Origin of the sequence: Bradyrhizobium sp. SRS-191 (assembly GCF_024586915.1) — a bacterium.
Lineage (GTDB): Bacteria > Pseudomonadota > Alphaproteobacteria > Rhizobiales > Xanthobacteraceae > Bradyrhizobium.
The window spans coordinates 1-56,867 of the sequence record NZ_JANBVS010000022.1 but is presented as its reverse complement, the minus strand read 5'-3'; the positions used below and the strand labels follow the sequence as shown (position 1 = coordinate 56,867).

The window sequence follows — 56,867 nt, the reverse complement described above, 5'->3', positions numbered from 1 at the left end:
GCCGCATGGGGCATCGCGGTGTTTCCGTTCAAGCATCTCGACGCGGCATTGCATGACTTCATTGTTGAACTTCAGTTCGGTGCGCTTCTTTGCGTGCACCGCGACCTCATGGGCTCGGACTTCCATCTCACCCAGGTCCAGCTGACCTCTCCAAAGCCGTCCGGCGCTGCGCGCCACGCCGAACAGTTCGGCTGCGAGGTTCTGTATGAGCAGCCGAGAAACAGGCTGCTGTTTCCGGCCGGATGGCTCGACGAGAAGCCGTCGCTGGGCAATCCGGTCACCTACGCCCAGGTCGCCGACATCTGCGATAAATTGCTGACCGAGTTGAAGCAGAACACGGGCGTGGCCGGCAAGGTCCGCCAAGTCTTGCTTGCGAACCTCGAATCCCCGCCGGATGCGGATGCCTTGGCCGGGCAGCTCGGCCTCAGCCCGCGGACGCTGCGGCGGCGGTTGCAGCAGGAGCACACATCGTACCGCGAGCTGATCGACGATCTGCGCGCGCAGACCGCGATCAGATATATCCGCGACACCCGCCTGACCGTCGAGACCATCGCGTTTCTGCTGGGGTTCAGCGACCCCGCGGCGTTTCGCTACGCGTTTCGGCGCTGGACGAACACGGCGCCCAACGCGTTCAGGCGCTCCGTCCGGGGCTAGCTCTGCGGCTTCCTGGCCGTGCCGCCAATCCAGGTCCCTGCCTGACCTCTGAGCCTGTCACCACGACACGCCGGCGATCGATGCGCCGGGACGGCGGACACGTCATTTGGCCGCTCGTCGCCGGTGTTTGGCCGACCCTCCCCTTATCCCTGCGCGGCATTTGTCAGACGTTGCGGCCGTCGGAAGCCCGCGGCCGCGCTGCCTTGTCCGCTTCCGGCTGCACCGAAAAAGGAGTCACGGGTCGTGTCGCGGTTGAAAGCTGGTTCATGCGGAGCGTCCTGCGACGCAAATCCTCGTTCGAGCGTCGAGAGAACGACCTCCAGCTGGCTTCGCCTGGCCGGCGTCGCGGCCGTCGTGTTGACGGCCGATGCCGCTGTCGCCAATGAGGGTCTGGTTCAATTCGGCCATCTCGATGCCGAACACGCCTCAGTGCCGGGCATCGCGCCGGCGGTGAAGCGCAAGACCAAAGCCAGGACCAACAACGGCAAGACTGCAGCCACGACGATTTCGATCGAGCCCGCGCCTGCCGCACCATGGGGGCCGATGCCGACCGACAAGTCCTCGGTCGTCAATCTGGCGCCGGGTCTCCTGGCTTTCTTCAACGACGGGCCGGTGTTCGGTTTGCCGGGCACGGTGACCGGCGATATCACGCAGCGAACCCAGATTCTCGGGGATTGGGGTGGCACCCGCACCGAGCTGGCGCGCAAGGGCTTCTTCTTCGATCTCTATTCCACGAGCTACTATCAGAACGTGACCTCGGGCGGCCTCAAGACCGGCGAGGCCTTCGTTCAGAACACCCAGCTCTCGGTCAATATCGATACCGGCCGCGCCGGGTGGTGGTCCGGCGGCCTGATTCACCTCACCGCGCAGTCGCGCCTCGGCGACGACCCGGCTTCGACATTCACCGCGGGCTCCGTCGTTCCGCATTACACCGGCCTCGTGCTGCCCGATCCGATGCAGCCCAACAGCTTCCTGCCCTCGGAATATTTCCTGGCGCAGGCGCTCGGCAGGCAGGCGCGCATCGTGGTCGGAAAGATCGGCAACGTCGTGCTTCCCGACCAGACCGCGTTCGGCGACGCTTTCAAATATCACTTCGCCAATTTCAATCTGAACAAGAACCCGATCACGACGAGCTTCTTCAACCCGACCGCCCTCGGGCTGCTCGGCGTCTGGTCCTTCAGCCCGAAATTCACCATCGCAGGCGGCGTGCTCGATCCCTACACCAAGGCCGACCGCTTCGCCGAGCCGAACTCCTTCAAGAAGGTCAACATCTATCTGACCTCGATCATGTCCTACGACATCGGCGGTCTGCCCGGTCAGTTCTCGCCGGTGTACAACTGGTCCAACAAGCCGAAGCTCGATCTGGACGCGCCATTCGGCCCCCTGGCTTCGGCCGCTGCAACGACGCAGGCAATCGGCAGCCTGCTCGGCCTCGCCTCGAACGAGGGGCTTCCGGCCAATTTGAAGGGAGACAGCTGGTTCGCTCTGGCCACCGTCTCGCAATATCTGTTCCTCAAGGACGACGCGGCGACCGTGGCGCACAAGCAGAAGACCGGCGAACAGATCCGCGGCGTCGGCATGTTTGCGCGGGCCGGCTATGCCCCGGACGACACCAATCCGATCACCCGCGACGCCAGCATCGCGCTGTTCGCCCACGGCATGTTGGACGGCCGACACGATGACAGCTTCGGCATCGGCTTCTACTTCAACAAGATCAGCGACAGATTGAAGACGAGCATCACGGCGATCTCGCGCGGCCAGGCTGCCGCTCGCGACGAGAGCGGCATGGAGGTGTTCTACAATTTCGCGATCACGCCCGCCGTGCGCCTGATCCCGAGCTACCAGCACATCTGGCATCCGCTCGCGGCGGACGTGGCCGAACGACGCAAGAGCACGGACATCCTGCAAGCGCGCCTCACGGTCGCGTGGTGACGACGCGCAAGTGCCACTCCGCCGCGCCGCCGGGAGAACAAGATCCCTCCGGCCGCGGATCACGCCAACGATGAACAACCGCCTCGACAACAGGAAACAGCAGCATGTCGATCTCATTTCGCGCCATCATGGCTTCGGCGCTCCTTGTGGTTCTCGCTGGGCCCGCCGCTGCACAGACGCTGCCGCCGAACCTGCCCACCAAGGAGCAGCTCGCGAACGACAACAAGCTCTTCGTCTCCCTGGCCACGAAAGTGATGAAATGGGAGGAGCCGACCGAACCGGTGAAAATCGCCGGCCCGATCTATTTCGTGGGCACGAAGGGGCTGGGGGTCTTTCTGTTCACGACGCCGGAGGGCCACATCCTGATGAACACCGGCATGCCGTCATCGGGGCCGATGATCGTGGACTCGATCCGTAAGCTCGGTTTCAAGCCGGAAGACATCAAGATCATGATCAACGCCCACGCCCACATCGATCATGCCGGGGCCTTGGCCTTCATGAAGAGGCTGACGGGAGCGCAACTGGCGGTCATGAAGGATGATGTCGCCGCGATGGAGAGCGGCGACCGTGACGACTTCAAGTATGGCAACGATCTGGCCTACGAAGGCGTGAACGTCGACCGCGTCCTGCGCGACGGCGACACCGTCAGGCTGGGCGACGTGCTGCTGTCAGCCTACCACACCGCAGGCCACACGCGAGGCGCGACCACCTGGATCGCGAATGTGGTGGTCGACGGCAAGGCCTACGTGGTGGCATTCCCGGATGGAGCCGGATTCAACCCCGGCTACCGCCTGGCGAAAAACCCGTCCTATCCCGGCATCACGGACGACTACCGCAACACGCATCACGCGCTCGAGATGATCAAGCCGGATATCTGGCTGGCGGAGCACAACGAGTATTACGACTTCGAGGGCAAGCGGAAGCGTGCGGAGACGGAGGGCTTGAGCGCCTGGATCGATCCGCAGGGCTATCGGCGTTTCATCTCCGGCAAGAAGCGGGCGTTCGAGGACGCGGTCGACGAGGAGCTCGGCGTCTCCACCGCGACGAAGTGAATGTTCGGGCTTGGGTCTCGGCCCGTTCTCCGACGACGTCCAGGCATCGGGCCAGTGCGGCCATGGCGACTTCGGCATGACGGTGGGGACGCCGATCGCCCGCCGGAGGAAGGTTGGGGCGCGCCTCAGTCGTTCAAGTCACCCGGATCCATTCCCCCTTCGCGGCAGACGATCTCACCGCGGCGTCGATGAACTTCACGCCGGCCAGACCGTCCTCGACGGTCGGATAGAGCACCTCGCGATCCGGCTTGTCTCCGCTCCTCGCGGCGCGGATCGCCTGTGCCGCTTCGGCGTAGATCGTCGCAAACCCTTCCAGATAGCCCTCGGGGTGGCCGGAGGGGATGCGGGTGACGCGCGTGGCGGCGCCGATGGCGCCGGCGCCCCCGCGGGTCAGGAGCTGCTTGGGCTGTCCGTAGGGTGTGAACCAGAGCTGGTTCGGATTTTCCTGGGCCCAGGCGAGGCCGCCTTTGGTCCCGGAGATGCGCAAGGTCAGGCCGTTCTCGTGGCCGACGGCGACCTGGCTCGCCCACAACATGCCCTTGGCGCCGCCTTTCCAGCGCAGAAGAATCTGGACGTCGTCGTCGAGGCGCCGCCCGGGGACAAAGGTGGACAATTGCGCGAACAGCTCATCCAGCGCGAGCCCGCTGACGAAGCAGGCGAGATTGTAGGCGTGCGTGCCGATGTCGCCGATGCAGCCGCCCGGGCCGGAGCGGGCGGGGTCGGTGCGCCACGCCGCCTGCTTCTGATCGGTCTGCTCGAGCGGCTCGGTCAGCCAGTCCTGGAGATATTCGGCCTGCACAAGGCGGATGTCGCCGAGCTCGCCGCTCGCGATCATGGCCCGTGCCTGCCGCACCATCGGATAGCCGGTGTAGTTGTGCGTCACGACGAACACCTTGCCCGTCGACCGCGCCAGGGCCACCAGCTCCTCGGCTTCCGCGACGGTCGTCGTCAGCGGCTTGTCGCAGATGACGTGGATGCCGGCCCGCAGGAAGGCCGTCGCGATAGGGGCGTGCATGTGGTTGGGCGTGACGATCGAGACCGCCTCGATGCCGTCGGGACGCGCGGCTTCGGCTTTGGCCATCTCTTCGAACGAGCCATAGGCGCGATCGTCGACAATGCCGATCTCCCTGGCCGAGGCCTTGGCGCGGACCGGATCGGAGGCGAGCGCGCCGGCGACCAGCTCGAACTGATCGTCGATGCGTGCGGCGATGCGGTGCACGGCGCCGATGAAGGCGCCCTGTCCGCCGCCGACCATGCCGAGGCGGATGCGATCATGCCGACCGGCTTCATGGCTTGCGGTGATGGCCATCTGCTCCTCCCCTCAAGCCAGGCCCAGCATCTTGCGGTTCGCGATGTCGTCGGCGCCGGAGCCGGCGAAATCATCGAACGCCTTCTCGGTAACCTCGATGATATGGCTCCGGATGAACCCGGCGCCCTCGCGCGCGCCCTGTTCGGGATGCTTGATAGCGCACTCCCATTCGAGCACGGCCCAGCTGCCATAGCCGTATTGCGTCAGTTTGGAGAAGATCGCGCCGAAATCGACCTGGCCGTCGCCGAGCGACCGGAAGCGGCCGGCCCGATCGGCCCAGCCCTGGAAACCGCCATATACGCCCTGGCGCCCGGTCGGGTTGAACTCGGCGTCCTTGACGTGAAACGCCTTGATGCGCTGGTGATAGATGTCGATGTAGTCGAGATAATCGAGCTGCTGCAGAACGAAATGCGAGGGATCGTAGAGCAGATTGGCGCGCGTGTGGTTGCCCACCCGCTGCAGGAACATCTCGTAGGAGACGCCGTCATGCAGGTCCTCGCCCGGATGGATCTCGTAGGCGAGATCGACCCCATGCTCCTCGGCGTGATCGAGGATCGGCCGCCAGCGCCGCGCCAGCTCATCGAACGCCGCCTCGACGAGACCCGCCGGACGCTGCGGCCACGGGTAGATATAGGGCCACGCCAACGCGCCGGAAAACGTCGCGTGGGCGGTGAGCCCAAGCCGCCGCGACGCCATGATCGCCCGTTTGACCTGGTCGACCGCCCACGCCGTGCGCGCCGCCGGATTGCCGCGCACCTCGGGTGCGGCGAACCCGTCGAACGCCGCATCATAGGCCGGGTGAACGGCGACGAGCTGGCCCTGAAGATGGGTCGAGAGCTCGGTGATCGCCAGTCCGTGGCGCGCCGCGATCCCCTTCACCTCGTCGGCATAATCCTGCGACTCGGACGCCTTGTGCAGATCGAACAGCCTGCCGTCCCAGGTCGGGATCTGGACACCCTCATAGCCGAGCGAGGCGGCCCAGCCGCAGATCGAATCCCAGGAGTTGAACGGCGCCGCATCGCCGGCGAACTGGGCGAGAAAGATGGCGGGGCCCTTGATCTGCTTCATCGCATGCTCCCTTCTTGCGTGGATTGGCGCGTGCTGGCGGAGCGCGATCTTGCCATCGCATCGGCGTGTCCGCCATGTCGGAACCGCCACGCATTTCACGGCCAGTCTCAATTTGCTGCACCGGTCGGACGGGCAGACGGGGGCGAAGAGTGCGACGCGGAAAAGCCGTTGATGGAGCCGTCCGACGAGCCACGAGCCGATCAGCCGGGATATAAGGAGCGAAGCCGATTGCGATCGTGGCGGGCTCGTGAGCTCGCTGCCGGCACGGCGCGATACGCATGCTGCGAGTCCTCGTCTTTCGAGTCCTCGCCTTACGGAGATTGACCGGTGAGCCAGACCTTCAATGCCACGGCCGCCGACACGGTCGCGCTCGACAAGCTCAAGGCGCGCATCCAGGCCTTGCGCGCCAAGACCATCGCCAACGGCTGTACCGAGGACGAAGCGCTGGCGGCGGCGGCCAAGGTGGCCGAGCTGCTCGACCGCCATGATCTGTCGCTCTCGGACCTTGAGCTGAAGGCCTCGTCCTGCGAGCGCAAGGTCTATGAGACCCATCGCAAGAAGCGCATTCCGATCGACGATTGCATCGGCGCCATCGCGCTGTTCTGCGATTGCCGCGTCTGGCGCGAGAAGAGCGCGGCCGGAGACAACATCTACGTGTTCTTCGGCCTGCCGGCGGATGTCGAGGTCGCGCATTACCTGACCGAGCTGATCGACAATTCCGTGCGCGCCGAGCTCGGCCGCTACAAGACCTCGATCGATTACGCCCGCTTCCGCCACCAGGACCGCCACCTCGCCAACGCCTCCTTCGCGCTCGGCATGGTCGCCTCGATCGCCGAGCGGCTGGTCGCGATGAAGAAGAGCCGCGATCAGGTCAACGCCTCGACCGGCCGCGGCCTGGTCGTGCTCAAGACCTCGGTGGTCGATGCCGAGTTCGACAAGCTCGACATGAGGCTGCGCGCCTCGCGCGGCACGAGCCGCACGGTGTCGATGACCGCCTACGAAGCCGGCGGTGCGGCCGGCGCGACGCTGGCGATCAACCCCGGTCTCGACGGCGCGATGAAGCGGAGTCGCCCGAAGGGTGGTTGAAGCCTGCAGGCGGCAGCTGCTACGGACCAATATCTGCCGGCTTCCTAATAACTCAGCTCAGCCCGTTCAGCACGACAGGGCTGCTCGCGAGCGGTGGCCGGATCGGCTCGTTCAAGACCAACGCGATCTCGTCGTCTGTGACGGATGATGCGCTGGCAGTCTGACTGGGCCGATCCGTCGCGCGAGCCTCCGGCTCAACTCTTCGGGCCCGAGCCCTTCAGCGAATTCCACGCCGCCTGGTTGGCCTGGTCGAACGCCTTGCGGGACTCGTTCAAGGCGGCGCTCAGTACCGACCAGGACTCGCTGCCGGCCTGCTTCAGCTTGTCGAGGTGAGCTCCGGCCTGGGCCGCGTCGGATTTGAGCTGATCGAGAACAGTCTCGACATTGGCGCCCCCGGTGCTGGCCACCTGGGTGGCCGCCTCGCGAAACCGGTCGGCCGCCTCGTGCCAGGCCTTCGCTTGCGCAGCCGCGATGTCCTTGAAGACGGCCTGTTGCTGCACCGCCTGTTGGCCGGCCGTGTCGAAATAGGTCCTCATCTGCGCCTCGAAGCCGGCCCAGTGCTGGTCCAGCTCGGTCTTCGCTTGCGCCAGCGCGGCTTCGCCCGCCGCCGCCTGGGTCTTGAGCAGGGCCTCCAGGTCGCTGCGGCGCTTCTTCAGGTCCGCGATGATCTCCGCGGTCTTGACCTTGGATACGGCTTCCGCCTCGGCTGCCTTGATATCGAGCGCGTCCAGTGCGGCATCCATCTCGTGGAGGCGTTCCTTGGCCCAGTTCAGGTAGACGCTCATGCTGCTCTGCGCGGACATCGTTGATCTCCTATGATCTGACGGCAGCGAGCCTACGAAAACAACACTGTGTAGTTTTGACCTGCATCAAGCCGCGGGGAGCCCAGGGTTTCACGTTCCCGTGCGCGATGGCGCGGCGAGAACGGCCAGTGTCTGCTCTGTCGACACGGCGTTCCATCGGCATGGCGGCGCGCCTTCACGAATGCTAATCATGTCGCCCGAGCATCAGTATGCGAAGATGGTCGAGATGACCGGTCACGAATTTCAAGCCCTCGCTTCGTCATTCGCGGGAACCACGGCAGCGGCGCATTTCGATCGCACGGCGTTCAAGGCCAGGCGGATCTTTGCGACCTTGGCGGCCGATGGCTGCTCCGCCAACCTGCTGCTCACGCCGGACGAGCAGGAGCATTATGCCACTCTGCAGCCCGGCGCGTTCTGCCGCGTGCCGAACAAATGGGGCGACCAGGGCTGGACCACCGTGACGCTGGCGGAGGCTGATGCCGACCTGGTGCGGACCGCGCTCGAGAGCGCCTGGCAGGCCGCCTATCCCGCTCCGAAGCCGCGATCGGTCCGGAAGCGCTGACCAATTTCTGCGACGGCGCAGGCCGGACAATAGCCGACGATGCCGGTGAGGGCGAAGGCGACGCCGTCTGCGGCGACCCACCAGGCCGCAGCTCCGCTGAACGCGATCACGCCCAGTGCGGCCGCACCGAGCCCGACGATGACCCGCTGCGCTGTCGGCGTGGCTCTATCGCGTGGTCCGCCGCGAATTCATGCGGCTGGCGCGGCAGGTCGGGCTGATCAGCGATGTCGATGACGACGCGCGGGAACAGCGTCGTGCGCGGTCCCGCCGTCGAGCTCACACCCTGCGCCCCACCATCAGCAGGATGCCGCCGAGCTGTGGCAGCAGCGCCAGCAGAATCAGGCGCAGCATCGCGAAGTCGTCGGCCGACGGCGTCAGCCGTCCCTGCGTGATCCACGCCACCAGCTTGATGGCGGCCTCGGTCTGCGGATCGGCGGTCTTGCTCACCGCGGCCATCGCGGCATCCAGCGCCTGGCGGCGCTCGGCCACCGCAGCCTCGCGCTCCCTGCAGAACTTGCCGACGCCGCCCTTGCATTCGCGGTCGCGCGCCGCCATCGCATCGCCGAGCGCGGTCTGCGCGGCCTGCACCGCGGGCGTCACGCGCGAGGCGCGCGCCAGCGTGACGTCGCTGATGTTGGTCGAGGCGAAGCCGATGCCTGCGGTCAGCGCGAACACGAAGGTCATCAGCCACACGATCCAGCCGGCCAGCGCCGAGGCGCGATGCCGCGCATGCCACAGCCTTGCGGCGCAGGTCGGCATGACCAATGCGACGAGATCGGCGGTGACGCCGATCGCCAGGAACATCCAGCCGGCGGTGCTGTTCGAGCCGAGCGAATGCGCGAACCAGCCGTTCATGGCCATGCCGACCGCCGCCATCGCCAGCGCGGCGAGCTGCAGCAGCACCGAGGAGACGGTGAGGCGCGGACCTTCGACCTTGGCCGGAGCCAAGGGCGCGCTGGGTGCAACGATCTCGCCGTCGAGGGGCTGCACGGTCTCGCGCGGCGTCACCATGGCCGGCGGCACCGGGGACGAGATCGTCGCGGCGGCTGCGCTCGCGGCAGCTTCCGTCCGTGACGTCTCCACGGCCGCGGGCGTCTTCGCCGGCGTTTTCGCGGGCTCGTTCACGAGCTCCAGGAAGTCCGGCATGATCAGCGTCTCGGACGCCAGCATCTCGTCGTCGAGCGCCGCCTTGATCCTCTCGGATTTGTCAGCCTTGTCCGCCTTGGCACGCGGCGGCCGCGGCTTGACCACCTTGGGACGTTTCGGACGCGGCTTGGCCGTCTTCGGCTGCTGCCAGGGAATGATCGAGGCGACTACGGACTCATCAGCCATCGGGGCTGCTCCAACGGTTAGCGATGGGCGCGAGTCTGCGTTTGCACGCAACGCTGATCGCGCCGGCATCGGGGTCACTCAAGGATCGGGAGATGAGCAGCGGCCCGTATCGAAGGCGGGCCTAGTTTCTTGCGGCCTGGCTGGCGTCGCGCGAAGAAATCGTTGGCGTCTCACGCGCCCGCGCCGCCGATGATGCGGTGGGCTGCGGTCACAGGCGCCACGTAATGAGGCGGCGCCCGGAAAATCTTGGTCCGCGCGGGGCCGGGCAGCCGTGCGCCCAACACCCTTGTTCTTAACCAATGGTTAACACGGATTCGCCGGTTTCGAAACCGCGCGAAGCGTGTAGCGGGAGGGTGCGAGGTGAAGAGTGGCGCGCTGCGGCTTTGGAGTCACAACTGCGAGGCGAGCCTTTAGATCGCGTGTTTACGCCGCGCTCGAGTCGATGTGCGATAGTCGAACGTGAGCATCTGAAATTCACGTGGCGGTGTCGTTCGTCGTGCCGTCTCCGCGGACCATCCGCGGCTAGCGCGGTAGCAGCATCGGCGTGCTGCCGCTCAGCGAGAAGCGCCGATTGGCGGTGGTCAACACCAAGACGAGGCCGGGCATGTCGAAGCTCACGGCGAGGCCGTCGGCCGGCCTGAAGCGTGGGAGCGGGATTTGGCGAACGAGGTCGCCTCGACCGATCTGGTACAAGCCGTCGTGCCCGACGGCGAGAAGCTCCTCACCCGTCTGCTGCAGCCCGAAGAACGCTGACGTGTATGTCCACATGCTCCCAGGCCGCCCATCGGCCGTCGATAGACGCTCCTGGATTTCGTGGCTGTAGAGCAGGTGAACCGCGCGGTCGCACACCTCGACGATGCGTCCATGCGCGAGCATGTGGATCAGGCCGACCGCGACGGCGATGCAGTCCTGCTTCCAGGGGATGACCGCAAGCCCGTTGACCGGATCGCAGGCCGGATTCAATTTGCCGCCGCACAGGTCGCCCTCGACATCATCGATATCGGAGACGACACCGGTGGTTCGATCGATCCGCTGCAGGCCGCCGCCCCACTCTCCCGCATTGTAGCCGACGAAGACATGCCTCGGCGTGACGAGGACCGCGGCGACGGGCAAGCTCCGCAGCGGTTTGGGGCGCACGAGCGGCGAGCGAGCAGGCGCCTGCCATGGCATGCCTTCGGTGAGATCGATCGTGCCGCTGCCCGTCAGCTGCCACGACCCTCCAAACCTGAAATGCTCACCCGCCTGCGGTTTCGGACGCTCGGTGATCGGATCGGAGGCGCGCGAGGTCAGCGCCGTCTCCGCCAGGGCGCCGCCGGCGAGATCGATCATCCTGCTGTCGGTCAGCAACATGGTCGACGTCGCGGCCCTGAACTGCTCGCCCTTCGTGGCGATATCGGCCACCGTCTCCCAATCGTCGCCAACCCGACGCCGCACGATCCATCGTGCGACAGGTGCCGAGCTGCAGGACTGCTCCGGGCAGGTGACGATCACCACGCGCTGATCTTGAGTGAGCAACTCCATGACCGGATCGGGCGTTGGGACGTCGCTCCGTTCGCCGCCTTCCGCCAGGCTCGACAGCCGGCCTCCCGTATCGAGCAGCCATAGCCGCCCTTCGGCAAACACGGCACGGTGGATGGATGAGCCGCGAGATGGCGCCTCGGCGGCGGCGCCTTGCGCGGCATGCAGCGCAAGGAGCGCGGCTGCAATCGACACGAGCCGCGCGATCGTGCTCCTCAAGATGCAAACTCCCCAGGTGTATCATCGCTACTGTCTAGCGATCGCGAATCGGAATCCGAGATTGTCTCGCGTCCGTTCTCAGCAATCTCCGGCGTCCCGGCGCGATCGTCAATGCGCGGCCGCTTCGCGCCTGCCTGTCACGGGCAGAGCTGCCGGGGACGAACGTCAGGAGCCGCGCGCTGTTGTCGCCGTCGATTTTCAGCGCCGGGCATCGGTGCTAGCGTCTGCGCATGCAATGTCCCTGCGGCTCAGGCCTTCCCTTCGACCGCTGCTGCGGTCCCTATCTCAGCGGCGATGCGATGCCGCCGACGGCCGAGGCGCTGATGCGCTCGCGCTACACCGCCTATACGCGCGGCGACATCGGCTACATCGAGGCGACGCTCGCGGCCGACCGGCGCGGCGCCTTCGATGCCGTCGCGGCGAAGGGCTGGGCCGCGCGCGCAACCTGGCTCGGCCTGCGCATCGTCTCGACCTCCAGCGGCCAGGAAGGCGACACCGACGGTGTCGTCAGCTTCGTCGCCACCTATCGCGAGGGCGGCAAGACCGTCGAGCACCACGAGGTCTCGCAATTCCGCCGCGACCATGACGGCGCCTGGCGCTTCGTCGCGGGCGAGACGCGGGCGGTCGTCAGCGAGCCGAAGCGGCCGGCCGGGACGGCAAAGGTCGGCCGCAACGATCCATGCCCGTGCGGCAGCGGCAAGAAGTTCAAGTTCTGTTGCGGCCGTTGAGGTCGGCGCGGGCGGTTTCGGATTTACGAAATTAGCTCTTGCGATTTTTCAGAAATCATGCTCTACTCGGTGCATCCCGTCCTCATGCAGAGGGGCGTACGCGTCGTCACGATACGTAGAGGCGGGGAGCGGTGGCCGCGGGCCTGTCAGGTGCTCATGCGCTGGACGATTGGCAGTCCGCGGACGTTCAAGCCGTGTGGTCCTGGCGCCCCGATGCTGGCGCCAAGCCCTGATGACATGACGTGTGATCGGGTGACGGGGGCAAACAAGCCGGTCCCCGGGGAGAGCGCGGAGCAGACGTGAAGCCCATCGCGCAGGGAATGCCGGATGACCGGCTGGACCTGTGGTGACTGCCGCCTGCTTTTCTTGTTGCAGGCGGGCCATGGGTTGCGGCCAGCACCCGGCATTCCCTGCGCCCTCTCGCTTGCGAGAGTGCGAACGACTTGCAAAGCCCGGGCGTGGATGCGCCGCGGCATGGTTTGCGGCTGCTTGTTGTCATGCTTCGATACGCGTGTCGCCGACGCCGGGCCTCGTCACCCCAATTCCGCCATCACTCCGCCCAACGCGGCTGGCGTAGAGGGATGCGGTCCAACAAGGATGGTGTCAGGTGACGGAATTGAGAGAGCCTGTCCGGCAGGACAAATGGGAGCAGCCGCGGGCCGCAGCCATCGAGACCTCTGCGCCGATCGCCCTGTCGCCGCGCAAGGCCGCCATCCTCGATCATGCCGACCGTTTCGCCGAGACCCGCGCCATCTGGCGTGACCAGGCCGCCTTTTTCCACGCGGAAGATGAGCGCTATCTGCGCTTCCTGATTCCGCCGGGCAGCCGCGTGCTGGAGATCGGCTGCGGCATCGGTGACACCTTGGCGGCGCTGGCGCCGTCCTACGGCGTCGGCATCGATATCAGCAGCAGGCAGATCGCGATCGCGCGCGACCGGCATCCCGATCTCACCTTCATCGCCGGCGACGTCGAGAATCCCGCAACGTTCATGGCCGTGTCCGGCCCGTTCGATGTGATCCTGGTGCTCGACACGATCGGCTCGCTCGACGACTGCCAAGGGTTCATCGAGCACCTTCATCCGCTGTGCACGCGCGAGACCCGGCTCGTCATCGGCCATTTCTCGCACCTCTGGTATCCGCTTCTGAAGGCCGCGGAGGCGATGGGCCTGCGCATGGCGCAGCCCGATCAGAACGTTCTGTCGCCGGCTGATTTGCGCAATCTCGCTGTTCTCGCGGATTTTGATCCGGTGAAGTCCGAGCAGCGCGTGCTGTCGCCGCTGCGGCTTGCCGGCGTCGGCCGCTTCGCCAACCGCTTCCTCAGCGTGCTGCCCGGTCTGCGCGTGCTGTCGCTGCGGCACTACGTCGTGGCGCGGTCGATGCGTTGTGTGTCCGACGATGTCCGCTCGGCCACGGTCGTGATCCCCGCGCGTAACGAGCGCGGCAACATCGCGCCCGCCGTGCAGCGCATCGCCGCGTTTTGCAAGGACATCGAGATCATCTTCATCGAGGGCCACAGCAAGGATGGCACCTATGAGGAGATGGAGCGGGTCCGCGCCGCCTTTCCGGATCACGACATCAAGCTGATGCGCCAGCCCGGCAAGGGCAAGGCGGATGCGGTCTTCACCGCGTTCGACGCCGCGCGCGGCGACGTGCTGATGATCCTCGACGCCGACCTCACCATGCCGCCGGAGCAGCTGCCGAAGTTCTTCGAGGCGCTGCGCTCGGGCAAGGGCGAGTTCGTCAACGGCTCACGGCTGGTTTATCCGATGGACGAGGGCGCGATGCGCTTCCTCAACCTGATCGCCAACAAGACCTTTTCCTATCTGTTCTCCTGGCTCCTGAACCAGCGCTACACGGATACGCTGTGCGGCACCAAGGTGCTCCGCCGCAGCGACTATGTCAGGCTGAAGGCCGGCAAAGCCTATTTCGGCGATTTCGATCCGTTCGGCGATTTCGACCTGATCTTCGGCGCCTCCAAATTGAACCTCAAGACCATCGACCTGCCGATTCGCTACGCTGCGCGCAGCTACGGCGAAACCCAGATCTCCCGCTTCCGCCACGGCTGGATGCTGCTGAAGATGGTCGTGTTCGCGTTCTTCAAGATCAAGGCGATTTGAGAATGGGAGGGGCGCTTGCCGGTAATGCAAGCAGCGTGACGATCGCGGTGGTCCGGGCCTCATGGTTCGAGACGCGCCGAAGACGGCGCTCCTCACCATGAGGGTCAAAAGCCGAGGGCGGCACTGCACACCGATCATGAGCACGCCGAGAAGCGTGGTCATGGAGCGGGTCTCGAGCGTCACCGCGAAGGCAGTCCTCGTCCTGAGGAGCCCGCCGAAGGCGGGCGTCTCGAAGGACGGCCACACCCGGCGCTATCTTTGCAGCGGGAGACGGCGGTGACCCGCCTCAATCGCCTGACGCCGGCAGCCGAGGCAGGATGCGCGATGGCGCCCGTCACCGCATCACGCGACCCGCTCGACCGCCTCACGCCGTTCGGCTGGCGCGGCGGCGTGGCGATGGCGCTGCTGCTCTCGCTGCTCTCGTTTCTCCTCGCCGGCTATTTCACCGTCTACTGGCGCAACGCCGACATGGATTTCATGGTGATCTACAACGCGCTCGCCATGAACGACGGCGGCGCGCAGGTGTTCTTCGATCACCCGGCCTATCTCACCATCCTCTCGGTCAAGGCCTGGTTCGCCGGGCTGCACCGGTTCGGCCTGCTCGACGCCTGGACCTTGTCGGCGATCCCGCCTGCATCGGATCGTGCGGCGTTCGACGCTGCCATGATCAGCGCTGTCCATGCCGGGCGCGTGGCCGCGCTGCTCACGGCGGGCGGCATCCTCCTCGCCTTTGCCGCTCTTGCCCGCCGTCTGGTGCCGGACTGGCGCATCGCGATGCTGGCCGTCGCCGCCTTCGCGTTCTCCGGCGGGGTGCAGATGCATCTGCGCATCCTGCGCAGCGAGATGATCGCGGCCTCGTTCTGTATTGTCGCTTTGATGCTGCTGATCGTCGTCGCGCGGCACGCCAGCAACGTCCGTCCGTTCGTCGTCGGGCTCGCCGCGATGCTCTGCATGCTCGGGCTCACCAACAAGGTGCATGCGGTTCTGATGATTGCGGCGATCCCCGTGCTGGTGCTGCCGTTCGGCAGCGCGGCAAGCGCGAGCGTGGCATTCTGGCGAACGCGGCGCGCCTGGGCGGTCGTCCTGGCTGCAACGCTCGTTGCCACCATTGCCGCAAGCGCCGCGTGGCCGTTGCTGACAGCCGGCTTCGCTCCGGCGAACGCCACGGCCGCCGGTCTCAAGCCGCTGCTCGGACGCTTCGGCCTCTATCAGCTCGCGCTGCTCGGCCTCGTCGCAGCCTGCATGCTGTTGTTCGCACGGTTGTGGCGGGTGAGTGCAGCCGAGACGCTCGCCGCGCTGCTCGCAGCTGTGGCCGGTGCGGCCATCGGCCTGCTGGCCCTCGATCTCAGCTACGACCTTAACGCTGTCGTCGTCGTGCTCAATCCCCTGGAGAAGATGATCACCTATGTCGACGCGCCGGAGGCGGCCGGCAGCATCAGTGGCGCGATCGGCTTGCTGCTGTCCGGCCTGCTCGGGGTGGTCAGGCGCTACACCTTCGTGCTGCAGCCCTCGGCGCGGCCGACCGTGTTCCTGACCTGGCTGATCATCCCCGGCATCGCCATCGCCCTCAGGCGCGGCGAGCGGCAGGTGGCGCTGCAGGCGACGCTGCTGATGCTGGCCGCCATCGGCATCGACACGCTCGGCGTTCGCCGCGGTTTGAAGGTGGAATACTTCGTCTTCACCGATCCCCTGATCATCATCGCCGGCATGATCCTGCTCGAGCGCCTCGTCGATGTCAGCCTTTCCCGCTTCGCCTATCCGGTCGGCGCGGCGCTGCTGGTGCTGCATGTCGGCGTCAGCCAGGCTGAGCCGGTCAAGATGGCGCTGAAGCGCCAGGGGCCCGAGCCGATCTGCGAGTGGAGCGGCTACTACCTGCCGCGTCTGGCGCTGCCCTGGTGCGCGCCAACCAGCCCGCCGCGGAGTTGACCATGCGCCGGCGCAGTCATCCCGATTGTGCCGAGCGCGCCTTGCGCCGCAGTGGTTTGACCGGCGCGAAGATCGCCGCGAGATCCTCGCTCTCCGAGCTCTCGGTGGCGTCCAGCTGCAGCCGGCCCTCGACATGCAGGAAGTGCTCGCGCGACACCGCGATCGCGCGCAGCAGGTCTCGGTCGCGCAGCGCCGCGACGATCGCGCCGTGCTCGTCGACCGCGCAGATCGACTGCGCCGCCGGCTCATACACCGAGACCATCACGGAGGAGCGGCTGAGCAGATCGCCCAGCATCCGCGACAATTCCGGATTGCCGAGGGAATCAACGAGATGGACGTGGAACGCGCCCGACAGCCGCACCGAGGCGGCGCGGTCGCCGCGCTGGGCAGCGGCACGCTCTTCGGCGAGATGCGCGTCGAGCCGTGCGAGCAGGACGTTGTCGATCCGCAGCACCAGCTGGCTCAGCACACCCGCCTCGAGCACGCGATGCGCCTCATAGACCCGGCGGACATCCTCGAGCGTCGGTCGCGGCACGCGCGCGCCGCGGTTCGGGATCATCTCCAGCCGCCGCTCGGCGCCGAGCCGGTGCAGGACTTTCCGGATGCGCTCGCGCGACACGCCGAAGATCGCCGCCAGCGGCGTCTCGGCGAGCTTGGTGCCGGCCTTGAGCTTGCCCTCCAGCAGCGCGCGCAGGATGGCCTGATACACCGCCTCGTCTTCGGCGGGATTGGCCTTCCCGATTCGCTGCGCCCGCATGGTCATGCGTCTCTGCTAGGCCCAAAGGCGCGGCAGGTCACCTCCAAAAAATGTGCACATTCTGCCCGCGGCCGACAGTGCGCGCGGCGCTTCAGAACGACAAGCCTCTGTATTTACTTAATAATAAAAAAATGTGCACATTTGGCATGGTGCTTGCTGATCCCTCCGGACAAGCCACGCGACAGCTCACACGGGATCCTCTCATGCATGCCTTCTCCCGACGCAGCCTCCTGAAAACCGGTGCGGCTTTCGCCGCCACCTTCGCCGCGCCCTCGCTGGTGCGGGCCGCCCCGAAAGAGATCGTGATCGGCGGTCCCGCCGGCGCCGCCAAATATTTCAACGCCGATCTGTTTCCGGTGCTGGAGAAGAAGCTCGATTGCAAGGTGCTCTACGAGGGCACGAACTCGCTGACCAATCTGCAGAAGATGCAGGCCGACAAAGCGAGCCCGAAGATCTCGGTCGTGATCATGGATGACCCGGTGATGCTGCCGGCCGCGTCCGAAGGGCTGATCACCAAGATGTCGTCCTCGGGCATTCCCAATCTCGGCAAGCTGGTCGACGGCGCCGTGCACCAGGATGGGCTGTGGGCCAACTATCAGAAGCCGTGGGCCGGCATCGCCTATTCCAGCAAGCGCATGAAGACGGCACCCGGCAGCTGGGCGGACCTGTGGGACGCGAAATACGAGTCCAAGATCATCGTGCCGTCGCTGTCGAACACCGAGGGCTTCTGGACCCTGCTCGCCGCCGCGCATCTCGAGACCGGCAAGCCCTACAAGGAGGCGCAGTACGAGATCGACGCCGCCTTCAAGAAGGTGAAGAGCCTGAAGGCCAATCTGCTGAACGTCTATACCAACGCGCCGCAGGCCATCAATCTGCTGGAGCAGGGCGAGGCCTGGATGATCGGCGGCCAGTTCTCGGCCTACACGCTGATCCGCAAAGCCGATGGCTCGCCGGTCGATCTCGCGATTCCCGCCGACGGCGGCTTCGCGATGCCCTCGGGGATCGCCAAGGTGACGAACGGCCCCGCCGGCGATCTCGCCGATGCCGTGATCGACTTCTTCCTGAGCCCGGAGGCGCAGACCATCCTCGCCGACAAGGCCTTCGTCGCGCCGACCAACCAGGGCACGCCGCGCCCGGCCGGCTTCCCGGATCCGGCCAAGCTGTTCGCGCCGGACTGGGCGTTCGTCGCCAAGAACCGCGCCGGCTGGGTCGATCGCTGGAGCAAGGAGATGACATGAGCGAGGCTGCGCCGCATCTCGTCATCAGCGGAGTTTCCAAGCGCTATGGTGCGGCGACCGTGCTCGAACGCGTCGACCTCACCATCCGCCGCGGTGAACTTGTCACGCTGCTCGGCCCGTCCGGCTGCGGCAAGACCACGCTGCTGCGTGCGATCGCCGGTCTCGCCCCGCCGGACACAGGGACGATCGCTCTTGCCGGGCGCGACGTCACCCATGTGCCGCCGCACCGGCGCAATGTCGGAGTCGTGTTCCAGAACTACGCGCTGTTTCCGCATCTCACCGTCGCCGGCAACGTCGCCTTCGGGCTGAAGGTGCGCGGCACGCCCAAGGCGGAGATCGATCTTGCGGTCCGGCGGGCGCTGGCGCTGGTCAAGCTCGGCCATCTCGGCGGCCGCCGCATCTCGGCTTTGTCGGGCGGCCAGCAGCAGCGCGTCGCCCTGGCGCGTGCGATCGCGGTCGAGCCGGACGTGCTGCTGTTCGACGAGGCGCTGTCGGCGCTCGATCGCAAGCTGCGCGAGGAGATGCAGGTCGAGCTGCGCCGCCTGCTGCAGGAGGTCAAGGCGACGGCGATCTTCGTCACCCACGACCAGGACGAGGCGCTCACGATGTCGGACCGCGTCGCCGTCATGAACAAGGGCCGTATCGAGCAGCTCGCCGCACCGCGCGAGCTGTATGCGCGACCGGCGAGCCTGTTCGCGCTGAACTTCGTCGGCCTGTCGACGCGCATCGCGGGACAGGTGGTCGGCGCGCAGGACGGCATGGTCGAAGTCGTGACGCCGGTCGGGCGGCTGTCGGCCCGCGGTGCGTTCCAGCCGGGCGCCTCGGTGATCGTGGCGACGCGGCCGGAGCAGCTCCGGCTCGGCGCTGACGCCGGCGCGAACTCCGCGGCCGGCCGCGTGCGCTCGGTCGTGTTCCAGGGCTCGCGCACGCTCGTCGATGTCGACGCCGGCGCAGGCGCCAGCTTGTTGGCCGAACTATCCGGGCGCGAGGCCGAGGTGCCGCGCGTGCATGACGAGGTCCGCTTCGCCTGGCCGGTGGCGGAGACCTTCGCCTTCGCCGCGGAGGCCGCGCCATGACCGAAGCCGTGCTATCAGCGCCCGTCGTCAAGCCTGCGCCGGATCGCGAGCGGCTCGCCGCCCTCGGCTTCGTCGCGCCTTCCGTGCTGATCATTGCGGTGGTGTTCGTGCTGCCGCTGGCGCTGCTGCTCGGTGTCAGCGTGCTCGATTCCAAGGGCGGCCCCACCACGGCACATTATGTCCGGCTGCTCGGCACGCCCTATTATCTCGGTGTCATCTGGAATTCGCTGCGGCTCGGCCTGCTGACGACGCTGATCGCCTTCGTCATCTCCTATCCCGCCGCCTTCGCGCTGGCGCGTGCGCGCGGACCGTTACGGTCGGCCCTGCTCGCCACCTTGTTCCTGCCACTCGCGGCCTCGGTGATCGTCAAGGCCTTCGCCTGGACGATCCTGTTGCGCAGCGACGGCCTCATCAACACGGTGCTGATCGCACTCGGGATCATCGAGGACCCGATCCGGATGATCTTCACCCAGACCGCGCTGATCATCGGCGCCGTCAACATCTTCCTGCCGTTCATGGTGCTGCCGATCTACGCCGTGGTGGCGCAGCTCGACGGCCGCTATGCGGAAGCCGCGGCCACGCTCGGCGCCTCGCCGGCCGTGGTGTTCCTTCGTGTCATCCTGCCGCTGACCTTGCCCGGCATCATCGCCGGTGTCGCGCTGGTGTTCTCGCTCTCGGTGTCCGCCTATGTCGTACCGACGCTGCTGATCGGCGAGAAATATCCGACGCTCGCGACCACCATCGCCAAGGCCTATCTCCTGGCGCGCGACCCCGGCTTCGGCGCCGCGGCCGGCGTGGTGCTGCTGGCGATTGCGGTCGTCGTCGTAGCCCTCAGCACGCTGTTGTCACGGGAGCCGAAATGATGACGCGTGCAGCGATCGTCGTTTGTTGGGTGCTCGCGATCGGCCTGGCGCTGTTCCTGGTGCTGCCGCTCGCCGTCATCGCCGCCGCATCGTTCTCACCGACGCCGGTGTTCGACCTGCCGCTGTCCGGCGCGTCGCTGCGCTGGTATGGCCGCATCGGCCGGCTCGACGGCTTCTGGCCGTCGCTGTTCCTGTCGCTGCAGATCGCGCTGCTCTCGACCGCGCTGTCGCTGGTCGCCGGCACGCTTGCCGCGATCGCGATTGCCCGTGGCAAGCTGCCGGGAGCCACCGCACTCGGCACGCTGCTGGTGTCGCCCTTGATGATGCCCGGCCTCGTGCTCGGCATCGCGCTGCTGCAATACTTCCGCATGATCGGTTTCACCGCGACCTGGAGCGCGCTGCTGGTGGCGCATCTCGTGGTGACGTTGCCTTACGTCGCTCGCACCATGATCGCCGGGTTGTCGCGCTTCGACTTCACGCTGATCGAGGCCGCGCGCACGCTCGGCTGCACCTATGCCGGCAGCGTGATCAGAGTGATGGTGCCGGCGCTGGCGCCGTCGTTCCTGATATCGGGCCTGTTCAGCCTGCTGGCTTCGTTTGACAATTATCCGGTCTCGATCTTCCTCACCGACGTGCGCTCCAAGACGCTGCCGATCCGCATGCTGCAATATATCGAGGAGGCGCCCGATCCGACGCTCGCCGCGCTCTCCACCCTCATTCTCGCCGGCACACTCGTGCTGCTGCTGATCAGCGATCGCCTGGTCGGGCTGCACCGCATGGCCGGAACCGCGGATTGATCGCATGAGCTCACGATCCGCCTTCCGCCGTGATCTCGTTGGCTATGCCGGCAAGCCGCCGCATCCGCATTGGCCTGACAACGCGCGCGTCGCGGTGTCACTGGTGGTGAATTTCGAAGAGGGCTCGGAATTCTCCATCTCCGACGGCGATGCTGGTAACGAGGCGATCTACGAGGTCGTGCACCGGCTGGACGGCCCTGATCCCTGCATCGACAGCCATTTCGAATACGGCACGCGCGCCGCGTGGTGGCGGATCATGGATCTGTTCGACGCCCACGCGGTCAAGGTCACCGTCAGCGCCTGCGGCCGCGCGGTGGAGCGTTCGCCCGCACTCGCCCGCGATGCGGTCGCACGCGGCCACGAGATCTCAGCGCATGGTTGGCGCTGGGAAAGCCATGCCGGCATGGAAGAGGCCGAGGAGCGTCGCGTGATCGCGCGCACCGTCGACACGATCAAGCGCGTCACGGGCAAGCCGCCGCTCGGCTGGCACACGCGCTCGGCGAGCTCGCCGAGCACGCGCCGGCTGCTGGTCGAGCAAGGCGGTTTCCTCTACGACAGCGACGCCTATAACGATGATCTGCCGTATTACGTCGAGGTCGCCGGCCGGCCGCATCTCGTGCTGCCTTACGCGTTCGACAGCAATGACATGCAGTTTTTCAACGGCTCGCGCTTCCGGGGCGCCGATTTCGCCGACTACGTCATCGACGCCTTCGACTGGCTCGTGCGCGAAGGCGCGACGGCGCCGAAGATGCTCTCGATCGGACTGCATCTGCGCATGATCGGCCGGCCCGGCCGGATCGGCGCGCTCGATCGCATTCTCGCGCACATCACCGGCAGCGGTGCGGCGTGGATCGCGCCGCGCGCCGACATCGCCCGGCACTGGCTCGCGACGGTGCCGCCGCCGGACTGAGGCTTAGTCGTCCTCGGCGAGATCGTCCGGCGTGAGCGGCAGCTCGATGTCGCCGCCTTCGCCGTTGGCAAGGTCGCGTCCCTCCTCGACAGGCGCGTCCTCGTCGAGCTCCTCCAGCGGCCAAAGGCCGCGGTCGTGTCCGTTGCGTGGCGTCATCGCAGGTCCTCCCGCGAGGATAAGACCGGTCGTCCGCAATGGTTCAGAGCGCAATCGCCCGGCGCTGCGACGGTCTGGCGCAGGCCGGTTCCGGCGACTACATGTGCGAGGCCATGGTCGATCCCTCAGCGCTCAAATCCTTCCTCGACAGTCACAGCCGTATCGTCGTTCTCACCGGCGCGGGCTGCAGCACCAATTCCGGCATTCCCGATTACCGCGACACCGACGGCCAGTGGAAACGCACGCCGCCGGTGACCTACCAGGCCTTCATGGGCGCCGACGACACCCGCCGCCGCTATTGGGCGCGCAGCATGGTGGGCTGGCGCCGCTTCGGCCGCGCGCAGCCGAACGGCGCCCATCGCGCGCTGGCGCGGCTGGAGGCGCAGGGCAAGAGCTCGCTGCTGGTGACGCAGAACGTCGACCGCCTGCATCAGGCCGCCGGCGCCAGCAACGTCATCGATCTGCACGGCCGGCTCGATCGGGTGCGCTGCATGGGCTGCGGCGCGACCTTGTCGCGCGCCGCGTTCCAGGATGAACTGGCGCATGCCAATCCGCATTGGCTCGCGCATGACGCGGCCTCCGCGCCCGATGGCGATGCGGATCTGGACGGCGTCGATTTCGCTGATTTCACCGTGCCGGCCTGCCGCGCCTGCGGCGGCATCCTCAAGCCCGACGTGGTGTTCTTCGGGGAAACCGTGCCGCGCGACGTCGTCGCGACCGCGCGCGATCACGTCGATCAGGCCGATGCGATGCTCGTCGTCGGCACCTCGCTGATGGTCTATTCCGGCTTCCGGTTCGTCCGGGCCGCCGCCGACCGCAACATCCCCATCGCCGCCGTCAACCTCGGCCGCACGCGGGCTGATGATCTGTTGTCGATGAAGGTCGAGGCGCCGTGCGATGAGGCGCTGGCGTTCTTGCTGGAGGGGTAGGCCGTGATCTCTCAGAGTCATGGCCGGGCTTGACCCGGCCATCCATCACTTTTCGCAAGAAGATGGATGCCCGGGCCTTCGCCGCGCCGAAGCGGCTGCGGCCGCGCAGGCGGGTCAAGCCCGGACATGACGAGAAGTGAGGTCCAGAGATCTCACCGCGACTGCGGCTCCTCGCGCTGCTCGATGCGGTCCTTGTTGTTGACCTGCTCGCCCTCCGGCTTGCCCACATCGATCGTCTTCCCCGACTGATTGCCAGGATTATAGTGATACTGCCCTTCCTGCTTCTCGCCGGGCTGCTTCTGGTTCGGATTGACGTTGTCGGCCATGGCTCTCTCCTCGGGGTGATTGCTGTCCCGGCGACAACGGCCCTGTCAGAGCCGGGTTCCCCAGCAGCTCGCCGCAGGCGCTCACGTCACCGCGTGCCGGCGCGCGAGGTGCGTCACCCCTGTGTGCGGACCGTCACGGACGCCGTGCGCCGCCGGCGTCATGATCCCCGCATCGGCTGCACAGTGCAGCCTCAAGCAACAAGGGACACGGTCATGATCTCCAGCCTTCGCCTCCTCGCCGCCGCAGCCATCGTTGCGACCGCCGGCCTGCTCGCGTCAGCCCCGGCTTCGCCGGCCAATGCCGGCTGGGAGTGGCTGCAGAACAAGGACTACATCCGCTGCCTGCAGCTCGTGAACGGCGGCTTCTTCACGCCCGCCAATGCCTCGCCGGCCGTGCAGGCGCAACGCCGCGAAGCCGGCCGGCGCTACTGCAATCGCCAATATTACGGCCACGACTAACCAGGCATGCGATGGCGCGGGACGAGGACCACCTCTCCCCATCGGTTAGAGGTCAAATGAAGTCGCTGTGGCCGGCTCGTCCGACAGATCTCAGCGCGGGTGCCTGCTCACGCCGCCGTCACCCGCCAGATGCAGTTGCCGACGTCGTCGGCGACCAACAGCGAGCCGTCCGGGCCGAGCGTCACGCCGACCGGGCGGCCATAGGAGAAGCTCTCGTCGGGCGCGAGGAAGCCGGAGAGGATGTCGCGCGCCGGGCCCGACGGCTTGCCGTTCTCGAACGGGATGAACACGACCTTGTAGCCCGACAGTTTGCTGCGGTTCCACGAGCCGTGCTGGCCGATCACCATGCCCTGCGGGAAGCCGGGCAGGGTGCCCGCCGGCAGCCAGCACAGGCCGAGCGAGGCGGTGTGGCCGCCGAGCGCGTAGTCCGGCGTCAGCGCGGTGGCGACCAGCGCGGGGTCCTGCGGCACGCGGTCGTCGACCGTCTTGCCCCAATAGCAATACGGCCAGCCATAGAAGCCGCCCTCGCGTACTGAGGTCAGGTAGTCCGGCGGCGTCTCGTCGCCGAGCCCGTCGCGCTCGTTGACCACGGTCCACAGCACCTTCGTCGACGGCTCGAACGCCAGCCCGACCGCATTGCGCAGGCCGGCCGCGAAGATGCGCGAGGCGCCGCTCGCGATGTCCAGCTCATAGATGCAGGCGCGGCCCTTCTCCACCTCCATGCCCTGCTCGGCGATGTTGCTGAGCGAGCCGACGCCGGCATAGATCTTGGTGCCGTCGGGGCTGACCAGCAGGCTGCGCGTCCAGTGCCCGCCCGGCTTGAACGTGGTGAGACGCTTGCCGGCCGCGCTGATGCGCTCGGCGCCGGCAGAGTAGGGGAAGGCGACGATGCCGTCGGTGTTGCCGACATAGAAGGTGTCGCCCACCAGCGCCATGCCGAACGGCTGGCTGAGATTCTCCATGAACGCGTTGCGCCGCTCGGCGGTGCCGTCGCCGTCGGCATCGACCAGCCGCGTGATGCGGTTGGCGCTGACGCCGAGGGCTGCGGCGCGGCGCATCGTCGCCTGCATCGCATAGCCGAACATGTTGCGCACCGGGCTCGGCACCTGCGTCGCTTCCGCAATCAGCACCGACTTGTCAGGCATCGCGTAGATCCAGCGCGGATGGTCGAGCCCGGTCGCGAACGCATTCACCTTCAGCCCCGGCGCCGCCACCGGCTTTTCGCCGTCGCGCCAGCCCCGCGCCGTCGGCATCTTCAAGGTCGGCAGCATCCCCTGCGGCTTGGCTTGCGGAATCTGCGGCGCGGCGCCCCATGCCGGCGCCGGCGTGTCCCCCTGCAATTTGCGCCACTGCAGCGCCGCATTGCCAACCAGCGCGACACCGCGCGCGACGATGGAGGAAAGCGTGGTCATGGGAGTCCTGTCGGGCTTGGGCAGACGAATGGGGTGAGCGGCCATCGGGCGATGGGCGGAAAAGACGATGCTGTTATGATCTACCACGCCCAACGTGACAACTGCGTGCGCCGCGCATGGGGGCTGCGGAACCCCAGCGGCAGTATTGCTCCCATTCCCTTGCGGGGAGCGGAGGGGTGTGGCGATCGCTCCGGCTTAGGAGTCCGATTGGAGCTGCGATGTGGCCCACGCCGGTCGTCCGGCGAACGCCGGGACGCATAGCCACCGGCGGGCATGAGGCAGGCAACTGGCAGCGACATCCCTCGACAGATCACGCGGTATGGGTCCGGCCTTCGCCGGGACGACGGCGGGTGTTGTCGCGCGGGCCGCTGCGCCATCGCTGGCCGTGCACATCGCTCCAACCGTGGCGTCGTCATCGAATTGCGCTACAGTGGTGGCAACACGTGCGACGTGCGCGGAGCCAAGGGGAGGCGGAGTGCGGAATGGTGGGGGTGATCATTTCAAGCGTGACGGCATCGGATGCGTCGCGCATCGCGGTGGGACCATGGAAGCAGATCGCCCCACCGGCCCGACGCATCATGAGCCGCGGAGCTTGTCCATGACCGCGCTCGACATGTCCGCGTTCACCCAGCATTCCCTGCGCGAGAGCGTGCTCAACGAAGTCCATGCGCGGCCGTTCACGCCGCTCACGCAGCCGGTCTCCGTCATCCGCTTCGCCGTCATGGCCAAAGCCGACAGCGCGAACGCCGATCGCGACAGCCTCGCCTCGTTCTGCGCCCGCCATGGCGCGCCGGCGCCGGAGCCGGGCATCAAGCATCATCAGGTGGTCATCGGCTCCGCGCGGCTGCGCTGGGAGCAGCATTCGGAGTTCGCGACCTTCACCTGGATCTGGAGCCCGCCGGCCCATGCGCCGAAGCTCGCCTTCGGCGAGATCGCGCCGGAGCTGCAAGGGCTGATCGCGTCGCTGAGGCTGAAGGGCGAGCTGCTGGTCGCGGTCAAGCTCGGGGTCGAGAGCGCCACCGATCCGGTCAAGCGCGCGGAGGCGCTGTTCGACAAGAGCAGTCTCGCGCTCGTTGCCGTCAAGGGCTCGATCGGCGCGCTCGCCTCTGACTTCCGGCTCGACGCCGACGGCTTCACCCGCATCCTCGTCTGCATCGAGGGGCCGACGCCCGAACGCCTCGGCGCGCTGGTGCAGCGCGTGCTGGAGCTCGAGACCTATCGGACGCTGGCGCTGCTCGGCCTGCCCGCCGCGCTGGAGCTGGCGCCCCAGGTCGATCGCATCGAGCGGCGGCTCGGCGAGGTCCTGGCGGAGATGCAGGGCGCCGAGACGCTGAAGATCAACAACCACCTGCTCGACGAACTCACCGAACTCGCGGCGTCGCTGGAGCGCGGCGCCACCGGCTCGCTGTTCCGCTTCGGCGCCAGCCGCGCCTATTGGGACCTGGTGCAGGCGCGGCTCAGCGTGATCGAGGGCGAGCCGGTCACGCCCTATTCGAGCTGGTCGTCGTTCCTGTCGCGACGCATCGCGCCGGCGATGCGCACGCTCAACACGCTGGAGCGACGGCAGGACAATCTGTCGCGCAAGCTGGCGCGCGCCGCCGACCTCCTGCGCACCCGCGTCGACGTCGAGCTGGAGGAGCAGAACCGCGACCTCTTGCGCTCGATGAACGAGCGCACCAAGCTGCAACTGCGCCTGCAGAGCACCGTCGAAGGCCTGTCGGTGGCCGCGATCGGCTATTACGTCGTCAGCCTGTTCGGCTATCTCGCCAAGGGCGCGCATGACGCCGGCCTGCACGTCGATCCGACTTTCGCCACCGCCGCCTTCGTGCCGGTCGCGATCGCGCTGATCTGGTTCACCACGCACCAGATCCGCAAGCGGCACCTGAAGGAGGACCACGAAGCGGAGAAGGCGGGCAAGGAGTGAGGGCAGGATGCTTGCCAGCGCGCGACGGTGCGGCTAATCGGCGGGCTGATCTGACAGGGGCAATGACACGATGAGCGGCACGACGATCGACTTCCTGGTTCACGCCAACGGCGCAGCGGTGCGGCAGCCGGTCACGTTCAACCGCCTCGTCATCGCCGGCTGGACCGGGCGCGATCCGGTCGCGCGCGACAAGCACATCGCCGAGCTGGAAGAGCTCGGCATTCCCCGGCCGGCGACGACGCCGATCTATTACGAGGTCGCGGCCAGCCGGCTGACGGTGGCCGAGACCATCGAGGTCAGCGGCGGCGACTCCTCGGGTGAGGTCGAGTTCGTGCTGGTGAAATCCGGCGGCCGGCTGCTCGTCGGGGTCGGCTCCGATCATACCGATCGCAAGGTCGAGACCTACAACATCACCGTCTCCAAGCAGATGTGCGACAAGCCCGTCGCGCCCGAGCTGTGGCTGGTCGACGACGTCGCCGCCCATTGGGACCAGCTGATGCTGCGCGCCTACGCCACCATCAATGGCGAGCGCGTGCTGTACCAGGAGGGCGCGCTGAGCGGCATGCTGGCGCCGTCCGATCTGGTCGCGCGCCGCCATGGCGAGGCCGGAATGCCCGAAGGCACCGCGATGTTCGGCGGCACCTTCGCAGCCAAGGGTGGCATCCGTCCGGCCGATCGTTTCGACTTCGAGCTGGTCGATCCCGTGCTGAACGGCGTCATCCGCCACGGCTACGCGGTTCATCAGCTGGTCATCGCAGGCTGAGGATAACCGCGCGATCACGATCGCGTGCGGCTCCAAAGTGTCAAAGGCGCGCCCTCTGGCGCGTGCCGTCATGCGCGCAGGCGTTGCGTGCGGCAAGGGCCTGTTAAGCAAGACGGCCTAGGGTGCCCGAGTGTGCCGAAGCGAGACCATAGCCTTGTTGTTCGTTCTGGTCCGGCACGCATGTCGCAAATCGAGACGCGGCGAGGCTGGCATATCCTTAACCGATCCTTACCTGATAGCAGCGGATTCGACGGGTCGGAGGACAAGGGCAATTAACTAGAAGTTTAGGATTGGTTTTGTGCGCGTGAACGCCTCCCTTAAGGGTTTGTTTAAATACCCCGGGAATTGGGAGAGCACGATGCGCGTCGCGATCGTCCACGATTGGCTTTACGTTCTCGGCGGCGCCGAGAAGGTGCTGCAGGAGATCTTGCGCTGCTATCCCGGCGCCGACGTCTTCACGCTGTTCGATCTGCTCCGTCCCGAGGAGCGCGCCAGGCTGGGGTTCGAAAGGTCGCACACCAGCTTCCTGCAGAAGATGCCGGGCTTGCGGAAGTATCACCGCTCCTATTTGCCGCTGATGCCGCTCGCGATCGAGCAGCTCGATCTGTCGAGCTACGATCTCGTGATTTCCTCGAGCTGCGCGGTGGCCAAGGGCGTGCTGACCGGGCCGGAGCAGCTGCACATCGCCTATGTGCATTCGCCGATGCGCTATGCGTGGGACCTGCAGCACCAGTATTTGCAGGAGAGCGGCTACGCGACCGGCGTCAAGGGCGTGATCGCCCGCGCGCTGCTGCACAAGATGCGGATCTGGGACGCGCGCACCGCGCACGGCCCCGACGCCATCTTCACCAATTCGCAGTTCGTCGCCCGCCGCATCAAGAAGATCTACGGCCGTGACGCCAAGGTGATCTATCCGCCGGTGACCATCGCGCAGCGCGATGCGATCCTTCCCGTCGGTAGTCACTTCCTCGCCGCGAGCCGGCTGGTGCCCTACAAGCGCATCGAGCCGATCGTGCGCGCCTTCAACACGATGCCGGACCTCGAACTGGTCGTGGCCGGCGACGGCCCGGAGGCGGCGCGCCTGAAGTCGATCGCGGGACCGAATGTGAAATTCGCCGGCTTCGTGCCCGACAAGCAATTGCGCGATCTCATGACCACCGCGCGTGCCTTCGTGTTCGCGGCGGAAGAAGATTTCGGCATCATCCCGGTCGAGGCGCAGTCGGAAGGCGCGCCGGTTCTGGCGCTGGGCCGTGGCGGTGCGCGGGAATCGATCCTCACGACCGGCCCGCGTCCGACCGGCATGTTCTTCGATTCGCCGGAGCCCGAGGGGATCGCCGCCTGCGTGCGGTCCTTCGTGGCCAAGGAGAAGGCGATCTCGCGTCTCGATTGCCGCCAGCGCGCCGGTTTCTTCTCGGCCGAGCGCTTCCGCAGCCAGTTCGTGGCGGCGGTCAACGAGGAGCTGGACAATTTCCGCGACGGCCATCAGGGCCGCGCGACGCGTTTGATTGCGTAGTGTTGCGATGTGGTGTGAGTGCAGATCATGAGGCAGGCGGCTCTCAACGAGGCCTTGTCCGGCTTTGATGCCGTCGCCCAGATCTGGCGCCGCCGCGGCGTCTTCGCGCTGGTCGCAGCTACCGTTCTCGCGGTCGCGGTCGCTGCCTTGGTTCTGCTCCCGGTGCGCTATCTCGCGACCGCGTCGGTGATCATCGCCGAGCAGGAGCCGGGCGCCAATACGTCGGCGGCGTGGGCGCAGAAGATCGGCGATCCCGCCGACATGGAAAGCCAGCTGCTGGTGATCCGCTCGCCGCGCCTGCTGCGGCAGATCATGGCGACCCCCGGTGTCGTCGACGCCGTCGTCGGCGAATGCGAGCGCGGCCGCATGTGGGGCGCGGCGGATGCGTGCCAGCGCCTCAAGACCGATCCGGGCGCCTTCATCGATCACGTCGACAGCCGCTTCAGCATCGCCTCCGCCGGCCGCTCGCGCGTCATCAACATCTCCTATCAGTCGGGCAATCCCGAAGTGGCGAAGCTGCTCGCCAACGCGCTGACGCAGACCTTCCTCGAGGATCAGCGCACCGAGGGCGCCAACAGCCGTGAGGTCGCGAGCTCCTGGTTGTGGCAGGAGCTGAAACAGCTCGACCAGCAGCTGCGCGACGCCGACGACAAGATCCAGAAGTTCCGTCGGACCAAGGGCCTCATGCGCGGCGCCAATGCGCCGATCTCCTCGGAGCGGCTGACCAGCATCGGCCAGCAGCTGTCGCAGGCGGAGGCCGCGCGCGCCGAGGCGGCGGCAAGGCTGCAGGAGATCAAGTCCGAGCAGGAGCGTGGCCCGACCGATGCGCCGTCGGTGCTGCAGAGCCGCACCATCGCCGACCTCAAGCAGCAATTGACCACCGTGAGCGCGCAGCTCGCCAGCGCCGCCGGCGTGCTCGGCCCCAAGCATCCCTCGATCCTGGCGCTGACGCGCGAGCAGGCCGCGATCCAGCAGAGGCTGGTCGACGAGATGCAGACCATCGCAGCGAGCGCGCAGAAGACGTTCGACGCCAACAATGTGCTGGTGACCTCGCTCAAGAAGCAGATGGAGACGGCGAAGGCCGAAGCCGGCTCGGCGACGCTGGACGAGGCGTCGATCGAGAGCATGGTGCGCGACACCGAGATCAAGCGCCAGCAATATGCCGAGCTCTACAAGAAGGCGAGCGAGCTCGAGACCGAGCGCCGCGTCCTGCGCGGCAGCACGCGTCTCGTCAGCCTCGCCGAATTGCCGAGCAAGCCGTTCTTCCCGAAGAAGGTGCCGTTCCTCGCCGCCGGCCTGACGCTCGCGATCATCTTCGGCGTCGCCGCCGCGTTGCTTGCCGACCAGCTCTCACGGCTTCGCCCCGCTCCGAAATTGACGACGGCCGCGCCGGAGCCCGTCAGCAGCGATCTCGTCGCGCCGATTGATGATGCGCCGGCCAGTGTTCCAGATCTGCCGCCGCAGGCTGAACTGCCAGCCGCGGTGGATGAGCCGCCGGCCGAGCCGAAATCTCATCTTCCCAGCGTCGCCGACGTTTCGATCCTGGCCTGCCTGCCGCGTCTGAAGAGCCTGCGCCAGATGTCCGCCCTCGGCGCCATCCTGCAGGGCCATCAGCCCCTCGCTATTCCGCAGGTTCTGCGCCTCGCCTCCGAGGACGCGGAATTCCAAGTGATGCTGCACGATCTCGTTCACGAGCTGGGCCTCGACGCGTCCCCGCGGCCGCAACGGCTCGTCGTGACATCGCCTGACGCCGGCGACGGCAAGACGACGACGGCGTGCGTGCTGGCCGAGCATCTCGCGGCGGCGGGCCGGCGCGTGCTGCTGGTCGAGTGCGACGTCGAGCATGCGAGCTTCGCGCAGGTCATGGCCCTCGCTCCAAGCCCGGGCTGGCTGGGCGCGCTGGAGCACGGCAGGCCGCTGCACGAAATGGTATTGCGCACGGAGCATCCGTCGCTCGATGTGTTGCCGGCCGGCGTCGCGACTGGTCCGGTCGGTGACATCCTCGAGGTGATCAGTCTCGATAGTCTGCTCGTCGGGCTCGACGGCTATGACGCCGTCGTCGTCGATACGCCGCTCTCGTCGCAGCGCGACGACTTTCTGTCGGGAACGGATTGGGTGATCGTCTGTGTGCGCAGCGATCGCTCGTTGATCGAGCCGGCTGTTGCGACGGTGAACAAGAGCCGGGCGCTCGGGGCGACCGATGTCGGCATCGTCGTCACCATGGCTGACGCCGAGCCGCGCGCCACGACCGTCGGACAGACCGCGTCGATCGCAGCCTATGCCGAGGCGGGCTGATGTCGGGCGAACGCGTCCTGTTCGTTGATCACACCGGGCAGATCGGCGGCGCCGAACTGATCCTGCTCGACGTCGTTCAGGGGCGCAACGAATCGTCAGCCTTCCTGTTCGAGCAGGGGCCGCTCGCCAAGGCATTGTCCGATCGCGGGCTCTCCGTCATCACGTCGCGCTGGGGCATCGGCCTGCCGCGATTCCGGCGCGATAGCTCATGGCTCAAGGCGTTGCCGCTGGCCGGTGGCTTGGCCGCGATCACCGCCGAGCTCGCCCGCCTCGCCCGCCGGCATGACGTCGTCTATGCCAACTCGCAGAAGGCCTTCGTGCTGGCCGCGATCGCCAATGTCGTCGCGCGCAAGCCGCTGATCTGGCACCTGCACGACATCATCAGCCCGGCGCATTTCGGCGCGATGCAGCGCCGGACGCAGATCTTTCTCGCCAACCGCTTCGCGACCAAGGTCGTCGTCCCGTCCGAAGCGGCGGCCGCCGCGTTCATCGAGGCCGGTGGACGGCGATCCCTGATCGAAGTCGTGCCCAATGGTCTGTCCGTCGAACCCGTCGCGGTGTCGCGCCAGGAGCTGCGGCAGCGGCTCGGCCTGCCGCAGGGGCCGCTGGTCGGCGTGTTCAGTCGGCTCGCGCAATGGAAAGGCCAGCATGTTCTGGTCGAGGCGCTGGCCAGGCTGCCAGGCGTCCATGGCATCGTCGTTGGCGACGCGCTGTTCGGCGAGCAGGACTATGCGGCGCAGCTGAAGCGGCAGGTCGACGCGCTCGGCCTCGCCGGTCGCATTCACTTCCTCGGCCACCGGGGTGATGTGCCGCTGTTGATGCAGGCGGTCGACGTGATGGTTCATCCGTCGATCGATCCGGAGCCGTTCGGCCGCACTCTGGTCGAAGCGATGCTCGCCGGCGTCCCGGTCATTGCGACCGATGCAGGCGCTGCGCCGGACATTCTGGAGCATGGCCGCGCCGGCATGCTCGTGCCTCCCGGCGATGCACGCGCGCTGGCGGAAGCTTTGGATACTGTCTTGGCCGAGCCTGCCGTCCTTGAGCCGCAGCTGGCCTACGCCTCGCGCCGCGCACGCTCGCATTACAGTCTCGCCCGGATGCTGGAGTCGATCGGACTGTTGATCCGCAACGTCCGCGCAGGAGCAGCGGTGTGAGCACGATCCTCACGTCTGCGCCGGACGAACACGACTGGCGTTTGCCCGGCTGGGCGGCGGCGATTGCCGTGCTCGCGATCACGGCGCTTGCGGCCGGCGTGCTCGGCGGCGCGTCGCGGGCGCTGTTCGTGCTCGGTTGCGGCGGCGTCGGCTGGTACGCGTGGCGGCAGGGGCCGGCCGTGCATCTCCAGGCGGCGCTGATCCTGTTCAGCTTCGCGCCGTTCGTGCGGCGGCTCGTCGATCTCTCGGCCGGCTACGATCAGCTCGGCCTGATGCTGATCGGTCCGTTGTTCGCGATCCTCGCGCCGGTGCTGTCACTGCCGCGGCTGATCGAGCAGCGGCAGGTTCCGGCGCGCTGGATCTGGCCGCTCGGCATCGTCGCCGTCTGCGTCGTCTATGCCGGTCTGCTCTCGCTCGCGCAGGCGGACTGGAACAATGCCGCCTCCGGCCCGCTGAAATGGCTGGCGCCGCTGCTCTATGCGGCCGTGCTGATGCTCAGCGCCGATCGCCGCGAACTGATCGATGCGGCCGCCTCGGCCTTCGGGATCATCCTTCCGATCACCGGTCTCTATGCGCTCTACCAATATGTCGATCCGCCGGACTGGGATCGCTACTGGATGGAGTACGCGCCGATCATCTCGATCGGGCAGCCCGTTCCCTACGGCGTGCGCTCGTTCAGCACGATGAATGCGCCTGCGGCCTATGCCTCCTTTACCGCGGCGGGGTTGCTGCTGATCGCCTTCGGCCGCCGCTCGTGGCCGGCGCTGCTGCTGGCAGTGCCCGCCGGTCTCGGGTTTCTGCTGTCGATGTATCGCACGGCCTGGATCTCGCTTGCGATAGGCTTGCTGTTCTGCCTGCTGTTTTCTGAGACGCGGCGCCGCGCCGGCCTGATCCTCGTCGGTCTTGCCGTCGCCGTGGTGCTCGCGGCAACGCTGACGCCGTTCGGTGACGTCGTTGCGGACCGGCTGTCGTCGCTCAGTGAGGGCACCAAGGATGGCAGCGCGCAGGAGCGGCTGCAAGAATTCGTGACGTTATGGAATCTGCCGGACAGCTCGCTGTTCGGCACCGGCTTCACCATCACCGATGTCGGCGCCGCCGGCGCCATGCCGGTCGACGGCATGATCATCGCCTGCTGGCTGACCATGGGCATCGTCGTCGGCGGCTTCTGCCTCGCGGCGCTGCTCTGGGCGATCGGCAATGCGCTGGCCTCGGCATGGTCGGATCCCTCGTCGGACGCCGTGATCGTCGGTGCCCTGGCGCTCGGCGCGCTGATTCAGTTGCCGCTCGCCAACATCACCTCCGGCGAGAACGGCTTCTTGTTCTGGACCTTCGCCGCATTGCTGGTTCCGCCGAGCGCGACGGAGGACGCCGTATGAGCGCCTCAGGTCCCTCGCTGCGGCGCTTCAGTGCGCTCCTGATCAGCGGGGCGCTCGCCAGCAAGCTGCTCGGCTTCGCCCGCGAGGTGCTGATGGCGCATGTGCTCGGCGCCACGCTCATCGCCGACGGCTTTCGCGCGGCCATGGCCGCCGTGCTGATTCCGCTCGCCTTCCTGCAGAACGAGAGCGTGCCGGCGATCATGATCCCGATGCATCGCGAGGCACTGCAGCGTCCCGATCCGGCGCGCAGCCTGGGTGCTCTGACGATCGTGATCGGCGCGGTCTCGACGCTGGTGATGGCGGTGATCCTGCTGCTTGGCGAGCTCTGGGTGAATGCCGTGGTCGGTGGCTTCTCGGCGGACGGCCGCGAACTCACTTTGCATTTCGTGCGCATGATGTCGCTCGCCATGCCCGCCTCGGCCGTGCTCAACGTGCTGGCGGCGGGCGAGATCGCGCTCGGCCGTACGCGGCTGACCAATCTCCGTGCCAGCCTGCTGAACGTCGCCGTCATCGGCGGCATCGGCCTGCTCGTGCTCACCGGCGACGCCTACATGCTCGCCTGCGCCTTCACGGTCGCCTTCAATGGCCTTGCGGCCTGGGGCCTTTTCTCGCTGTGGCGCGAGGGTGAGCTGGGCGTCTCCGGTCTCACGATGCGCATGGTCGTCGACAAGGGCATCGAGTTCTTCCGCCGGCTGCGCGTGCTGCTTGCGCTGCCGCTGGCCGAGCAGGGCAATGTCTGGATCGAGCGCTTCACCGCATCGCGTCTGACGACCGGCGCCGTCGCCTCGCTGGACTACGCGCGGTCGCTGACGGAAAGCGCGCTGCTGCTGATCAGCCAGCCGCTCGGCATGGCTGTGCTGTCGCAGCATGCGCCGCGCGATCCGCGCGCCCAGACCGAGGCGCTGCTGCGACCGCTGCTGGCGCTGACCTTGCCGGCCTCGGCGTTCCTGCTGGTGTTCGCGACCGACATCGTGCGCCTGATCTATTTCCGCGGCGCCTTCGGCGACGAGGCGCTGCTGCTGACTTCGCATGCGCTCAAGGGCATCGCCTGCGGCGTCTGGGCGGCGACGCTCGGCTGGATCCTGATCCGTCTGCTCAACGGCGCCGGCCGCAACGGGGTTGCCGCGCTGATCATCGTCTGCGCCTATCTCGCCAATATGGGCTTCAATCTATTGATGCCGCTGTTCGACCCGTCACCGGCGGCCGGCATGCAGCTGCTCGGCGTCGGCGAGGCGATCCGCAGCCTGGTGCTGCTGCTCGGCGTGGTGTTCGTGCTCGGCGATGCGCGCAAGCTGCTGCTGGTGATCGGCCTGGCGCTGCTGCCGACCGCGCTGATGGTCATGCTGGGCATGATGATCCAGAACGCCGTGCCCGGCCTGTTGCCGCGGCTGTTCGCCGGCGGCGTCGCCTATCTCATCTGCCTTGCCTTCGCGATCGGCATTCTGCTGCCGAACGTCGTGGGCGCGGCGTTCCGGCATGTGCGTCGCACGTTGAGGATGAAGGGAGAGCTGAGTTGACCCTGTTGGCCCTCGCCGCCGCCAAGGCCATGATGGCCTCCAGCGCGTTCGTCCTTCCACTCGCCAAGGCCGCCGACCGCGTGCTCGGCCCGCGCGGCTGCTGCCTGACGTTCCATCGCACGGCGCCCTCCGAACAGTGGGAGCGCCTGCCCAATCGCGACTTCTATGTCGATGCCGATTTTCTCGATCGCTTCCTCGGCTATGTGCTGGAACAGGGCTGGGATGTCGTGACCATGGAGGAAGCGTTGCGCCGCGCCGCGGGCGAGACGCCCGCGGGCCGCTATGTGAATGTCTCGATCGACGATTGCTATCGCGACACGTTCGAGCTGCTGGTGCCGGTGTTCCGCCGGCACAATGTTCCGGTCACGCTGTTCGTGACCACCGGCATTCCCGACGGCACCTTGCCGCTATGGGCCGCGGGCCTGGAAGATGCGCTGCTGAACAGAGACAGCCTCTGGATCGACGGTGAGCACATCACGCTGTCGAGCGACGAGCAGCGCCGTGCGGTGTTTGCCGAGGTCGCGGCGCGCTGGGATGGGCCGCAGGCCGCAGGCTGCTACGCCGCCTTCTGCGCCGCCAACGGCATCGACATCAAGGCGATGCATGGGAAGCACGCGATCTCCTGGGACATGCTCGAGACCCTCGCGCGCGATCCGCTGGTGGAGATCGGCGCCCACACCGTGTCGCATGCGCGGATTTCGTCATTGTCGCCTGAGCACGCGCTGAAGGAAATGGCCGACGCGCGGCTGCGCCTCAACGCGCGGCTCGGCATCGACGTCAAGCACTTCGCCTTTCCCTATGGCCGCGCCGCCGATTGCGGCCCGCGCGATTTCGCGCTGGCGCGCGAAGCGGGATTTGCCAGCGCTGCCACGACACGCAAGGGCCTGGTTCATGCCGGCCAGGATTCATTCTCGATTCCGCGCAACACCATGAACGGCGCCCACCGCAGCTTGGCCGCGATGGAGCTGCATCTCACCGGCCTCAGCGGAGCTGCCGCGCGGGTGATGGGCCGTGTCTAGCCTGCGCCTGCGGATCGTCTCGATCGCCCATCCGGCCACCAGCAGCGAGGCCGGCCGGCTGCGCTATCGCTTCCTCGCATCACGTCCCGGCGTCGACCTGCATCTGGTGATGCCCGAGGTCTGGAAGGAGTTCGGCCGCACGATCGAGGCAGCGCCCTCGGATGACGGCTTCCCGGTCCATCGGCTGCCGATCCGGCTGCCCGAGGCCGGGCCGATGAAATGGTATCTGCATTTCTATCCGGCGCTGCGCCGCCTGCTGCGCGAGCTCGATCCCGACGTCATCCATCTCTGGGAGGAGCCATGGAGCATCGTGGCGCTGCAGGCGCAAATGCTGCGCGGCCGTGCGGCGCTGGTGCTCGAGGTCGACCAGAACATTCTCAAGCGGCTGCCGCCGCCGTTCGAGACGATCCGAAAGTTCGTCCTCGGCCGCACCGATCACATCCTGTCGCGCAGCCCCGATGCGACCGAGGTCGTGCGGGCGCGTGGCTACGCCGGGCCGGTGACGCCGATCGGCTATGGCGTCGATCTCGCGACCTTCACGCCGGCGGATGCGCCCGCTGCGCGGCGGGCGGATGCGTCGTTGCGCCTCGGCTATGTCGGACGTCTCGTGGTCGAGAAGGGACTCGACGATGCGCTCGAGGCGCTCGCGCGCAGCCCTGCGGCGGCGACGCTGAGCATCATGGGGGAGGGACCGCACGAAGCGCATCTGCGCCAGCGCGTGGAAGACCTCGGCCTGGGCGGCCGCGTCGATTTCCAGGGGTGGGCCGCACCTGCCGAGGTGGCCTGTTTTCTGCGCAGTCTCGATGCGCTGCTGCTGCTGACGCGGACGACGAACGCAGTGCGCGAGCAGTTCGGTCGGGTGATCATCGAGGCGCAGGCCTGCGGCCTTCCGGTGATCGGATCGACCTGTGGCGCCATTCCCGATGTCATCGGCGACGGCGGCTGGATCGTGCCGGAGCAGGACCCGGAACGCCTGCGTCAGCTGCTCGACCAACTCGGCGCCGACCGAACCCAGTTCGCGCCGCGATCGCAGGCCGCTCGCGCCAATGTGCTCAAGCGATTCACCTATGATGCAGTCGCAACCGCGATCGAAACCGCGTGCCGAGCGGCGGACCAGTCGAGAAGCGCATCGCGCCTGGCGGCGCCGCGGCCGCTACGGGCGAGCTAGCGCTACTCAGGCCTTCGCGGTCAGCGCCCACGCCGATTGGCTCGGCTCACGCTTGGCCGCATCGATCCGTCGGAGCAGCTCGATGTATTTCAGACCGACCTGATCCCAGCCATAGGCCTGCGCGGTGGCCTGCGCTCCCTGACCCAGGCGCTCCAGCAGAGCGGGATCGGCGAACGCGGCGGCGATCTTCGCCGCGATGTCATCGGCGTCCATCTGGATGCGGAAGCCGTTGATGCCGTCGTGGAGATAGTCCTCGATGCCGCCGACCGGGGTTGCGAACACCGGTACGCTGCAGGCCATCGCCTCCATGCACACAAGCGAGAACGTCTCATAGCTCGTCGGCAGCACGAAGGCGTCGGCGGCCGAGTAGAGCGCCGGCATGTCGGAGCGCGCGCCGGCGAAGATCAGCCGGTCACGTGTCTTATCGGCGAGCTTCTTGTAGGGGGCGGGATTGTCCGAGCCGACGACCAGCAGCCACACGTCATCGCCGAGCTTCTCCAGCGCGCCGACGGCATGGGCCAGCCCCTTGCGGCTGAACTCATGGCCGGCGAACAGCAGCACGCGCGCATCGGCGGGAATGTTGAACGCGCGGCGGATCTCCCGGCCGGCCCGCTCATCGCGTCTGAACCGGTTGAGATCGATGCCGTTGGAGATGACCTGGATGCGCGACGGCGGCACCTGGTAGATGCGCTGCAGCTCTTCAGTCACCCTCTCGGAGACGGCGACGAAGGCGCGATAGCGCAGGCCGCCGATCATGAAGCGGTCGCGCAAGGCGACCCAGAGATGCATCGGATTGAGCAGCCAGCGCCAGCGGCCGGCAGCGCGCTTCTCCGCAAGGCTCTGCGCATTGACGGCATGGACGATCAGCACGTCGCCCTTGAGGCTGTCACCATGGCTGATGACCACGGCGCGGGGATGACGCGCCAGCGCCCGCGTTGCCGCCACAGTGAACAGGGGAACGACGATGGCGCGGCCGATGTGACGAAACAATCCACGGGTCGGAATCCGCGCCAGCCATGGCGCGACACGCTCGACCTTGATCGACTGTTCGAGATTCTCAGCCACCGCGCTCGCCAGCACGACATTCGATAAACCATTCCGGCCGAAAACGCGCGCCAGCTCGATGGCGACGGTTTCCACGCCGCCGGCATTGCTTATCTCTTGAACGACCTGGACGATCTCAAAAGTCATCACGGACATTTACGGGACTAGACATTGCGGCTTCGTTCCAATCTGCTGGTGGTTAGCATAACGCTATTAACGTTTGGCTCGGCAATTCCAGGCCTTGCCGACGATGTGAACGGCGCCGCAGTTCGCGATCGCATGGGCGGCGGTAATCTCGTGACGCATCTCGCCGGCAAGAGCAGCCAGCTCTATCAGGCGCTGCACGGCGTCGGCGCGCGAATGGGGCGGATGGATTCTTACGGCTGGCGCACGCTCGCGCGGGTGCCGACGCCGCATGATTTCGATGCCGCCATGCTGGAGGCGCACACGAACGGCATCACGCCGCTGATCCTGCTCGAATATGAGGGCAGCTATCAGACGCTGAACCCGCCGCAGCCGGTCGGCTCCTATCAGGACTGGTTCGCCGCTGGAGAGGCGATGGCGAAGCGCTTTCGGCCCGGCGGCGACTGGGGCCGGGAAAACGGTATCCCCGACTGGGGCGCAACGATCTTCACCGCGATCAACGAGCCCGACGTGCAGGCCACGATCCCGCGCCAGGACTATCACGACGCGCTGGCTGGACTGGCTGACGGCGTTCACAGCGTCGACCCCAAGCTGCGCGTGGTTCCCGGCGGCTTCGCGACCTGCAATTCGCATGGCGACGCCAGCTTGCGCGGCTACGGCCCGGCGATCGCCGACCTGCTCGCCGATGGCCGGCTCGACGGCATCGACCTGCACACCTATTACAACGATCGCTGGTATCCGATGACCAGGGGACGTGCCTTCTCGGTGCAGACCTGTTTCGATCGCATCAAGCAGGCGATGGGCCTGACGCGCGACATCAACTTCTACACGACCGAGTTCAACATCGCGCGGGCTGGTGCCTGGGAGAGCGAGCAGGTCGCGGCGAAATTGTTTCTGAGTGCGATCTGGGACCAGCTCGCCGTCGTCGGCAAGGACGGCCGTTCGCCGGTCTCGATCATCGCCTTCCCCTGGAATCTCGGCGACACGCCGGATGTCGATGGTCTCGCTTATGCGATGGCCAGCGGCAAGGAGCCCTGGGTGCCGGAGGCGCGCAGCCAGGTCTTGAGGACGGTGCTGCAACTCGCCGGCCACATGAAGATCGTGTCGATCGACCGCCGCCTCGCGCTGTACAGGCTGAGCGGTCCGGATGCCGAGCTGATCGTCTGGCAGAACATCGCCGGCTGGACCGACCGGCCGGGCCGGGCCGTCGAAATCGAGCTGCCGGCCTGGGCGCGCAGCCTCGAGGTCTGGGGATGGGACGGGCTGCAGCGCCGCATCGACGTGACGCCCGGCCGCTTCTTCGTCGACGGCCTCAATGCCGACGAGACCTACATGTTTCGCGTGCCGCGGCCGTGATCGGCGTTGAGGACACCGATCGATCCACCACGGCCAGGTTTCGCTGACTCCATTAACCAGATGGTAAGGCCGGCACGACGTGGTTCACTGCCCCTCCGGCTTTTTACGATAATTGCATCCGTGGCGGGATCCCTCCTGCGCGCCAGCGCGGGACAGCTCTTGCGCGGGACAGATCTTGGGTGACGCTGGAATGCAGCCGATCAGGAAGGCTGAGATGGCGAGTGACACGGCGGCGCAGACACGGCCCCTGACCGGCGTCCGCATTCGCGAAATCAGGACCGCGGACCTTGCGGCGGTCGCGGCACTGCTGACGCGCGGATTTGCCTTCCGCAGCGAAGCCTATTGGCTGCGCGGGCTGGAGCGTCATGCGGCGCGCCCGCGGCCGGCGGGCTTTCCTGCCTTCGGCTACTGCCTCGATCATGGCGGTGTGCCGGTGGGCGTCATCCTGCTGCTGTTCTCGAACGTGCAGGGCCCAGACGGGGCTGTCATCGTCAGGGCCAATGTTTCGAGCTGGTATGTCGAGCCGGCGTTCAGGGCTTTCAGCTCGATGCTGGTTCGCGCGGCGACGCGCGACAAGACCGTCACTTACTTCAACATCACGCCGGCCCCGCACACCTGGCCACAGGTCGAGGCGCAGGGATTCTCTGTCTATTGCAAAGGGCAGATCTACGCCGCGCCGGCCCTGTCCCGCCCGGTGGCCGGCGTGGCGATCGATGAATTCGCCGCCGGCGCCGTTGATGGCCTCTCCGCCTATGAGATCGATTTGCTGCGGCAGCATGCGGATTGGGGCTGCCTGAGTGTCGTCGCGCGCGAGGCCGGGGTCACCCGGCCGTTCGTGTTTCAGAAACATCACGTGAAGAACATTCTGCCGATCTACCGTCTGCTGTATTGCCGCGACATGGCGGACCTCACCCGGCTTGCCGGCAACCTCGGACGTTTCCTGCTTGGGCGCGGCGGCCTCCTGGTCCGGCTCGACGCCAACGCGGCCATGCCGGCACTCGTCGGCTGGTACTCTGACAAGCGCGGCCGGAAATACGCCAAGGGCCCGCACCCCCCGCGCCTCGGCGACCTCGCCTTTACCGAGGCGGCGCTGTTCGACCGGTGAGCCAAACGGATTCCGCGCGATCAGAGGCGCCGCGGACCGCTCATTCGTGGCGGGCGCAATAGCGGAAGCCGTGCTGCTTGATGAGCTCGTCGCGCTTCGCCGACTCGAGATCCTCGTGCATCATCTCGCGCACCAGCTCCTCGAATGTCGTTTGCGGCACCCAGCCGAGCTTCTGCTTCGCCTTGGAGGGATCGCCGAGCAGGGTCGCCACCTCGGTCGGCCGGAAGTAGCGCGGGTCGACGGAGACGAGGCACTTGCCGGTCGCTGCATCGTAGCCCTTCTCGTCGACGCCGCGGCCCTTCCATTCCAGCGTGAGACCGATCTCGGCCGCTGCCAGATTGACGAAATCGCGCACCGAGTGCTGCACGCCCGTGGCGATGACGTAGTCCTCGGCCTCGTCCTGCTGCAGCATCATCCACTGCATCTCGACATAGTCCCGGGCGTGACCCCAGTCGCGCATCGCGTCGAGATTGCCGAGATAGAGATGGTCCTGCAGGCCGAGGCGGATCTGGGCGAGCGCGCGGGTGATCTTGCGGGTGACGAACGTCTCGCCCCTCACCGGGGACTCGTGATTGAACAGGATGCCGTTGCAGGCGTAGATGCCGTAGGCCTCGCGATAGTTCACAGTGATCCAATAGGCGTAGAGCTTGGCCACGGCATAGGGTGAGCGCGGATAGAACGGAGTGGTCTCGCGCTGAGGAACCGCCTGCACCAGCCCGTAGAGCTCGGAGGTCGAGGCCTGGTAGAACCGCGTCTCCTTCTCGAGCCCGACGATACGAATGGCTTCGAGCAGCCGCAATGTCCCGAGTCCGTCGGCATTGGCCGTATATTCAGGCTCCTCGAACGACACGGCCACATGGCTCTGGGCCGCGAGGTTGTAGATCTCGTGCGGGCGCACCTCGCCGACGATGCGGATCAGGCTGGAGGAATCCGTCAGGTCGCCATAATGCAGGCGGAACGGCGGATCCGGCTCATGAGGATCGAGGTAGAGGTGATCGATGCGATCGGTATTGAACAGGGATGAGCGGCGCTTGATGCCGTGGACTTCGTAGCCCTTGCCGAGCAGCAATTCGGCGAGATAGGCACCGTCCTGCCCCGTGACGCCGGTGATGAGGGCCCGCTTCTTGGCCATAAGAGATCAGTGCCCCCGATTGAACCGCAGCAGCATGGTCCGTTGTGCCTCCGGCCAGCCCGTGTTGCGCCCAGGGCCGGACTTTCGCGGCAGATGTCTTCGCTCCGTGACGACGGGCACAGTCCGAGATCTCCCTCATGGGTCATTCTCCCCGGCAACGGAGGAGGTGATCCATGTTCTACATTCTCGATCTGGTGCTGGCAGCGGCGCTGCTGTTCTTCTTGTTTCTGCCGATCACGGATCGCCGGACCGTCATCATGAAACTGGGCATGATGATGGCGGTCGTGTTGCTGTTCGGTGTGACTCTGGCGGCGCCGCATGGCGCAGTGCCGGCCGATCCCTCCGCCCAGGCCTTTCTGCTCACGGGCAAGTAAGTGCTGGCGTCATCTCGACCTGTGGGCGTCGCCCGGGCTCGCACGATTGGCAGGGCGGTCCTGATCGTGTAGCACCGGGCGGGCGCCATGCACACTCGGAGGGTCCGGATGCCTGCTCTTGCCCATGCGCTGCTCGCCGCTCTCAAGGACCACGGCGCCCGCGAGATCTTCGGCATTCCCGGCGATTTCGTGTTGCCGCTGTTCAAAGTCATCGAGGAAAGCAACATCCTGCCGAGCGTGACCCTCAGCCATGAGCCGGCCGTCGGTTTCGCGGCCGATGCCGCGGCCCGCTATCATGGCGGGCTCGGGGTCGCCGTCGTGACCTATGGCGCCGGCGCCTTCAATGTCGTCAATGCGGTGGCCGGCGCCTATGCCGAGCGCTCGCCGGTCGTCGTCATCGCCGGTGCTCCGGGCGCCCGCGAGCGCGTCTCCGGCTTCCTGCTGCATCACCAGGCGCGCACGGTGGACACGCAGCTTGCGGTGTTCAAGGAAATCACCTGCGACCAGGCCGTGCTCTCGGATCCCGCCACGGCGCCGGCGCTGATCGCGCGCGTGCTGCGCAGCGCCAGGGAAATGTCGCTGCCGGTCTATCTCGAATTCCCGCGCGACATGGTCGATGCCGAGGTCGAGCCCGTCGCGCCGCTTCCGGCCCGGAGGGCGGACAAGGAGGCGCTCGACGAATGCGTCGACGAGATCCTGGCGCGCATCGCACGCGCGGAGCGTCCGGTCATCGTGGTCGATGTGGAGATCCGCCGCTACGGCGTCGAGGACCGGATTGCGGCGCTGGCGCGCAAGCTCGGCCTGCCGCTGGTCACGACCTTCATGGGACGCGGCCTGCTCGACAAGGCCGACGATGTGGTCGCCGGCACTTATCTCGGTGCGGCCGGCAATCCGGCGATCACGCATCTCGTCGAGGAGGCCGATTTGGTGCTGATGCTCGGCGTTATCCTGTCGGATACCAATTTTGCGCTGTCCAACCGCGCGCCGGATGCGCGGCGGATGATCCTGGCCTCGAGCCGCGAGGTGCAGATCGGCCACCACGCCTATCGCGACATGCCGCTCGGTGACCTGATCGACGCGCTGGAGCAGCGCGCCACGCCGCGGACGGCCGCGAGCGGGCTGCCGCGCCAGCGCTCGGCATATCCGCGCGGGCTCGCCGCCGATGACCAGCCGATCGCGCCGTCGGACATCGCGACCGCGATCAACGACATGTTCGATCGTCACGGCCGGATGCCGATGACGTCGGACATCGGCGATTGCCTGTTCACGGCGATGGAGATCGACAACACGGCGCTGGCGGCGCCGGGCTATTATGCCGGCATGGGATTCGGCGTCCCCGCCGGTATCGGCGTCGCTGCAACGGGCTTGCGGCCGTTGATCCTGGTCGGCGACGGCGCCTTCCAGATGACCGGCTGGGAGCTCGGCAATTGCCGCCGCTACGGTCTCGATCCGATCGTCGTCCTGTTCAACAATTGCAGCTGGGAGATGCTACGCGTGTTCCAGCCGGAGTCGCGCTTCAACGATCTCGACGACTGGCACTATGCCGACATCGCCAATTCCATCGGTGGCGCAGGTGAGCGGGTCACGACCCGCGGCGAACTCGTCGCCGCGCTCGAGCGCGCCGTCCAGCGCCGCGGCCGGTTCTCGTTGGTCGAAGTGATGCTGTCGCGCGGCAAGACGTCGGACACATTGGCGCGCTTCGTGGCCGGCTTCAAATCCGCCCGCGAGCGCATGGCAAAGGGCTGAAACAGCGGAGAGATCGATACGATCTCAGCGCTGAGCTACTGCAAGGCCTTGTCGTGATTGCCGAGCCCGATCGCCTTGTAGTCGTAGGTCGGATAGAACTCCGTGCGATAGGCTCCCCACGCCGTGGTTTCGAAGATGCGGTTGACCTCGCGCAGGCGCGAGGCGGGCAGGCGAAGCGTCACCACCTGGCCGATCCCCATCACGACGTTCCAGCTCACGACCTCGATGCCGGCCGGCGGGAACGCCTTGTAGAATCCCTGGCGTTCGAGCTGCGCGTTCAGCTCGCTCAGCGGCCGTGACTGATCGTGCTTGAGCAAGACGGTCAGCAGCACGGCGTTGTCCGCCGTCGGCGCTGCGGCCGGCGCATCAGGCGCGGTCTGTGCGCCCACGCCTGAGTTCGTCAACGTCGCGCATGCCATGGTCAGCGCAACCAGCAACATCCTGCTCGCCTTCACATCGGCCTCCCTCGTTCCACGGTTCAAGATAGTCCGCCTCATCGTCGGCGGTATGACAGGCCACGTTGAGCAGCTTCGGACAGAAGACGACGGCGATGCCGCCATGTTCCTAACGGTCGGAGGCGCGCCACGGGGCGAGGGGGGATTCGAAAGGTCGGGTTTTCCGCGGGCGGTCGCGGCAGAGCGCGAACGAGCGTCAGCCGGTCGCCGAGCGCAGGGCCGTCTTGATCGCGTCGCGGCCTTTCCAGGCGAAGTAGGTGAGGCGGTCACCCAGCGAGCGATGGCTGCGCAGCCGGTTGGAGCCGAGCACGTGGCCCACCTCATCGGGGAAGCGCTTGACCTCTGCCTGCACCATCTTGTCGGTGTTGGTCATGATGGCGTTGAGACGATTGCCCCACTCCGACTCTTCGATCCGGTCGATGCGGACCTGAATCGCATATTCAATGTCGTACATGCCGGTCAGGATTTCCTTGGCCGTCACCACGCGGTTGTTCTTCAGGGCGATCCGGAGCGCGAGCCGTTTGTCCTCGAGCTGGTCCAGCACCATCGGCACGGTCGCGGCGTAGGGCGCCGAGATCACGTCCGCGACGTTCTTGCTGCGTGCGGCCTTGGTCGCCAGCCGCATCACCTGCCAGGGATCCTTCAGGCGCTTGGCGACCAGCGTCAGGGCGAAGGGAACGGCTTCCGGCTCCTTCTTGCGCAGGCCATCGAGCAGCAACGCCATCTTCTTGACCTGCGGGTCGTCGAACTCGGCGATTCGATCCGGCAGCGAGTCGGCGAACTTCGCCAGCTCCTCGCGGGCGCGCAACGCCTTCATCAGCTTGACGACGTCGTCGAATACGGATGGAGAGGCCGTATAGGCCTTGAGCTTGGCGCGTACCTGCTCGATGCCGTCGGCGCGGGCGAGGGTACCTTCCAGCGACTTCGTGACCTTGGTCTGGAATGCACTGGCGGCCTGGCGGATCTCGCGCTGCTTGTCTGCTGCGATCAGGTCCTTCATCTGCGCGTTGTAGTCGCGCGCCATGGTCGGCAGCAGGTCGCGCGAGATCCACTCCCAGATCGGCGTCAGCGAGCCCCGAGCGATGCGGCCTTCATTGGCATGCTCCGGCGAGCCGTCGATCAGGAGCTGCTCGATCGGCATGAAGAAGTAGCGCGACGGATTGATGGTCCGATGGCCGCCGACGCCATTGTTGCGGATCTCCGCGCGCAGACGCGCCTGCAGGTCGGCCGATCCCGGCATCTCGACCCCGCTCAGCTCCAGCCGCTCGAGTTCGCTGAGCAAACAGCTCCGCGTCAACGGCGACAACCGCTGCAGAAATTCCCAGATCCGGTCGACGGGGCCCATTGTCGTATCTGGCTGTCAGCTCGAGGTCTTTACTGCTCGTCTCGGGGGACGAGAACCGGCGCATCGAACCACGAAACAGTTGGTGCCGAATTAATATCATTAAACAATCGTAGGAATGCAGGAGCCGCTTGGAACTTGCGCCCAGGGCGGCTCCTCGAAGATGGTCAAGCGGCGACTCTCCGCGCGGGTTAACTTTTCGATACAACAACCTGTGGGAGAAATTGTCGACGATTGCGCGAGTTAGCGCGCCGGCCCGTATTGTTACGGGTGACGATATTAACCATGTTAAAGTCGGGGTGCGACATGATGAGCCATGGCACAGCTCGGCAACAGCCTTTCTGACGACCGCGCCGCACCCCGTCCGGCCGATCCGAAAGTTAACGACCACGATCTTCCGGCGCACCGTGAGAGCTCGCTTGCGGCCGAGGATCAGGAGACGCTCGCGCTCGCTCAGCAGCTCAACGGATCGCTCACCGCGCTGATGCTCTATATGGGCGAGATCAAGCAGCGCAGCGATGAGATCGCCAGAAGTCCCGGCGAGCGCCGTCACGTCCAACTGGTGGTCGACAACGCGCTGCAACAGACCGAGCGCGTCTGCGCGCTCGTGAGCAGGATGTCGGGTGCGCAGGGACAATCTGGCGCGCTCTCGCGGCCGGCGGCTCGTGAACCGGTTTCCCCTGCAGCCGCGGGGCGCTCCGGCCGCGCGAGCAAATCGCTCACTCCGCGCGAGCGCGAGGTTCTCAAACTGATCAGTGAAGGCCATTCGAACAAGGAGGGCGCCTTGCGCATGCGCATCAGTCCTCGCACCTTCGAGAGCCATCGCGCCGAAGCCATGCGCAAGCTGGGCGCGCGCAACACCGCGGAGCTCGTGCGCGCAGCGCTTCTCAACCAGATCGGATGATCTCAGCCGCGGGCGGCCTGCGCGTTCGAGTCCGAGGGGAATGGCCGATGTCATCACGGGCCGCTCCGTTCGACGAACGGAGCGGGCGCGCGCCGCGTGGCGGCTAGAAGTAGTCCTCGGCGAAAGGACGAACCCGCGAGGTCGGCCGCAGCGGGGCCTGGGCCTTGGGCGGCGTCGGCACGATCGTAATCGTCCAGCGCGGCGGCACGCTCGCTTCCTTTTCCATGACTGAACGGACGTGGCCGGTGATCGTCGATCCGCCGGATTTCACGGTCGCGGTCCGGCCGTTGAACTGCGCAATTCGGAAACGCCTGACTTCCTTCTGGTCGGCGGTTTCAAAAGTAAACATGGGACACATCTCCTATGTGGCCCCGAGTGTCGCAGCTCATGATTAGTTGATTGTGAAAATCGTGAGCCGTAGAAGTACGGCGTCAACCCATTGGTAGGGAATATGAAGATCGCGTTCTGCGAATCCGCGCCGTGAACGATTTGTTGGTGGTCTCACTCCACTGAGGCCGGGCTGATCGCAGCACGATCGAGCAGTCTGCCGCCGCATCGTCGCGGCCTGCTGGGTCGCCGGCGCTGCGTGCGAGCTTCAGTATTGCAGCTCCTGAGCCCTGGCCGCAGCGTAGGCGGCGTCGATGTTGTCCAGCAGCTCGGAATACTCCTTGGCCGACAAGCGTGGTGCGCTCTTCTCCAATGCAAGCGCGTAGGTCGCGAGCCGCCGGTATCCGAAGGTTCCGGCCGCGCTCTTCAGCGAGTGAGCCTCGCGGCCGATCTTGATCCGCTCACCATCGAGCGACAGCTTGCGGAACAGCTTCAGCCGCGCGTCCGTTTCGCTGAAGAACACATCGCGGATTTCCTGTGCGGCGCCGTCGCCGATCTCACCCACCAGCTCCGAATAGGCTTCGCGATCGAGTGCGGGCTCGGGCGCAATCTCCGCCTCGGCCGTGATCTCCGCCAGCCTGATGTCCTGCCCTGCGGGCACCAACGGGGCGGCGTCGGACGCCACCATCTCCATGATCGGCGTCGGTCCAGGCAGCACGCGCAGGATGGCCTCCACCAGCGCCTTCTTGCGGGCCGGCTTCACGACGAAGTCGTTCATGCCGGCCTCGCGGCAGGCGCGGATGTCTTCCATGAAGGCGTTCGCGGTGAAGGCGATGATCGGCACGTTGGACCGGCGCTCACCACGGGCGCGAATGGTTCGCGTCGCCTGGAAGCCGTCCATCTCCGGCATGCGCACGTCCATCAGGATCAGATCGTAGTTGAATCGGCTGGCCGCGGTCACGGCCTCGGCGCCGTCGCAGGCGGTGTCGGTCTGGATATCGAAATCCTTGAGCATCTTGGTCGCGACCAGGCGGTTGGTCGGATTGTCGTCGACCACGAGCACCCGCAGCGGACGGCCATAGGCCGCGATCCGGTTCTGCAGCGAGGCGTAGATGCTGTCGTCGTTCTGCTCGGGCACGGCCACGGTCTCTGCCACCGGCAATGTCAGGCGGAACGAGAATGTGGAGCCGCGACCGAGCGTCGAGGTGACCTTGATGTCGCCGCCCATTTGTTCGGTGAGACGTTTGCAGATCGCGAGCCCGAGGCCGGAGCCGCCGAAACGCCGGCTGATCGAATTGTCGGCCTGCACGAAGTTCGCGAACAACGAACCGATCTTGTCCTCGGCGATGCCGATGCCGGTGTCGGTCACCGTCCATTCGACCGTCGCCTTCTCGTCATCCTTCTCGATGCAGCGCGTGGTCACGACGACCTCGCCCGACGAGGTGAACTTGACCGCGTTGGACACGAGATTGAGCAGGATCTGGCGGATGCGCCCGGCGTCGCCGACCAGCGCCGGCGGCACCGCGGGGTCGCTGACGTTGCGCAGCTTCAGGTCCTTGGCGGAGGCGCGCGGGCCGATGATGCTGAGCGTGTTGTGAACCAGGGCCTCGGCGGAGAAGGCGATGTCCTCCAGCGAGAGCTGGCCGGATTCGAGCTTGGAGAAGTCGAGGATGTCGTTGAGGATCTCGAGCAGGTTGTCGCCGGCGTTGTGGATCGCGACCACCGAGCGGCGCTGCTCCGGATCGAGATTGGTTTCCAGCAGCGTGGTGGCCAGCCCGAGCACCGCATTCATCGGCGTGCGGATCTCGTGGCTCATCATTGCGACGAAAGTCGATTTGGCCGCGTTGGCCGCCTCGGCCGCTTCGATCAGGTGCTCATGGCGTTCCCACCAGCGCGAGATCAGGACGGCCGCGGCCAGAACAGCCATCGCGCTCATCAGGGAGGTGATGACGAGCAGCGTCGCCATGCCGCGCCAGGCCTTCAGCACGTGCTGCTCCGGCACCGATACGACGAGCATCGCAGGATAGTTCGGCAGCATCTTCGCCGCGCGCAGCCGCATCTCGCCGGTCCGTCCCGAGGGCTCGCGCAGCACGCCGCCGGATGACAGCGTCCGCTGTCCGAAGCCCGAGGTCGTCTGGCCGATCTCGCTGGTCGGCGGGAAATGCGCGAGCAGCGTGCCGTCCTCGCGGATCAGCGACACGGCGGCCTCGAGCCCCAGCGAGGTGGAGCCGAAGAAGTTCTCCAGATAGGGCACGGACATGGCGCCGAGCATGAGGCCCATGAACTCGCCCTTCGAATCGTCCAGTCGCCTGGCGAAATAGATGTTCCAGGTGCCGTCGCCGCGGTTCTGAACCGGCGTCGAGACATAGGTCTTGAGCGCCGGATCGGCCTTGAGGGCCTTGAAGTAGTCGCGGTCGGCGATGTTGACGCTGGGGATCGGCCAATAGCGCGAGAAGTTGAGGAGCTTGCCCTGGTTGTCGATCAGGGTCACCGCATCGATCTGCGGCAGGCCGGCGATCTTCTCCTTGAGCAGCAGATGAGTCTGATGGTCGGAGGCGATCTTGCGGTAGGCGTCCGCATCGATGGCGCCGCCGCGCTCCAGGTAGTCGCGAACGCTCGAGAGCACGAGGTCGACGGATTTCACCGAACGATCTGCGTTCTCCGCCAAAGTGAGGCTGTGGCGGCTGAGATCTTCCTCTGCATGCTGAAGCGCGTTCTCGCGCAGATTGCTCAGGAAGAACAGGTTGCTGCCGGCGATGATGCAGATGAGGATCAGCGCGATCGCCGCCGGCGCTCCCAGGAAACGCTTCTTGTTGCTCATTGTCCTCTACCGGCCCGCCGCTCTGACCAGTCTCTCGTGGTCGGTCTTGTGTGCGATCTGCTTCAACGTCTGTCTCAGCAGGGTCAGATTGATCGGCTTGGTGAGAGGCGGATAGACGTTCAGCTCGAGAAAGCTTCCGAGGCGCAGCGACTCGTAGAGCGTGTCTTCCTGGGACGCGCTGATGATCAGCACCGGCCCCCGGAACTTCAGCTCCGCAAGCCGGTCGAGAACCTCTGTTCCCGATCGCTCGCCGAGCGAGAGATCGAGCGTCACGCAGTCGAAGTGTCTGCTCCGCAGGACATCGAAGGCGGCCTCGACCGAGGTGACGCCGGTCGTGTTGAAGCCGGCCTGGGCCGCGATCTTCCGTAAGATGGAGAGATGCACGTCGGCATCTTCGATCACGAGGAGTTCGTTGCGCATGAATTCTCTGTCCCGTTGCCGGCCTGGCACGGTTGTCGGCAAGCACGCTCCTGTCTATCGGCCGGCTCTGACCCCCTCGTAAATTTTGGTTTCCGTACAACTACGGAGTGCGCGGGTTCGAGCGCCCGGCGCCGGTTTCGAAGATCGTGTTGGTTCGATATCCGAACAACAAAACGGCCGGACATCGTCCGGCCGTCGCCTGCAGCGCTCGGGTCAGCGATCTTAGTCGGCGGGGCCGAACACCGCTTCCATCTTGGTCTTGAGGGTCGCCGCGTTGAACGGCTTGACGATATAGTTGCTCACGCCGGCCTTCTTGGCGGCAATGACGTTCTCGGTCTTGGACTCGGCGGTGATCATGATGAACGGAGTCTTCGACAGTTCCGGGCTTGCACGAACCTCCCGCAGCAGGTCGTAGCCGGTCATCGGCTCCATGTTCCAGTCGGAGATCACCAGGCCATACTTCTTCGCCTGCATCTTGGCGAGCGCGGCCGATCCGTCGCTGGCGTCGTCGACGTTCTCGAATCCGAGCTGCTTCAGCAGGTTGCGGATGATCCGAATCATAGTGGCGTAGTCATCGACCACCAGGATCGGCATCGACAGATCAAAGGCCATGTCATTACTCCGCGCGTTTGGTCAAAAGCCGAACACGGGCGAGATAGATCAGCACGAACATTATTCGACGCTTCTTGGAACTCGCGCTCGTCAGCACCTCGACAATTATCAGCGCCCGTTGAACAGCGCGTTAATTCCGCGGGGGGTGGCGGTACTGATCGTGCAGTGAACCGTAGTTGTACGGAACCGTGTCCGAAGTCTGCTTCGCAACCGCGGACGGGCCGCTCGGATCAGGGGCGCTCCATCAACGCTGTGGCGCTCAGGGCAGAGAGCGCGGGCGCACCAGCTTTTCATAATGCGCCTTCACCGTTCCGTAGCATTCGCAAGCGGTCTTCTTCAGCCCGTCCAGATCGATGATCTCGATATGGCCGCGGCTGTAATGGATGAAGTCCGCCTGCTGCAGCGTGCTCGCCACCAGCGAAACGCTGTTGCGCCGCGCGCCGATCATCTGCGCCAAGGACTCCTGCGTGATGTAGAGCTTGTTGCCGCCCGACAGGTCATGCGTCTGCAGCAGGCAGCGGGCGAGACGGGATTCGACCGTGTGGGCGGCGTTGCAGCCGGCGGTCTGCTGGCTCTGCACGTAGATCGCGAGCGCATGCCTCAGCATCAGTGCGCGGAAGGTCGGGCTCTGCTCGGCAGCGATCCTGACCCGGTCGATGTCGACGACCGATGCGGTGCCGGGCACGAGGACGGCGGCACTGTTGAGCACGACCGGATCGCCGCCCGTGAGCAGGGACATGCTGCCGAAGAAGCTGTCCCGTCCGATCATGGCGACCTGCACCCGTTCGCCCCGCGCCAGGTTCACCACCAGCGAGATGACGCCACGATGAGGGAAGTAGATGCGCGGAAGCTTCTCGCCGACCTCGGCAAGCACTGAGTCCTGCACCAGATCGACGGTCCGCAGATAGGGGCGGATCAGCTCGAAATCATCGTCGGACAGCGACGACAGGAATCCGTTCGGAGAACGCAAGCTGGGGTCCAAAGCCATCTCCTGCATTGCAGTAACGGTGCCTCTCGGATCTCAATGCACTCATGGTTCCATAGAACTGCGTCCTGCCTGCTGACAAGAAAAATAACCAGGTAAGATTCCCAGTTGCGTCTTCTGATCGATGCTGTGCTCACTGTCGTGCAGAGACGCATGCAAACAGACCAATTGTTCTGCTGCTACGTCGTTCCTACGAGGCGCGTTGTGCTGAACCCAGTCTGTATACAGCTTGTGTGGTGGGACGTGGAGCGAACGATCCCAGCCGGCATGAAAGCAGCCGTGTCATGGGACCATCGAAGGTGCTGCGGATTCTCAGATCATCGCTCGGCTCGGTGTAAGGACGAGCCAGTCCGCCGCCGTCATTGACAGCCGACATCCTGCGGCCAAAATCGCTAACAAGCGCGCTGATTCGTTGACGGATCTTTGTCCGTCGGAATGCAACTCTGGTCTCGGCTGGATGGCATCGGTCTCCTCCTGCTCCAGTGGTGACGATCCCGTCGTCATCGCGAGGCGAGGTCCTCAGGCTGATGGTGCATTCAGCGGGAGAGCGATCGATGCGCGACCAGTGGTCAGCGATGATGCTGAATGCGGCGGCGAAGCGGATTACTGCAGCGCCGGCGCTGTGCGCTTTTTCCCGGCAACCCCGCCGTTTTTCTCAATTGGTAGCTTAGGACTCATGGCGCTTCCCAATCCCCAACTGGCCGACCAGCCGTCATCGGATGATCATGCTGCGCGCGCAGCGACGGAGAGCGCCGGTCCGGCGATGCACGACGTCAATCCTGGACTTGCGATCGTCGGCCAGGTCGCCGGCGGCCTGCTGCACGACTTCAACAACATCCTGACGGTGATCACCGGGACGATCGACATTCTCGCCGAAGCCGTCGAGGACAGGCCGGAGCTTGCAGCCGTGGCGCGCCTGATCGATGAGGCCGCAACGCGCGGGGCACGGTTGACCTCGCAGCTGCTGTCGTTCGCGCGAGGACGCCCGCCGCGCCCATGCAAGGTCGAGCTGGCCGAGCTCCTGACGGATGTCGGACGGCTGCTGAGGCCGACGCTCGGCACCGAGGTCGAGGTCACGACGTCGGCCGCAGCCGACGTGCCGACCGTGTTCGTCGACCCGGGGCAGCTGATGGCCGCCTTGCTCTGCCTTGCGATCTCCGCGCGCAACGGCATGGCTGCGGGCGGCAAGATCGACATCGAGGCCGTCTGCGTCGATGCGCCCGCATCCGACGGCGAGGTTCGGATCGTATTGCGCGCTTCGGCACATGACCAAGACGCGGCGTCGGCCGCTCCGATGTTCGACGACATCCGCATGGTCGAGGATTTCGTCCGGCGCTCGAACGGTCGCCTCGAGCTCAGCGCGCCCGCGGCGAGTGTCGAGATCGTTCTCCCGCGGGCGCAGCCTGATCTCACCTAGCGCGTGGCCGGCCGACATAGTTAGCAACGTCCTAACGACGCAGCGCCGTCGCCGCCGGAAAGGCGCGCCGGCGGAGGCTCCGCGCGTCGTCGACCGATCCAAATTGGCGAAATGCCGCCGGTTTTCTCGCATTTAATCAAGTTGATTAGCGGCCGATTAGGATTAACGGCGGTCGCGGACCGGCTGCGCGGCCGTTCCGAAGTCAAGTTAAGGAACGAGTAGGATTCCTGGGAACAGTCTGCCGCATCGCCGACAGAACGGTTCGGCGATCTCATGTTCATCCAGAAGGGAATGACAATGTCAGGTATCGTACTCTCGGCGTCGGTCCGCCAGAATCTGCTCTCGCTGCAGTCGACGGCCCAGCTCCTCGCTTCCACTCAGAACAACCTCTCCACGGGCAAGAAGGTCAACTCGGCTCTCGACAATCCGACCAACTTCTTCACCGCGCAGGGTCTCGACAACCGCGCTTCCGACATCTCCAATCTGCTCGATGGCATCGGCAACGGCGTGCAGGTGCTGCAGGCCGCCAACACCGGCATCACCTCGCTGCAGAAGCTCGTCGACAGCGCCAAGTCGATCGCCAACCAGGTCCTGCAGAGCTCCGTCGGCTACTCCACCAAGTCGAGCGTGACCTCGGCGGCCCTGACCGGCGCCACCGCCACCAGCCTGCTGGGCGCCAGCACGACGGCTGTCACCGGCTCGGCCGTCCAGAACGACAACACGACCCCGGCCGCGATCACCGGCTCGACCAAGCTGTCGGGTACCTCGGGCACCTCGTCGAACGACCTGGCCTCCAGCATCACCTCCGGTGAAACGCTGGTCGTCAACGGCACGACCTTCAGCTTCATCACCGGCACGTCCTCGACCGGCACCAGCATCGGCATCGGCGACAGCGTGAGCAACCTGCTGTCGGCGATCCAGACCGCGACCGGCGTGACCGCGTCGATCACCGCGGGCGCGATCACCCTGACGCCGCCGGCGGCCGGATTGACGCTCTCGGGCAGCTCCGGCTTGTTGGGCAAGCTCGGGCTGAGTGCTGTCGGCGACGGCCTGTCGGGGCAGACACTGACGATCGGTGCCACGGGAGGGGGCACCGCCACGAGCATCACGTTCGGGCTAGGGACAGGACAGGTCAACTCGCTGAACGATCTCAACTCGAAGCTCGCAGCGAACAACCTCCAGGCCTCGATCGACTCGTCGACCGGCAAGATCTCGATCACCACCACCAACGACGCGGCTTCGGCCACGATCGGTGCGATCAGTGGTTCGGCTGCCGGCTCCAGCCAGTCGTTCAACGGTCTGACTGCGGCGGCTCCGGTGGCTGATGCCACGGCGCAGACGCAGCGTGCGAACCTGGTCTCGCAGTACAACAACGTGCTGGCGCAGATCAACACGACCGCTGCCGACTCGTCGTTCAACGGCATCAACCTGCTGAACGGCGACACGCTGAAGCTGACCTTCAACGAGACCGGCAAGTCGACGCTGTCGATCACCGGTGTCACGTTCAACTCGGCGGGCCTCGGCCTCTCGAGCCTGACCTCGGGCACCGACTTCCTCGACAACAACTCGGCGAACAAGGTGATCGGCGTCCTCAACTCCGCCAGCTCCACGCTGCGGTCCGAGGCCTCGACGCTGGGTTCGAACCTGTCGGTCGTGCAGGTCCGTCAGGACTTCAACAAGAACCTGATCAACGTGCTGCAGACCGGTTCGTCGAACCTGACTCTGGCCGACACCAACGAGGAAGCGGCCAACAGCCAGGCGCTGTCGACCCGCCAGTCGATCGCGGTGTCCGCGCTGTCGCTCGCCAACCAGTCCCAGGCGAGCGTGCTGCAGCTCCTGCGCTAAGGCGCGGGCGGCACCCATCAACAATCGGAGGCGGCGGGGCATGTCCCCGCCGCTTTCGGCTAGAGGATCCGGGATTCACGCCGGTCTGGTTCGACATCGACGGATGCTGCGCAACAGGCGCGGAGAGCGGGTGCACGAGCACGCGCGCGTCGAAGAGAACGCCGCACGCCGGCGATGCCGCTCCCGAAAGGAGACTCCCGAGAGGGGATGTCCGAGAGGAGACTGGGCCATGCCCTTGCGGGTCGAGCTGAAGCCCTTCGAGCGAATCGTGATCGGCGACAGCGTCATCGTGAATTCGAACACGCGCGCGCGCTTCATCGTCGAAGGTGATGCGCCCATCCTGCGCGAACGTGACACCGTCACCGCTGAAACGGCCGATACGCCGGCCAAGCGCCTCTACCTCTGCGTTCAGACGATGTATCTGAAGAACGACGCGATCCGCCATCGCGCGTCCTATCTCGCCTGCATGAATGAATTGCGCCGGGCAATTCCGGACGCCACCGGCCAGGCCGAGCTGGTGGACCGTCATGTGACCGAGGGCGCGCTCTACAAGGCGCTGAAGGAAATCCGTACGTTGATCGAGCGTGAGGACAACGCCTTGGTGCAGCCCGAAGCGGTGCCGTGACGTCAGGCGGCGCCCGCATCAAGCCTGGAGCGCCCGATGATTGATTTACGGTCCGTATTTGCACGGACGTTAAAATTAACGGGACGGAGAAAAGCCCGGCCTAACGATGGAACCAGGAAAGTCCGTTGAGCCGAGCGACGGGCGGTTTGATCCGCTCGCCTTGGCGAAAGCACTGGACCGACCATCGCTCTGACAGGATCAGCGGTCGCGTTGCGGCCGTAGCGTCACCTCTTGGAAGGCCAGTTTCATGGATGAT

51 protein-coding genes (1 of these 51 running past the window's edge) are annotated in these 56,867 nt (G+C 66.2%); 32 read left to right on the top strand and 19 right to left on the bottom strand.

The window, feature by feature from the left end; translation table 11 throughout:
- The 3 genes from NLR35_RS29325 to bla form a co-directional block, all read left to right on the top strand.
- Positions 1-654, top strand: partial view of an AraC family transcriptional regulator gene (locus NLR35_RS29325; RefSeq protein WP_257170020.1) — the 3' portion only. The gene continues 378 nt to the left of window position 1, outside the view; the window shows 654 of its 1,032 coding nt (coding positions 379-1,032); its start codon lies beyond the left edge, outside the window; its stop codon occupies positions 652-654.
- 354 nt (positions 655-1,008) lie between these two features.
- Positions 1,009-2,586, top strand: coding sequence for a carbohydrate porin (locus NLR35_RS29320; protein WP_257170019.1), 1,578 nt, complete (start codon positions 1,009-1,011; stop codon positions 2,584-2,586).
- A 104-nt stretch (positions 2,587-2,690) separates the two neighbouring features.
- A complete protein-coding gene (bla, locus tag NLR35_RS29315; protein WP_257170018.1) occupies positions 2,691-3,638 on the top strand; it encodes a subclass B3 metallo-beta-lactamase in 948 nt (315 codons plus the stop codon).
- A 133-nt stretch (positions 3,639-3,771) separates the two neighbouring features.
- Here bla and NLR35_RS29310 read toward each other — a convergent pair whose 3' ends face one another.
- Positions 3,772-4,947, bottom strand: coding sequence for a Gfo/Idh/MocA family protein (locus NLR35_RS29310; RefSeq protein WP_257170017.1), 1,176 nt, complete (start codon positions 4,945-4,947; stop codon positions 3,772-3,774).
- 12 nt (positions 4,948-4,959) lie between these two features.
- Positions 4,960-6,015, bottom strand: coding sequence for a sugar phosphate isomerase/epimerase (locus tag NLR35_RS29305; RefSeq protein ID WP_257170016.1), 1,056 nt, complete (start codon positions 6,013-6,015; stop codon positions 4,960-4,962).
- 327 nt (positions 6,016-6,342) lie between these two features.
- Here NLR35_RS29305 and NLR35_RS29300 point away from each other — a divergent pair, with 327 nt between their 5' ends.
- On the top strand, positions 6,343-7,101 hold the full coding sequence (locus tag NLR35_RS29300) for a DUF2786 domain-containing protein (RefSeq protein ID WP_257170015.1): 759 nt from the start codon (positions 6,343-6,345) through the stop codon (positions 7,099-7,101).
- 194 nt (positions 7,102-7,295) lie between these two features.
- Here the strand turns inward: NLR35_RS29300 and NLR35_RS29295 are convergent, their stop codons facing one another.
- On the bottom strand, positions 7,296-7,904 hold the full coding sequence (locus NLR35_RS29295; protein ID WP_257170014.1) for a hypothetical protein: 609 nt from the start codon (positions 7,902-7,904) through the stop codon (positions 7,296-7,298).
- A gap of 226 nt (positions 7,905-8,130) precedes the next feature.
- On the opposite strand from NLR35_RS29295, the gene NLR35_RS29290 reads away from it, so the two are divergent.
- Complete coding sequence (locus tag NLR35_RS29290) at positions 8,131-8,466, top strand: MmcQ/YjbR family DNA-binding protein (RefSeq protein ID WP_257170076.1); 336 nt, start codon at positions 8,131-8,133, stop codon at positions 8,464-8,466.
- Here the strand turns inward: NLR35_RS29290 and NLR35_RS29285 are convergent.
- The 3 genes from NLR35_RS29285 to NLR35_RS29275 all read right to left on the bottom strand — a co-directional run bounded on the left by NLR35_RS29285 (position 8,427) and on the right by NLR35_RS29275 (position 11,535).
- Positions 8,427-8,576, bottom strand: a complete 150-nt coding sequence (locus tag NLR35_RS29285; RefSeq protein WP_374940872.1) for a YgaP-like transmembrane domain — start codon at positions 8,574-8,576, stop codon at positions 8,427-8,429. The two genes, NLR35_RS29290 and NLR35_RS29285, sit on opposite strands and share 40 nt — an antisense overlap.
- A gap of 166 nt (positions 8,577-8,742) precedes the next feature.
- Positions 8,743-9,798, bottom strand: a complete 1,056-nt coding sequence (locus NLR35_RS29280) for a hypothetical protein (protein WP_257170013.1) — start codon at positions 9,796-9,798, stop codon at positions 8,743-8,745.
- Positions 9,799-10,320: 522 nt separating this feature from the next.
- Positions 10,321-11,535, bottom strand: coding sequence for a hypothetical protein (locus NLR35_RS29275; RefSeq protein ID WP_257170012.1), 1,215 nt, complete (start codon positions 11,533-11,535; stop codon positions 10,321-10,323).
- Between the two features lie 230 nt (positions 11,536-11,765).
- Between NLR35_RS29275 and NLR35_RS29270 the strand changes: the two genes are divergently transcribed.
- From NLR35_RS29270 to NLR35_RS29260, 3 genes are all read left to right on the top strand, one after another.
- A complete protein-coding gene (locus tag NLR35_RS29270; protein WP_257170011.1) occupies positions 11,766-12,263 on the top strand; it encodes a YchJ family protein in 498 nt (165 codons plus the stop codon).
- A gap of 607 nt (positions 12,264-12,870) precedes the next feature.
- Entirely contained in the window at positions 12,871-14,379 is a 1,509-nt protein-coding gene (locus NLR35_RS29265; RefSeq protein WP_257170010.1) for a bifunctional class I SAM-dependent methyltransferase/glycosyltransferase family 2 protein, read from the top strand.
- Between the two features lie 324 nt (positions 14,380-14,703).
- Positions 14,704-16,305, top strand: coding sequence for a hypothetical protein (locus NLR35_RS29260; RefSeq protein ID WP_257170074.1), 1,602 nt, complete (start codon positions 14,704-14,706; stop codon positions 16,303-16,305).
- 16 nt (positions 16,306-16,321) lie between these two features.
- On the opposite strand, the gene NLR35_RS29255 is transcribed toward NLR35_RS29260, so the two are convergent.
- Positions 16,322-17,068, bottom strand: coding sequence for a GntR family transcriptional regulator (locus NLR35_RS29255; RefSeq protein WP_257170009.1), 747 nt, complete (start codon positions 17,066-17,068; stop codon positions 16,322-16,324).
- A 197-nt stretch (positions 17,069-17,265) separates the two neighbouring features.
- Here NLR35_RS29255 and NLR35_RS29250 point away from each other — a divergent pair, with 197 nt between their 5' ends.
- The 5 genes from NLR35_RS29250 to NLR35_RS29230 are packed head-to-tail and all read left to right on the top strand — an operon-like array spanning position 17,266 to position 21,946.
- The gene (locus tag NLR35_RS29250) at positions 17,266-18,300 is read left to right on the top strand and encodes an extracellular solute-binding protein (protein WP_257170008.1); all 1,035 of its coding nucleotides are present in this window, start codon (positions 17,266-17,268) and stop codon (positions 18,298-18,300) included.
- Positions 18,297-19,376, top strand: a complete 1,080-nt coding sequence (locus NLR35_RS29245; RefSeq protein ID WP_257170007.1) for an ABC transporter ATP-binding protein — start codon at positions 18,297-18,299, stop codon at positions 19,374-19,376. The genes NLR35_RS29250 and NLR35_RS29245 overlap by 4 nt, the downstream gene beginning before the upstream one ends.
- Positions 19,373-20,239, top strand: coding sequence for an ABC transporter permease (locus NLR35_RS29240; protein WP_257170006.1), 867 nt, complete (start codon positions 19,373-19,375; stop codon positions 20,237-20,239). The genes NLR35_RS29245 and NLR35_RS29240 overlap by 4 nt, the downstream gene beginning before the upstream one ends.
- On the top strand, positions 20,236-21,036 hold the full coding sequence (locus NLR35_RS29235; protein ID WP_257170005.1) for an ABC transporter permease: 801 nt from the start codon (positions 20,236-20,238) through the stop codon (positions 21,034-21,036). The genes NLR35_RS29240 and NLR35_RS29235 overlap by 4 nt, the downstream gene beginning before the upstream one ends.
- 4 nt (positions 21,037-21,040) lie before the next feature.
- Positions 21,041-21,946 (top strand): polysaccharide deacetylase family protein, encoded by a 906-nt coding sequence (locus NLR35_RS29230; RefSeq protein WP_257170004.1) that lies wholly within the window; start codon positions 21,041-21,043, stop codon positions 21,944-21,946.
- Positions 21,947-21,949: 3 nt separating this feature from the next.
- Here the strand turns inward: NLR35_RS29230 and NLR35_RS29225 are convergent, their stop codons facing one another.
- A complete protein-coding gene (locus tag NLR35_RS29225) occupies positions 21,950-22,102 on the bottom strand; it encodes a hypothetical protein (protein WP_257170003.1) in 153 nt (50 codons plus the stop codon).
- A gap of 113 nt (positions 22,103-22,215) precedes the next feature.
- Here NLR35_RS29225 and NLR35_RS29220 point away from each other — a divergent pair, with 113 nt between their 5' ends.
- Positions 22,216-23,031 (top strand): NAD-dependent protein deacetylase, encoded by an 816-nt coding sequence (locus NLR35_RS29220; RefSeq protein WP_257170073.1) that lies wholly within the window; start codon positions 22,216-22,218, stop codon positions 23,029-23,031.
- Between the two features lie 152 nt (positions 23,032-23,183).
- Here NLR35_RS29220 and NLR35_RS29215 read toward each other — a convergent pair whose 3' ends face one another.
- A complete protein-coding gene (locus tag NLR35_RS29215; RefSeq protein ID WP_009030065.1) occupies positions 23,184-23,357 on the bottom strand; it encodes a hypothetical protein in 174 nt (57 codons plus the stop codon).
- Positions 23,358-23,570: 213 nt separating this feature from the next.
- On the opposite strand from NLR35_RS29215, the gene NLR35_RS29210 reads away from it, so the two are divergent.
- Positions 23,571-23,816: a hypothetical protein gene (locus NLR35_RS29210; protein ID WP_006614423.1), complete on the top strand. Its 246-nt coding sequence runs from the start codon at positions 23,571-23,573 to the stop codon at positions 23,814-23,816.
- A gap of 107 nt (positions 23,817-23,923) precedes the next feature.
- Here the strand turns inward: NLR35_RS29210 and NLR35_RS29205 are convergent, their stop codons facing one another.
- Positions 23,924-25,228 carry a sorbosone dehydrogenase family protein gene (locus NLR35_RS29205; protein ID WP_257170002.1) on the bottom strand — a complete coding sequence of 435 codons (1,305 nt, stop codon included), beginning with the start codon at positions 25,226-25,228 and terminating at the stop codon, positions 23,924-23,926.
- A 598-nt stretch (positions 25,229-25,826) separates the two neighbouring features.
- On the opposite strand from NLR35_RS29205, the gene NLR35_RS29200 reads away from it, so the two are divergent.
- From NLR35_RS29200 to NLR35_RS29160, 9 genes are all read left to right on the top strand, one after another.
- Positions 25,827-27,152 (top strand): DUF3422 domain-containing protein, encoded by a 1,326-nt coding sequence (locus tag NLR35_RS29200; RefSeq protein WP_257170001.1) that lies wholly within the window; start codon positions 25,827-25,829, stop codon positions 27,150-27,152.
- A gap of 70 nt (positions 27,153-27,222) precedes the next feature.
- A complete protein-coding gene (locus NLR35_RS29195) occupies positions 27,223-27,915 on the top strand; it encodes a DUF2848 domain-containing protein (RefSeq protein ID WP_257170000.1) in 693 nt (230 codons plus the stop codon).
- Between the two features lie 358 nt (positions 27,916-28,273).
- On the top strand, positions 28,274-29,428 hold the full coding sequence (locus NLR35_RS29190) for a glycosyltransferase (RefSeq protein ID WP_257169999.1): 1,155 nt from the start codon (positions 28,274-28,276) through the stop codon (positions 29,426-29,428).
- A gap of 27 nt (positions 29,429-29,455) precedes the next feature.
- Positions 29,456-31,723 carry an exopolysaccharide transport family protein gene (locus NLR35_RS29185; RefSeq protein WP_257169998.1) on the top strand — a complete coding sequence of 756 codons (2,268 nt, stop codon included), beginning with the start codon at positions 29,456-29,458 and terminating at the stop codon, positions 31,721-31,723.
- Positions 31,720-32,877, top strand: a complete 1,158-nt coding sequence (locus NLR35_RS29180; protein WP_257170072.1) for a glycosyltransferase family 4 protein — start codon at positions 31,720-31,722, stop codon at positions 32,875-32,877. Before NLR35_RS29185 ends, NLR35_RS29180 begins: the two co-directional genes overlap by 4 nt.
- A complete protein-coding gene (locus NLR35_RS29175; RefSeq protein ID WP_257169997.1) occupies positions 32,874-34,253 on the top strand; it encodes an O-antigen ligase family protein in 1,380 nt (459 codons plus the stop codon). Before NLR35_RS29180 ends, NLR35_RS29175 begins: the two co-directional genes overlap by 4 nt.
- Positions 34,250-35,770, top strand: a complete 1,521-nt coding sequence (locus tag NLR35_RS29170; RefSeq protein WP_257169996.1) for a lipid II flippase MurJ — start codon at positions 34,250-34,252, stop codon at positions 35,768-35,770. The genes NLR35_RS29175 and NLR35_RS29170 overlap by 4 nt, the downstream gene beginning before the upstream one ends.
- The gene (locus NLR35_RS29165; RefSeq protein WP_257169995.1) at positions 35,767-36,789 is read left to right on the top strand and encodes a polysaccharide deacetylase family protein; all 1,023 of its coding nucleotides are present in this window, start codon (positions 35,767-35,769) and stop codon (positions 36,787-36,789) included. Before NLR35_RS29170 ends, NLR35_RS29165 begins: the two co-directional genes overlap by 4 nt.
- On the top strand, positions 36,782-37,957 hold the full coding sequence (locus NLR35_RS29160; protein ID WP_257169994.1) for a glycosyltransferase: 1,176 nt from the start codon (positions 36,782-36,784) through the stop codon (positions 37,955-37,957). Before NLR35_RS29165 ends, NLR35_RS29160 begins: the two co-directional genes overlap by 8 nt.
- A 6-nt stretch (positions 37,958-37,963) precedes the next feature.
- Here the strand turns inward: NLR35_RS29160 and NLR35_RS29155 are convergent, their stop codons facing one another.
- Positions 37,964-39,148, bottom strand: a complete 1,185-nt coding sequence (locus tag NLR35_RS29155) for a glycosyltransferase family 4 protein (RefSeq protein WP_257169993.1) — start codon at positions 39,146-39,148, stop codon at positions 37,964-37,966.
- 132 nt (positions 39,149-39,280) lie between these two features.
- Here NLR35_RS29155 and NLR35_RS29150 point away from each other — a divergent pair, with 132 nt between their 5' ends.
- Positions 39,281-40,501, top strand: coding sequence for a hypothetical protein (locus tag NLR35_RS29150; protein ID WP_257169992.1), 1,221 nt, complete (start codon positions 39,281-39,283; stop codon positions 40,499-40,501).
- A gap of 190 nt (positions 40,502-40,691) precedes the next feature.
- Entirely contained in the window at positions 40,692-41,606 is a 915-nt protein-coding gene (locus NLR35_RS29145) for an acyl-CoA acyltransferase (protein ID WP_257169991.1), read from the top strand.
- A 40-nt stretch (positions 41,607-41,646) separates the two neighbouring features.
- Here NLR35_RS29145 and gmd read toward each other — a convergent pair whose 3' ends face one another.
- Entirely contained in the window at positions 41,647-42,738 is a 1,092-nt protein-coding gene (gene gmd / locus NLR35_RS29140) for a GDP-mannose 4,6-dehydratase (RefSeq protein WP_257169990.1), read from the bottom strand.
- A gap of 173 nt (positions 42,739-42,911) precedes the next feature.
- Here gmd and NLR35_RS29135 point away from each other — a divergent pair, with 173 nt between their 5' ends.
- Complete coding sequence (locus NLR35_RS29135) at positions 42,912-43,112, top strand: hypothetical protein (RefSeq protein ID WP_006614408.1); 201 nt, start codon at positions 42,912-42,914, stop codon at positions 43,110-43,112.
- Between the two features lie 108 nt (positions 43,113-43,220).
- Positions 43,221-44,858, top strand: a complete 1,638-nt coding sequence (gene ipdC / locus NLR35_RS29130; protein ID WP_257169989.1) for an indolepyruvate/phenylpyruvate decarboxylase — start codon at positions 43,221-43,223, stop codon at positions 44,856-44,858.
- Between the two features lie 35 nt (positions 44,859-44,893).
- Here ipdC and NLR35_RS29125 read toward each other — a convergent pair whose 3' ends face one another.
- Together NLR35_RS29125 and NLR35_RS29120 are read right to left on the bottom strand one after the other, a co-directional pair.
- Positions 44,894-45,277: a hypothetical protein gene (locus tag NLR35_RS29125; protein ID WP_257170071.1), complete on the bottom strand. Its 384-nt coding sequence runs from the start codon at positions 45,275-45,277 to the stop codon at positions 44,894-44,896.
- A 232-nt stretch (positions 45,278-45,509) separates the two neighbouring features.
- Complete coding sequence (locus tag NLR35_RS29120) at positions 45,510-46,658, bottom strand: hypothetical protein (RefSeq protein WP_257169988.1); 1,149 nt, start codon at positions 46,656-46,658, stop codon at positions 45,510-45,512.
- Positions 46,659-46,971: 313 nt separating this feature from the next.
- On the opposite strand from NLR35_RS29120, the gene NLR35_RS29115 reads away from it, so the two are divergent.
- On the top strand, positions 46,972-47,559 hold the full coding sequence (locus NLR35_RS29115; RefSeq protein ID WP_257169987.1) for a helix-turn-helix transcriptional regulator: 588 nt from the start codon (positions 46,972-46,974) through the stop codon (positions 47,557-47,559).
- Between the two features lie 103 nt (positions 47,560-47,662).
- Here the strand turns inward: NLR35_RS29115 and NLR35_RS29110 are convergent, their stop codons facing one another.
- From NLR35_RS29110 to NLR35_RS29090, 5 genes are all read right to left on the bottom strand, one after another.
- Entirely contained in the window at positions 47,663-47,908 is a 246-nt protein-coding gene (locus tag NLR35_RS29110; protein WP_006614403.1) for a hypothetical protein, read from the bottom strand.
- 246 nt (positions 47,909-48,154) lie between these two features.
- Positions 48,155-50,707, bottom strand: a complete 2,553-nt coding sequence (locus tag NLR35_RS29105) for a hybrid sensor histidine kinase/response regulator (protein WP_257169986.1) — start codon at positions 50,705-50,707, stop codon at positions 48,155-48,157.
- A gap of 6 nt (positions 50,708-50,713) precedes the next feature.
- Entirely contained in the window at positions 50,714-51,127 is a 414-nt protein-coding gene (locus NLR35_RS29100) for a response regulator (RefSeq protein ID WP_257169985.1), read from the bottom strand.
- 222 nt (positions 51,128-51,349) lie between these two features.
- A complete protein-coding gene (locus tag NLR35_RS29095; protein WP_009026776.1) occupies positions 51,350-51,739 on the bottom strand; it encodes a response regulator in 390 nt (129 codons plus the stop codon).
- Between the two features lie 259 nt (positions 51,740-51,998).
- On the bottom strand, positions 51,999-52,721 hold the full coding sequence (locus tag NLR35_RS29090) for a Crp/Fnr family transcriptional regulator (RefSeq protein WP_257169984.1): 723 nt from the start codon (positions 52,719-52,721) through the stop codon (positions 51,999-52,001).
- Positions 52,722-53,400: 679 nt separating this feature from the next.
- Between NLR35_RS29090 and NLR35_RS29085 the strand changes: the two genes are divergently transcribed.
- From NLR35_RS29085 to flbT, 3 genes are all read left to right on the top strand, one after another.
- Positions 53,401-54,141 carry a histidine kinase dimerization/phospho-acceptor domain-containing protein gene (locus NLR35_RS29085; RefSeq protein ID WP_257169983.1) on the top strand — a complete coding sequence of 247 codons (741 nt, stop codon included), beginning with the start codon at positions 53,401-53,403 and terminating at the stop codon, positions 54,139-54,141.
- A 297-nt stretch (positions 54,142-54,438) separates the two neighbouring features.
- The gene (locus NLR35_RS29080) at positions 54,439-55,986 is read left to right on the top strand and encodes a flagellin (protein WP_257169982.1); all 1,548 of its coding nucleotides are present in this window, start codon (positions 54,439-54,441) and stop codon (positions 55,984-55,986) included.
- Between the two features lie 229 nt (positions 55,987-56,215).
- Complete coding sequence (gene flbT, locus NLR35_RS29075) at positions 56,216-56,611, top strand: flagellar biosynthesis repressor FlbT (protein WP_257169981.1); 396 nt, start codon at positions 56,216-56,218, stop codon at positions 56,609-56,611.
- The last annotated feature ends 256 nt before the right edge of the window (positions 56,612-56,867 follow it).

Coding starts and splice junctions, on each gene's coding strand:
- bla (WP_257170018.1), top strand. CDS start 2,691: ATGTCGATCTCATTTCGCGCCATCATGGCTTCGGCGCTCCTTGTGGTT.
- NLR35_RS29310 (WP_257170017.1), bottom strand. CDS start 4,947: ATGGCCATCACCGCAAGCCATGAAGCCGGTCGGCATGATCGCATCCGC.
- NLR35_RS29305 (WP_257170016.1), bottom strand. CDS start 6,015: ATGAAGCAGATCAAGGGCCCCGCCATCTTTCTCGCCCAGTTCGCCGGC.
- NLR35_RS29295 (WP_257170014.1), bottom strand. CDS start 7,904: ATGTCCGCGCAGAGCAGCATGAGCGTCTACCTGAACTGGGCCAAGGAA.
- NLR35_RS29290 (WP_257170076.1), top strand. CDS start 8,131: ATGACCGGTCACGAATTTCAAGCCCTCGCTTCGTCATTCGCGGGAACC.
- NLR35_RS29280 (WP_257170013.1), bottom strand. CDS start 9,798: ATGGCTGATGAGTCCGTAGTCGCCTCGATCATTCCCTGGCAGCAGCCG.
- NLR35_RS29270 (WP_257170011.1), top strand. CDS start 11,766: ATGCAATGTCCCTGCGGCTCAGGCCTTCCCTTCGACCGCTGCTGCGGT.
- NLR35_RS29260 (WP_257170074.1), top strand. CDS start 14,704: ATGGCGCCCGTCACCGCATCACGCGACCCGCTCGACCGCCTCACGCCG.
- NLR35_RS29255 (WP_257170009.1), bottom strand. CDS start 17,068: ATGACCATGCGGGCGCAGCGAATCGGGAAGGCCAATCCCGCCGAAGAC.
- NLR35_RS29250 (WP_257170008.1), top strand. CDS start 17,266: ATGCATGCCTTCTCCCGACGCAGCCTCCTGAAAACCGGTGCGGCTTTC.
- NLR35_RS29245 (WP_257170007.1), top strand. CDS start 18,297: ATGAGCGAGGCTGCGCCGCATCTCGTCATCAGCGGAGTTTCCAAGCGC.
- NLR35_RS29240 (WP_257170006.1), top strand. CDS start 19,373: ATGACCGAAGCCGTGCTATCAGCGCCCGTCGTCAAGCCTGCGCCGGAT.
- NLR35_RS29235 (WP_257170005.1), top strand. CDS start 20,236: ATGATGACGCGTGCAGCGATCGTCGTTTGTTGGGTGCTCGCGATCGGC.
- NLR35_RS29230 (WP_257170004.1), top strand. CDS start 21,041: ATGAGCTCACGATCCGCCTTCCGCCGTGATCTCGTTGGCTATGCCGGC.
- NLR35_RS29225 (WP_257170003.1), bottom strand. CDS start 22,102: ATGACGCCACGCAACGGACACGACCGCGGCCTTTGGCCGCTGGAGGAG.
- NLR35_RS29220 (WP_257170073.1), top strand. CDS start 22,216: ATGGTCGATCCCTCAGCGCTCAAATCCTTCCTCGACAGTCACAGCCGT.
- NLR35_RS29215 (WP_009030065.1), bottom strand. CDS start 23,357: ATGGCCGACAACGTCAATCCGAACCAGAAGCAGCCCGGCGAGAAGCAG.
- NLR35_RS29210 (WP_006614423.1), top strand. CDS start 23,571: ATGATCTCCAGCCTTCGCCTCCTCGCCGCCGCAGCCATCGTTGCGACC.
- NLR35_RS29205 (WP_257170002.1), bottom strand. CDS start 25,228: ATGACCACGCTTTCCTCCATCGTCGCGCGCGGTGTCGCGCTGGTTGGC.
- NLR35_RS29200 (WP_257170001.1), top strand. CDS start 25,827: ATGACCGCGCTCGACATGTCCGCGTTCACCCAGCATTCCCTGCGCGAG.
- NLR35_RS29195 (WP_257170000.1), top strand. CDS start 27,223: ATGAGCGGCACGACGATCGACTTCCTGGTTCACGCCAACGGCGCAGCG.
- NLR35_RS29190 (WP_257169999.1), top strand. CDS start 28,274: ATGCGCGTCGCGATCGTCCACGATTGGCTTTACGTTCTCGGCGGCGCC.
- NLR35_RS29185 (WP_257169998.1), top strand. CDS start 29,456: ATGAGGCAGGCGGCTCTCAACGAGGCCTTGTCCGGCTTTGATGCCGTC.
- NLR35_RS29170 (WP_257169996.1), top strand. CDS start 34,250: ATGAGCGCCTCAGGTCCCTCGCTGCGGCGCTTCAGTGCGCTCCTGATC.
- NLR35_RS29155 (WP_257169993.1), bottom strand. CDS start 39,148: ATGACTTTTGAGATCGTCCAGGTCGTTCAAGAGATAAGCAATGCCGGC.
- NLR35_RS29150 (WP_257169992.1), top strand. CDS start 39,281: ATGGGCGGCGGTAATCTCGTGACGCATCTCGCCGGCAAGAGCAGCCAG.
- NLR35_RS29145 (WP_257169991.1), top strand. CDS start 40,692: ATGCAGCCGATCAGGAAGGCTGAGATGGCGAGTGACACGGCGGCGCAG.
- gmd (WP_257169990.1), bottom strand. CDS start 42,738: ATGGCCAAGAAGCGGGCCCTCATCACCGGCGTCACGGGGCAGGACGGT.
- NLR35_RS29135 (WP_006614408.1), top strand. CDS start 42,912: ATGTTCTACATTCTCGATCTGGTGCTGGCAGCGGCGCTGCTGTTCTTC.
- ipdC (WP_257169989.1), top strand. CDS start 43,221: ATGCCTGCTCTTGCCCATGCGCTGCTCGCCGCTCTCAAGGACCACGGC.
- NLR35_RS29125 (WP_257170071.1), bottom strand. CDS start 45,277: ATGGCATGCGCGACGTTGACGAACTCAGGCGTGGGCGCACAGACCGCG.
- NLR35_RS29120 (WP_257169988.1), bottom strand. CDS start 46,658: ATGGGCCCCGTCGACCGGATCTGGGAATTTCTGCAGCGGTTGTCGCCG.
- NLR35_RS29115 (WP_257169987.1), top strand. CDS start 46,972: ATGGCACAGCTCGGCAACAGCCTTTCTGACGACCGCGCCGCACCCCGT.
- NLR35_RS29110 (WP_006614403.1), bottom strand. CDS start 47,908: ATGTTTACTTTTGAAACCGCCGACCAGAAGGAAGTCAGGCGTTTCCGA.
- NLR35_RS29105 (WP_257169986.1), bottom strand. CDS start 50,707: ATGAGCAACAAGAAGCGTTTCCTGGGAGCGCCGGCGGCGATCGCGCTG.
- NLR35_RS29100 (WP_257169985.1), bottom strand. CDS start 51,127: ATGCGCAACGAACTCCTCGTGATCGAAGATGCCGACGTGCATCTCTCC.
- NLR35_RS29095 (WP_009026776.1), bottom strand. CDS start 51,739: ATGGCCTTTGATCTGTCGATGCCGATCCTGGTGGTCGATGACTACGCC.
- NLR35_RS29085 (WP_257169983.1), top strand. CDS start 53,401: ATGGCGCTTCCCAATCCCCAACTGGCCGACCAGCCGTCATCGGATGAT.
- NLR35_RS29080 (WP_257169982.1), top strand. CDS start 54,439: ATGTCAGGTATCGTACTCTCGGCGTCGGTCCGCCAGAATCTGCTCTCG.
- flbT (WP_257169981.1), top strand. CDS start 56,216: ATGCCCTTGCGGGTCGAGCTGAAGCCCTTCGAGCGAATCGTGATCGGC.